The organism is Nocardioides panacis, from assembly GCF_019039255.1.
GTDB classification, from domain to species: domain Bacteria; phylum Actinomycetota; class Actinomycetes; order Propionibacteriales; family Nocardioidaceae; genus Nocardioides_B; species Nocardioides_B panacis.
In genome coordinates, this window is record NZ_CP077062.1 from 1699647 (window position 1) to 1756038 (window position 56392).

The 56392-nt window shown below is 70.5% G+C and carries 54 protein-coding genes, 1 tRNA gene and 3 pseudogenes (2 of these 58 only partly in view); 37 read left to right on the forward strand and 21 right to left on the reverse strand.

Features of this window, described 5'->3' with window-relative positions; translation table 11 throughout:
• A protein-coding gene (locus tag KRR39_RS08210) for a MarR family winged helix-turn-helix transcriptional regulator (protein ID WP_216941557.1) crosses the window boundary here: on the reverse strand, positions 1–115 show its 5' portion. The gene continues 335 nt to the left of window position 1, outside the view; the window shows 115 of its 450 coding nt (coding positions 1–115); it begins with the start codon at positions 113–115; its stop codon lies off the left edge, out of view.
• Positions 116–627: 512 nt separating this feature from the next.
• Here KRR39_RS08210 and KRR39_RS24560 point away from each other — a divergent pair.
• From KRR39_RS24560 to KRR39_RS08230, 5 genes and pseudogenes are all read left to right on the forward strand, one after another.
• Positions 628–1752 (forward strand): annotated as a pseudogene (locus KRR39_RS24560) (FAD-binding oxidoreductase); the annotation flags it as partial.
• Positions 1753–1837: 85 nt separating this feature from the next.
• Positions 1838–3550, forward strand: a complete 1713-nt coding sequence (locus tag KRR39_RS24565) for a (Fe-S)-binding protein (protein ID WP_254185602.1) — start codon at positions 1838–1840, stop codon at positions 3548–3550.
• 92 nt (positions 3551–3642) lie between these two features.
• The gene (locus KRR39_RS08220; RefSeq protein WP_254185603.1) at positions 3643–5367 is read left to right on the forward strand and encodes a thiamine pyrophosphate-requiring protein; all 1725 of its coding nucleotides are present in this window, start codon (positions 3643–3645) and stop codon (positions 5365–5367) included.
• 213 nt (positions 5368–5580) lie between these two features.
• On the forward strand, positions 5581–5970 hold the full coding sequence (locus KRR39_RS08225) for an enolase-like domain-containing protein (protein ID WP_216941558.1): 390 nt from the start codon (positions 5581–5583) through the stop codon (positions 5968–5970).
• Between the two features lie 31 nt (positions 5971–6001).
• The gene (locus KRR39_RS08230; RefSeq protein WP_216941559.1) at positions 6002–6670 is read left to right on the forward strand and encodes an enolase C-terminal domain-like protein; all 669 of its coding nucleotides are present in this window, start codon (positions 6002–6004) and stop codon (positions 6668–6670) included.
• A 132-nt stretch (positions 6671–6802) separates the two neighbouring features.
• Here the strand turns inward: KRR39_RS08230 and KRR39_RS08235 are convergent, their stop codons facing one another.
• On the reverse strand, positions 6803–7567 hold the full coding sequence (locus KRR39_RS08235; RefSeq protein ID WP_216941560.1) for a hypothetical protein: 765 nt from the start codon (positions 7565–7567) through the stop codon (positions 6803–6805).
• 273 nt (positions 7568–7840) lie between these two features.
• Between KRR39_RS08235 and KRR39_RS25575 the strand changes: the two genes are divergently transcribed.
• Entirely contained in the window at positions 7841–7963 is a 123-nt protein-coding gene (locus tag KRR39_RS25575; protein ID WP_302053563.1) for a hypothetical protein, read from the forward strand.
• Positions 7964–7969: 6 nt separating this feature from the next.
• Here the strand turns inward: KRR39_RS25575 and KRR39_RS08240 are convergent, their stop codons facing one another.
• Positions 7970–8410, reverse strand: coding sequence for a MarR family winged helix-turn-helix transcriptional regulator (locus tag KRR39_RS08240; protein ID WP_216941561.1), 441 nt, complete (start codon positions 8408–8410; stop codon positions 7970–7972).
• A gap of 97 nt (positions 8411–8507) precedes the next feature.
• Here KRR39_RS08240 and KRR39_RS08245 point away from each other — a divergent pair, with 97 nt between their 5' ends.
• The 8 genes from KRR39_RS08245 (at position 8508) to KRR39_RS08280 (ending at position 14902) form a co-directional block, all read left to right on the forward strand.
• Positions 8508–8948 (forward strand): OsmC family peroxiredoxin, encoded by a 441-nt coding sequence (locus KRR39_RS08245; protein WP_216941562.1) that lies wholly within the window; start codon positions 8508–8510, stop codon positions 8946–8948.
• 32 nt (positions 8949–8980) lie between these two features.
• Positions 8981–9514 carry a sigma-70 family RNA polymerase sigma factor gene (locus KRR39_RS08250; protein ID WP_254185604.1) on the forward strand — a complete coding sequence of 178 codons (534 nt, stop codon included), beginning with the start codon at positions 8981–8983 and terminating at the stop codon, positions 9512–9514.
• Positions 9515–9641: 127 nt separating this feature from the next.
• Positions 9642–9806, forward strand: a complete 165-nt coding sequence (locus KRR39_RS08255) for a hypothetical protein (protein ID WP_216941563.1) — start codon at positions 9642–9644, stop codon at positions 9804–9806.
• Positions 9807–10081: 275 nt separating this feature from the next.
• Complete coding sequence (locus KRR39_RS08260; RefSeq protein ID WP_216941564.1) at positions 10082–11572, forward strand: ATP-binding protein; 1491 nt, start codon at positions 10082–10084, stop codon at positions 11570–11572.
• 283 nt (positions 11573–11855) lie between these two features.
• Complete coding sequence (locus KRR39_RS08265; RefSeq protein ID WP_216941565.1) at positions 11856–12533, forward strand: sulfotransferase family protein; 678 nt, start codon at positions 11856–11858, stop codon at positions 12531–12533.
• 314 nt (positions 12534–12847) lie between these two features.
• Positions 12848–13210, forward strand: a complete 363-nt coding sequence (locus KRR39_RS08270) for a hypothetical protein (RefSeq protein ID WP_254185605.1) — start codon at positions 12848–12850, stop codon at positions 13208–13210.
• A 97-nt stretch (positions 13211–13307) separates the two neighbouring features.
• Positions 13308–13979 (forward strand): DUF6766 family protein, encoded by a 672-nt coding sequence (locus KRR39_RS08275; protein ID WP_216941566.1) that lies wholly within the window; start codon positions 13308–13310, stop codon positions 13977–13979.
• 314 nt (positions 13980–14293) lie between these two features.
• The gene (locus tag KRR39_RS08280; protein ID WP_216941567.1) at positions 14294–14902 is read left to right on the forward strand and encodes a flavodoxin family protein; all 609 of its coding nucleotides are present in this window, start codon (positions 14294–14296) and stop codon (positions 14900–14902) included.
• Positions 14903–15031: 129 nt separating this feature from the next.
• Here KRR39_RS08280 and KRR39_RS25580 read toward each other — a convergent pair whose 3' ends face one another.
• On the reverse strand, positions 15032–15163 hold the full coding sequence (locus KRR39_RS25580; RefSeq protein ID WP_302053564.1) for a hypothetical protein: 132 nt from the start codon (positions 15161–15163) through the stop codon (positions 15032–15034).
• A 992-nt stretch (positions 15164–16155) separates the two neighbouring features.
• Between KRR39_RS25580 and KRR39_RS08285 the strand changes: the two genes are divergently transcribed.
• Complete coding sequence (locus tag KRR39_RS08285; protein ID WP_216941568.1) at positions 16156–16995, forward strand: matrixin family metalloprotease; 840 nt, start codon at positions 16156–16158, stop codon at positions 16993–16995.
• Positions 16996–17095: 100 nt separating this feature from the next.
• On the opposite strand, the gene KRR39_RS08290 is transcribed toward KRR39_RS08285, so the two are convergent.
• From KRR39_RS08290 to KRR39_RS08305, 4 genes are all read right to left on the reverse strand, one after another.
• Positions 17096–17809: a DUF6281 family protein gene (locus KRR39_RS08290; protein ID WP_216941569.1), complete on the reverse strand. Its 714-nt coding sequence runs from the start codon at positions 17807–17809 to the stop codon at positions 17096–17098.
• 185 nt (positions 17810–17994) lie between these two features.
• The gene (locus tag KRR39_RS08295; protein ID WP_216941570.1) at positions 17995–18507 is read right to left on the reverse strand and encodes a sigma-70 family RNA polymerase sigma factor; all 513 of its coding nucleotides are present in this window, start codon (positions 18505–18507) and stop codon (positions 17995–17997) included.
• Between the two features lie 975 nt (positions 18508–19482).
• On the reverse strand, positions 19483–21951 hold the full coding sequence (locus KRR39_RS08300; RefSeq protein WP_216941571.1) for a helicase C-terminal domain-containing protein: 2469 nt from the start codon (positions 21949–21951) through the stop codon (positions 19483–19485).
• A gap of 307 nt (positions 21952–22258) precedes the next feature.
• Complete coding sequence (locus KRR39_RS08305; RefSeq protein WP_216941572.1) at positions 22259–25393, reverse strand: hypothetical protein; 3135 nt, start codon at positions 25391–25393, stop codon at positions 22259–22261.
• 470 nt (positions 25394–25863) lie between these two features.
• Here KRR39_RS08305 and KRR39_RS08310 point away from each other — a divergent pair, with 470 nt between their 5' ends.
• The 6 genes and pseudogenes from KRR39_RS08310 (at position 25864) to KRR39_RS08335 (ending at position 29224) form a co-directional block, all read left to right on the forward strand.
• A complete protein-coding gene (locus KRR39_RS08310) occupies positions 25864–26547 on the forward strand; it encodes an SDR family oxidoreductase (protein ID WP_254185606.1) in 684 nt (227 codons plus the stop codon).
• Positions 26548–26711: 164 nt separating this feature from the next.
• Positions 26712–27539, forward strand: coding sequence for a hypothetical protein (locus tag KRR39_RS08315; RefSeq protein WP_216941573.1), 828 nt, complete (start codon positions 26712–26714; stop codon positions 27537–27539).
• 104 nt (positions 27540–27643) lie between these two features.
• Positions 27644–27847, forward strand: coding sequence for a sulfotransferase (locus tag KRR39_RS26000; RefSeq protein WP_216941574.1), 204 nt, complete (start codon positions 27644–27646; stop codon positions 27845–27847).
• Positions 27780–28304: a sulfotransferase family protein gene (locus tag KRR39_RS08325; RefSeq protein ID WP_302053565.1), complete on the forward strand. Its 525-nt coding sequence runs from the start codon at positions 27780–27782 to the stop codon at positions 28302–28304. Before KRR39_RS26000 ends, KRR39_RS08325 begins: the two co-directional genes overlap by 68 nt.
• Before the next feature lie 27 nt (positions 28305–28331).
• Positions 28332–28577: pseudogene (locus KRR39_RS08330) on the forward strand (YunG family protein); the annotation flags it as partial.
• Between the two features lie 119 nt (positions 28578–28696).
• Positions 28697–29224, forward strand: coding sequence for a GNAT family N-acetyltransferase (locus KRR39_RS08335; protein WP_216941577.1), 528 nt, complete (start codon positions 28697–28699; stop codon positions 29222–29224).
• A gap of 910 nt (positions 29225–30134) precedes the next feature.
• Here KRR39_RS08335 and KRR39_RS25585 read toward each other — a convergent pair.
• Together KRR39_RS25585 and KRR39_RS24575 are read right to left on the reverse strand one after the other, a co-directional pair.
• Entirely contained in the window at positions 30135–30965 is an 831-nt protein-coding gene (locus KRR39_RS25585; protein ID WP_302053566.1) for a Fic family protein, read from the reverse strand.
• Positions 30916–31476 (reverse strand): Fic/DOC family N-terminal domain-containing protein, encoded by a 561-nt coding sequence (locus KRR39_RS24575; protein WP_254185607.1) that lies wholly within the window; start codon positions 31474–31476, stop codon positions 30916–30918. Before KRR39_RS24575 ends, KRR39_RS25585 begins: the two co-directional genes overlap by 50 nt.
• A gap of 53 nt (positions 31477–31529) precedes the next feature.
• Here KRR39_RS24575 and KRR39_RS08345 point away from each other — a divergent pair, with 53 nt between their 5' ends.
• The 9 genes and pseudogenes from KRR39_RS08345 (at position 31530) to KRR39_RS08385 (ending at position 39089) form a co-directional block, all read left to right on the forward strand.
• On the forward strand, positions 31530–32090 hold the full coding sequence (locus KRR39_RS08345; protein ID WP_216941579.1) for a CHAD domain-containing protein: 561 nt from the start codon (positions 31530–31532) through the stop codon (positions 32088–32090).
• Between the two features lie 193 nt (positions 32091–32283).
• A complete protein-coding gene (locus tag KRR39_RS08350) occupies positions 32284–33267 on the forward strand; it encodes an endonuclease/exonuclease/phosphatase family protein (RefSeq protein WP_216941580.1) in 984 nt (327 codons plus the stop codon).
• A 119-nt stretch (positions 33268–33386) separates the two neighbouring features.
• Entirely contained in the window at positions 33387–33830 is a 444-nt protein-coding gene (locus tag KRR39_RS08355; RefSeq protein WP_216941581.1) for a helix-turn-helix domain-containing protein, read from the forward strand.
• A 715-nt stretch (positions 33831–34545) separates the two neighbouring features.
• Positions 34546–35013: pseudogene (locus tag KRR39_RS26005) on the forward strand (SMODS domain-containing nucleotidyltransferase); the annotation flags it as partial.
• A gap of 73 nt (positions 35014–35086) precedes the next feature.
• Positions 35087–35545 (forward strand): hypothetical protein, encoded by a 459-nt coding sequence (locus tag KRR39_RS24580; protein ID WP_254185608.1) that lies wholly within the window; start codon positions 35087–35089, stop codon positions 35543–35545.
• A 2-nt stretch (positions 35546–35547) separates the two neighbouring features.
• Entirely contained in the window at positions 35548–36141 is a 594-nt protein-coding gene (locus tag KRR39_RS08370; protein WP_216941584.1) for a ubiquitin-conjugating enzyme family protein, read from the forward strand.
• Entirely contained in the window at positions 36134–37126 is a 993-nt protein-coding gene (locus tag KRR39_RS08375; protein WP_216941585.1) for a ThiF family adenylyltransferase, read from the forward strand. Before KRR39_RS08370 ends, KRR39_RS08375 begins: the two co-directional genes overlap by 8 nt.
• A gap of 9 nt (positions 37127–37135) precedes the next feature.
• The gene (locus KRR39_RS08380) at positions 37136–37618 is read left to right on the forward strand and encodes a Mov34/MPN/PAD-1 family protein (protein WP_216941586.1); all 483 of its coding nucleotides are present in this window, start codon (positions 37136–37138) and stop codon (positions 37616–37618) included.
• Positions 37584–39089, forward strand: a complete 1506-nt coding sequence (locus KRR39_RS08385) for an SAVED domain-containing protein (RefSeq protein WP_216941587.1) — start codon at positions 37584–37586, stop codon at positions 39087–39089. Before KRR39_RS08380 ends, KRR39_RS08385 begins: the two co-directional genes overlap by 35 nt.
• Before the next feature lie 47 nt (positions 39090–39136).
• On the opposite strand, the gene KRR39_RS08390 is transcribed toward KRR39_RS08385, so the two are convergent.
• From KRR39_RS08390 to KRR39_RS08415, 6 genes are all read right to left on the reverse strand, one after another.
• On the reverse strand, positions 39137–40975 hold the full coding sequence (locus KRR39_RS08390; protein WP_216941588.1) for an SIR2 family protein: 1839 nt from the start codon (positions 40973–40975) through the stop codon (positions 39137–39139).
• 128 nt (positions 40976–41103) lie between these two features.
• Complete coding sequence (locus KRR39_RS08395) at positions 41104–41946, reverse strand: hypothetical protein (RefSeq protein ID WP_216941589.1); 843 nt, start codon at positions 41944–41946, stop codon at positions 41104–41106.
• Positions 41888–42961, reverse strand: coding sequence for a hypothetical protein (locus tag KRR39_RS08400; protein ID WP_216941590.1), 1074 nt, complete (start codon positions 42959–42961; stop codon positions 41888–41890). The genes KRR39_RS08395 and KRR39_RS08400 overlap by 59 nt, the downstream gene beginning before the upstream one ends.
• Positions 42895–44022 (reverse strand): hypothetical protein, encoded by a 1128-nt coding sequence (locus tag KRR39_RS08405; RefSeq protein ID WP_216941591.1) that lies wholly within the window; start codon positions 44020–44022, stop codon positions 42895–42897. The genes KRR39_RS08400 and KRR39_RS08405 overlap by 67 nt, the downstream gene beginning before the upstream one ends.
• 322 nt (positions 44023–44344) lie before the next feature.
• Entirely contained in the window at positions 44345–44521 is a 177-nt protein-coding gene (locus tag KRR39_RS08410; protein ID WP_216941592.1) for a hypothetical protein, read from the reverse strand.
• 772 nt (positions 44522–45293) lie between these two features.
• Positions 45294–45380, reverse strand: a tRNA-Leu gene (locus tag KRR39_RS08415).
• A gap of 102 nt (positions 45381–45482) precedes the next feature.
• On the opposite strand from KRR39_RS08415, the gene KRR39_RS08420 reads away from it, so the two are divergent.
• A complete protein-coding gene (locus KRR39_RS08420; protein WP_216941593.1) occupies positions 45483–46808 on the forward strand; it encodes a M20/M25/M40 family metallo-hydrolase in 1326 nt (441 codons plus the stop codon).
• A 16-nt stretch (positions 46809–46824) separates the two neighbouring features.
• On the opposite strand, the gene KRR39_RS08425 is transcribed toward KRR39_RS08420, so the two are convergent.
• Genes KRR39_RS08425 through KRR39_RS08435 form a run of 3 tightly spaced genes read right to left on the reverse strand, consistent with a single transcriptional unit; the run spans position 46825 to position 48606 of the window.
• Positions 46825–47334: a universal stress protein gene (locus KRR39_RS08425; protein ID WP_216941594.1), complete on the reverse strand. Its 510-nt coding sequence runs from the start codon at positions 47332–47334 to the stop codon at positions 46825–46827.
• 23 nt (positions 47335–47357) lie between these two features.
• The gene (locus KRR39_RS08430; RefSeq protein WP_216941595.1) at positions 47358–47600 is read right to left on the reverse strand and encodes a DUF5703 family protein; all 243 of its coding nucleotides are present in this window, start codon (positions 47598–47600) and stop codon (positions 47358–47360) included.
• A gap of 49 nt (positions 47601–47649) precedes the next feature.
• Entirely contained in the window at positions 47650–48606 is a 957-nt protein-coding gene (locus KRR39_RS08435) for an aldo/keto reductase (RefSeq protein WP_216941596.1), read from the reverse strand.
• 136 nt (positions 48607–48742) lie between these two features.
• Here KRR39_RS08435 and KRR39_RS08440 point away from each other — a divergent pair, with 136 nt between their 5' ends.
• Positions 48743–49573, forward strand: a complete 831-nt coding sequence (locus KRR39_RS08440) for an undecaprenyl-diphosphate phosphatase (RefSeq protein WP_216941597.1) — start codon at positions 48743–48745, stop codon at positions 49571–49573.
• Between the two features lie 13 nt (positions 49574–49586).
• On the opposite strand, the gene corA is transcribed toward KRR39_RS08440, so the two are convergent.
• Entirely contained in the window at positions 49587–50567 is a 981-nt protein-coding gene (corA, locus tag KRR39_RS08445; RefSeq protein ID WP_216941598.1) for a magnesium/cobalt transporter CorA, read from the reverse strand.
• 33 nt (positions 50568–50600) lie between these two features.
• Between corA and KRR39_RS08450 the strand changes: the two genes are divergently transcribed.
• The 4 genes from KRR39_RS08450 to mshC are packed head-to-tail and all read left to right on the forward strand — an operon-like array spanning position 50601 to position 53964.
• Entirely contained in the window at positions 50601–51314 is a 714-nt protein-coding gene (locus tag KRR39_RS08450) for a histidine phosphatase family protein (RefSeq protein WP_216941599.1), read from the forward strand.
• A 9-nt stretch (positions 51315–51323) separates the two neighbouring features.
• Positions 51324–51914: a DUF3090 domain-containing protein gene (locus KRR39_RS08455; protein WP_216941600.1), complete on the forward strand. Its 591-nt coding sequence runs from the start codon at positions 51324–51326 to the stop codon at positions 51912–51914.
• On the forward strand, positions 51911–52723 hold the full coding sequence (locus tag KRR39_RS08460; protein WP_216941601.1) for an SCO1664 family protein: 813 nt from the start codon (positions 51911–51913) through the stop codon (positions 52721–52723). Before KRR39_RS08455 ends, KRR39_RS08460 begins: the two co-directional genes overlap by 4 nt.
• A gap of 23 nt (positions 52724–52746) precedes the next feature.
• Positions 52747–53964 carry a cysteine--1-D-myo-inosityl 2-amino-2-deoxy-alpha-D-glucopyranoside ligase gene (gene mshC, locus KRR39_RS08465; protein WP_216941602.1) on the forward strand — a complete coding sequence of 406 codons (1218 nt, stop codon included), beginning with the start codon at positions 52747–52749 and terminating at the stop codon, positions 53962–53964.
• Positions 53965–54024: 60 nt separating this feature from the next.
• Here the strand turns inward: mshC and KRR39_RS08470 are convergent, their stop codons facing one another.
• A complete protein-coding gene (locus KRR39_RS08470; protein ID WP_216941603.1) occupies positions 54025–54876 on the reverse strand; it encodes a PAC2 family protein in 852 nt (283 codons plus the stop codon).
• A 206-nt stretch (positions 54877–55082) separates the two neighbouring features.
• Between KRR39_RS08470 and metH the strand changes: the two genes are divergently transcribed.
• Positions 55083–56392 carry the 5' end (the start) of a methionine synthase gene (gene metH, locus KRR39_RS08475; RefSeq protein WP_302053583.1) on the forward strand. 2428 nt of this gene lie beyond the right edge of the window, so only the first 1310 of its 3738 coding nucleotides appear in the window; it begins with the start codon at positions 55083–55085; its stop codon lies off the right edge, out of view.

A 56392-nucleotide genomic window follows, 5' to 3' on the forward strand; every position in this document is an offset into this window, starting at 1 on the left:
TCAGCCCCGCCACCGAGAGCATCACCAGGACGCGCAACTGCGGCACGGTCACGGTGGAGTCGACGGTGGCCAGCGATCGCACCACGGCCGCGGTGATGGTGCGGCTGGCCGCCATCAACGGATCCAGCGCAGCCTCGCTCGCCCGTGAGCGTCGAGGTTCATCCGTGGAACTGGTGTGCTGCAGGTCTTCGGAGTCTGACGGCATGGCCGAATGATACGACGCCGGAACGGTTGCGTAAACGCAATCAAAGCGGGTAAGAACGAAGTCCGACCGTCTGTCCGGAGGTTCGCCCAGTGTCACGCATCAGTCACCTGCCCCTTCCCTGCGGCACGGCCCCGACGAAGTCATCCGACCATCACCGCACACGCGCGGCCGGGGCCGCGGGCGCCGACCGCGCTCGCGGCACGAGTGGCTCCGACGGCGCGGGTGGGTCCCTCGGCGGCGATGACACCGGCGGGTCCGGCGTGGACGTCGCCGACCTGCAAGCGGCACTCGAACGGGTCGTGGACGGCGAGGTCCGGTTCGATGCCGGAAGCCGCGCCGCGTACTCCACGGACGCGTCCAACTTCCGGCAGGTGCCCATCGGTGTGGTCGTCCCGCGCACCGTGGAGACCGTTGTCGACGTGATGCGCGTCTGCCGCGACCACGCGGTGCCGGTGGTGTCCCGCGGCGGCGGCACGTCGCTCGCCGGGCAGTGCACGAACGTCGCCGTCGTCATCGATTTCTCCAAGTACTGCAACCACCTCCTCTCGGTCGACCCCGAGGCCCGCACCTGCCTGGTCGAACCCGGCATCGTCCTGGACGACCTGAACCGTCAGCTCGCGCCGCTCGGACTCCGGTACGGGCCAGAGCCGGCCACCCACATGAACTGCACGCTCGGCGGGATGATCGGGAACAACTCGTGCGGGGCGACCGCGCAACGCACCGGCAAGGTCGTCGACAACCTCGCCGGGCTCGAGGTGCTGCTCTACGACGGCACCAGGTTCACGTGCGGGCCGACCAGCGACTTGGAGTACCGGGTCATCGAGCGGCGCGGGGACCGGCGCGCGCACGTCTACCGGACGCTGCGACGGCTCCGCAAGGAGCATGGCGACCTGATCCGCGAGACCTACCCGGACATCCCGCGCCGGGTGTCCGGCTACAACCTCGACTCGCTGCTGCCCGAGCACGACTTCGACGTCGCCGGCTTCCTGGTCGGCAGCGAGGCCACCCTGGTCACCGTCCTGCGCGCCGAGCTCAAGCTCGTCCCGGTCGTCAAGGAGCGAACGCTGGTGGTCCTCGGGTTCCCCGACATCGCCGCCGCCGCGGACGCGGTCCCCGCCATCGTCGAGCACGACCCCATCGCCTTGGAGGGGGTCGACCACTACCTGATCCGGGACCAGCATCTGAAGGGCATGAACGCGTCGGCCCTCGAGGAGATGCCGCAGGGGACCGGGTTCCTGATGGTGCAGTTCGGCGGGGACACCACCGAGGAAGCCGACGCCGCCGCCCGCAAGATGCTGGCCGCGCTCGAGGACGGCCCACACGACCCGAGCGTGAAGGTGATGGACGACCCGACCCAGGAGGACGAGCTCTGGCTGGTCCGCGAGTCCGGGCTCGGCGCGACCGCGCACGTCCCGCACCGGCGCGACACGTTCGAGGGGTGGGAGGACTCCGCCGTGCCACCCGCACGACTGGGGGACTACCTGCGCGACCTGCGCGGCTTGTACGAGGAGTTCGGGTTCGCCAGCGACACCGGCCCCAGCCTGTACGGGCACTTCGGACAGGGCTGCGTGCACACCCGCATCCCGTTCGACCTGTACTCCGCCGAGGGGGGTCGCCACCTACCGACGGTTCATGGAACGCGCCGCGGACCTGGTGGTCGGCTACGGAGGGTCCCTGTCCGGGGAGCACGGCGACGGCCAGTCCCGTGGCGAGCTGCTGACCCGGATGTTCGGCGAGCGGGTCGTCGAGCTGTTCGGACAGGTCAAGGACCTGTTCGACCCAACCGACCGGATGAACCCCGGAAAAGTCGTCTACCCGGCCGCCCTCGACGAGCATCTCCGGCTCGGGAACACCTGGGCCCCGAGCAACCCCCAAGACCTGTTCTTCGGCTTCCCGAACGACGGCGGGTCGTTCGCTGAGGCCGCCAACCGGTGCGTGGGAGTGGGGAAGTGCCGACAAGACAGCCACACCGCCGGGGCGGTGATGTGCCCGTCGTACCAGGTCACCCGCGACGAGGAGCATTCCACCCGCGGCCGGGCCCGGCTGCTGTTCGAGATGCTGAACGGGCACGGGGACAGCCCGGTCACCGATGGCTGGCGTTCCACCGAAGTCAGGGACGCCCTCGACCTGTGTCTGGCGTGCAAAGGCTGCAAGCACGACTGTCCCGCCTCGGTGGACATGGCCACCTACAAGGCCGAGTTCCTCGCCCACCACTACAAGGGGCGGCTCCGGCCGCGCGCGGACTACGCCACCGGTTGGGCGCCGGTGCTCGCTCAGGTCGTCGCTCGGACCCACTCCGCGGCCGTCGTGAACGCGGTCGGCCACGCCCCCGGGCTGCACTGGCTCGCGACTCGATTGGCCGGGCTGGAGAACCGCGAGGTGCCCCTGTTCGCGTCCCAGACCCTGCAGCAGTGGTGGCAGGCACGAAACCACGACCCGGCCCGGCCGGCCGGACACCGGGGCACCGTTCTGCTGTGGCCCGACACGTTCACCAACGCGTTCGCGCCACACATCGGCCGGGCCGCCGTCGCGCTCCTCGAGGACGCCGGCTGGCAGGTGGAGATGCCCACCGAGCCGCTGTGCTGCGGCCTGACCTGGATCTCCACCGGACAGCTGTCCGTGGCGAAGAAGGTGCTCCAACGCACCATCGCCGCGCTGGCACCGCACGTGCGCGACGGCGGCTACGTCGTCGGTCTCGAACCGTCCTGCACGGCGGTGTTCCGCAGCGACGCCCCGGAGATGTTCCCCACCGACCAGGACGTGCACCGGCTGCGTGACCACACCGTCACCCTCGCCGAACTGCTTACCGAGCACACCCCCGGGTGGACCCCGCCGCCGGTAGCAGGCCAGGCACCTGGTCCGGTCCAGGCTCTGGCACAGGTGCACTGCCATCAGCATGCGGTCCTGGGCTGGGACGCCGACGAGCAACTGTTGAAGTCAGCCGGGGTCGACGTGGAGCACCTGGAGTCCGGCTGTTGCGGACTGGCCGGGAACTTCGGGTTCACCGCCGGGCACGGCGAGGTCAGCGAGGCGTTGGCCGAGCAGGTGTTGTTGCCTCGGCTGCGCGATGCGGATCCGGCGACCGTCGTCCTGGCCGACGGGTTCTCCTGCCGCACCCAGATTCATGATCTGGACTCCGGAGGCCGCCAGGCGGTGCACCTGGCAGAGCTCCTCGCGACCGGTCTGCCCACGTCGCACGAGTCCAGCGCTGGTGCGCCGCTGAGGACGACCGGTGGCCCACCGGTCGCACCGTCCCGCCTGGCCCGGGGGGTGCGCTGGGGGCTGCCGGCCTCACCGCGACCGGCACAGCAGTGCTCGCCGCGTGGACCGTGCGGGCCGCGGTGACACGCCTGGCCCGGCCCCGAGGACTCCCCCCTCACGTGACCAGCGCCCCATCTTCGAGAAGCGCCCAATGGAGAGAAGAGGAAGTGGAACCCATGGCATCACCCACGGTGGCTGACTATCTGCTGTCGCGGCTGCGCGACTGGAACGTCGAGCACGTCTTCGCCTACCCGGGCGACGGCATCAATGGGCTGCTCGGTGCGTTCGGACGTGCCGACAACCAGCCCCAGTTCGTCCAGTCCCGGCACGAGGAGATGAGCGCGTTCGAGGCGGTCGGGTACGCCAAGTTCAGCGGCAACGTCGGGGTGTGCGCCGCGACCTCGGGTCCCGGCGCCATCCATCTGCTGAACGGTCTCTACGACGCCAAGCTCGACCACGTCCCGGTCGTCGCGATCGTCGGACAGACGAACCGGTCCGCGATGGGCGGCAGCTACCAGCAAGAAGTGGACCTGCTCAGCCTGTTCAAGGACGTGGCCAGCGACTACGTGCAGATGGTGACCGTCCCCGAGCAGCTTCCCAACGTGCTGGACCGGGCGATCCGGACCGCGCTGACCCGGCGTGCCCCGACGGCGCTGATCATCCCCAACGACGTCCAGGAGCTCGAGTACACCCCGCCGGGGCACGCGTTCAAGATGGTGCCGTCCAGCCTCGGCATCGACTGGCCAAGCACCGTCCCCGACGACGCCGCCGTCCGCCGCGCCGCGGACCTGCTCAACACCGGCACCAAGGTCGCCGTACTCGTCGGGCAGGGCGCCCGCGGCGCCCGCGACGAGGTCGAGCAGGTCGCCGACCTGCTCGGCGCCGGTGTCGCAAAGGCCCTGCTCGGCAAGGACGCCCTGTCCGACGAGCTGCCCTACGTGACCGGCTCCATCGGGCTGCTCGGCACCCGACCGAGCTACGAGATGATGAACGACTGCGACACCCTGCTCACCATCGGGTCGAGCTTCCCCTACACCCAGTTCATGCCGCCGCTGGACCAGGCCCGCGCCGTCCAGATCGACATCGACGGAACCATGATCGGGATGCGGTACCCCTACGAGGTGAACCTCGTCGGTGACGCCACCACCACCCTGCAGGCCCTTATCCCGCTCCTGAACCGCAAGGACGACCGGACCTGGCAGGAGACCATCACCAAGAACGTGCACCGGTGGTGGCAGACCATGCACGCCGAAGCGCACGTGGAGGTCCCCGAAGGTCAGGTCAACCCGATGCGCCTGTTCTCCGAAGTCTCCCCGCTCCTCCCAGACGACGCGATCGTGGTCGCGGACAGCGGCTCGGCCGCGAACTGGTACGCGCGCCAGCTGAAGTTCCGCGGCGACATCCGCGGCAGCCTGTCCGGCACCCTGGCTACCATGGGCCCCGGAGTCCCCTACGGCATCGGCGCGAAGTTCGCCCACCCGAACCGGCCCGTCATCGTGTTCGAGGGCGACGGAGCCATGCAGATGAACGGTCTCGCCGAGCTCCTCACCATCAACCGGTACTGGCCCGAGTGGTCCGACCCACGGCTGGTCATCGCCGTGCTGCACAACAACGACCTGAACCAGGTCACCTGGGAGCTGCGAGCGATGGGCGGCTCACCGAAGTTCGTGGAGTCCCAGGCACTCCCGGAGGTCTCCTACGCCGGGTTCGCCGAGTCCATCGGACTGAACGCGGTCACGGTCACCGACCCCGACCAGCTCGAGACCGCGTGGCGCGACGCACTGCGTGCGGACCGACCCACGGTGCTGGACGTGCACACCGACCCGAACATCCCACCCATCCCCCCCGCACGCCACGTTCGAGCAGATGAAGGACGCCGCCGAAGCCCTCCTGAAGGGTGACCAGAACCGCTGGGCCATCCTCAAGGAGGGACTCAAGACCAAGGCGCAGGAGTTCCTGCCGCACACCGACCAGTGACCCCCTCTGCAGGCCTGCCCACACCCGCGCGTACCCCGGTTCATCGACCCGTTGCGACGGCCCCCGAACCCACCCTGGGCAGGTCACTGCGGCGCGTACCGGCCCGAGCCGCACGACTTCACGACACGGACGTACCCGTGCGCTCGCTGACCGTCAGCGTCTACACCATCCCGACCGACGCCCCCGAGGCCGACGGGACACTTGCCTGGGACTCGACCACCATGGTGCTGGTCGAAGCTGCGGCCGGGAACACCGTCGGCGTCGGGTGGACGTACGGGCCACCGGCCCTGGCCGACCTGGTCCGCGGCCGCCTGGCCGGGGTGGTGACCGGACGGAGCGCGCTCGACGTGACCGGCAGCAACCACGCAATGGCCGACAGCCTCCGCAACGACGGCCGACCCGGCGCCGGCGCGATGGCCCTGTCGGCCGTCGACCTGGCCCTGTGGGACCTGAAGTCACGGCTTCTCGAGCTCCCCCCTGCACCGACTCCTCGGACAGGTCCGCGCCACCGTCCCGCTCTACGGTAGTGGTGGGTTCACCACCTACACCGACCACCAGATGCGCGACCAGCTGGACGGCTGGGCAACGGCCGGCTTCACCGCGGTCAAGATCAAGGTCGGTGAGGACCACGGCGCCCGGCTGGCACGCGACACCTCACGCGTCCGCCAGGCCCGGGCCGCGCTCGGTCCGCACATCGACCTGTTCGTCGACGCCAACGGCGCCTACGGGGCCCAACAAGCCATCAACTGGTGGCGCAACCTACACGACTCGGGTGCTCAGGTGACCTGGTTCGAGGAACCGGTCTCCTCCGACGACCTCGCCGGCCTGGCCCGGGTCCGGGACGCAGTCGGTGCCGACGTCACGGCCGGAGAGTACGGCTACGACCTCACCTACTTCGGACGGATGCTCGCCGCCGAAGCAGTCGACTGCCTCCAGGTCGACGTCACCCGTTGTGGCGGCATCACCGAATGGCTCCGGATCGCGGCGGTCGCCGCAAGCCGGCACCTGGACGTGTCCGGTCACTGCGCACCGCACGCGCACGCCGCCGTCGCCGCCGCCACCCCCAACCTGCGCCACCTCGAGTGGTTCCACGACCACACCCGCATCGAGTCCCTGCTGTTCGACGGTGCCACCGAGGCCGTCAACGGGACGCTCACGCTCACCGACGCCCCGGGAAACGGCCTGACCCTGCGAAGACACCGCGCAGAACAGTTCCGAGTGTCCTGACCCGGCCGGGCCCCCTCCGAAAGCAGGGAGGGCGAAACACCAGCCAAAGCTTTGACGTGCCGATGACGGGGCGTACCGGGCGCCCCCCGGGGGGCGTAGTTCGACAGTTGGCGCAGTTGGGGGCCTGAACCGCTACGTGGGCGTGCCGTGGGCGGCGCCGGGACAGATTCGCCCGTGCAGGTCACCGGGGGGTTTGTCGGCGGCCATGTCGTCGGCGACACACCAGAATTCTTCCGACCAGTCGCCAGCGTGCTGGATCCCGCGCAGCACCGGCCAGCGTCGGCTGCCACTCATGGCGGCGACAGCCTGCCGTTGTGCGGCGTGGTCACCAGAGGCCCGTGCGGCGCCGTACTGGTCGATCCAGGCACACCCAACGCTCCCGGTGACGTGCGCGGCGAAGTGGTAGGGCTGCTGGTACGGCGGGACTGCGATCGTGGTGGCGTCGAACCCGTCTGGGGTCTCGACGCCGGACAGCAACAGAGTCACGGTCGCCGCAGCCTGATGGGGACGCACGACGTCGGCTGGCAGCCTCGCGTCGAACGCGCCGGTGTGGACCCGGCGCAGTTGGTCGAGCAGTTCGACAAACGCTGCGCGCTCCATGCCCTCGCCCCGAACCTCGAGGAAGGTCTCCCCGTGGACGGGCCCTATCACCGTGTGATCGCGGCGATGGTAGGCCCACATCTCAGTGGGCTCGCCGACCAGGGTGACCGCGGTCGCCGGGCTGATGTGTCGGCGGCTGGCGAGGTACCCGTCGAACCAGCGGTCCGGCCGCCAGTTGACGCGCAGCTCCCAGTCGTCCTTGCCGTAGCGGATCTTGCCGTTCGTGGGATCGCCGTCGACGTTGGTGACGCGCCATCCGGCAGCATCGAGGATGATGTACGGGCTCGGGTCGCTCATCGGTCCTCCGTCGCCTCACCGTGGGCTTCCGACACTACGGAACGCCGATCGCGACGCCAACCACGCGGCGGGCTGACAAGCCACGTCGAGCTGCAGTAGCCGGCCGCGTTCGCGGGCTAACCGAGCGGTGCTCACTCGGGTTCTTCGCGTCAGCCGGTACCCGGGACCACCGCGGCCGGCGAAAGCTTCGGTGACGTCAGCGGACCGTAACGACTCCTTCAGCTGCTCGAGCCCGGTCGTCGGTAGCGTCTGAGGTCGGGCAAGGAGGTCCGCATGATGCACATGCCGGTGGTCCTGGTGTTGATGATGGCGTTTCTGGTGGTCCTGGTCTTCGGCGGCCTGGTCGCCGTCCGGGTCCTCGGCGGGCGGACCGTCAACCGCGACCACCCGCACTAGCCACTTTCAGCGCGGGGGCGTCGCGTTGTCGGTCAGCATGCGCAGGGTCTGTTGCAGTGCGGTGAACTGGTCCTCGTCGAGGCCGAGGACCTCCTTGATGGCGCAGTGGATCCGCACCGAGTGACTGCGCAGGGCGTCGCCTTGCCGGGTCAGGCTGATCTCGACGAACCGCTCGTCCGCGCTCGATCGGTTCCGGGCGATCAGACCGTTGCCCTGCATGCGTCGCAGCAGTGGGGTCAGCGTTCCGTGGTCCAGACGCAGGGCATCCGCGAGCTCCCGGACGGTGCAGGTGCCTTCGTCCCAGAGCACGACCAGGACCAGGAACTGCGGGTAGGTCAGGCCCAGCTCTCCGAGGATCGGCCGGTACAGGTTCGTGACCGCCCGCGACGCGGCGTACAGGTCGAAGCACAGCTGGTCGGAGAGCGGTCTGATCTCGGGGGCTGCCATCGCTCCAGTCTGGCACGCCTTGGAATGGTTTGTGCCCTCGTTACTTGGGCACAAGGTACCTGCTTCGCCACTGTCCCGGCTCGAAAGAAGGATCCTCATGCCCACTCGCACCGCTCGCACGGCCTGGAACGGAACTCTGGAGGAGGGCAGCGGCGAGGTCGAGCTCAGCAGCTCTCGCGTCGGCACCTACGACGTGTCGTTCCCGAAGCGGGCGGCCGAGGAGGCCGACGGCACCACCAGCCCGGAAGAGCTGATCGCGGCGGCGCACTCGTCCTGCTACGCGATGCAGCTCTCGGCGGTCATCGCCGAGGCCGGTGGCACCCCGACTGCGCTGGACGTCAAGGCCGAGGTGTCGCTCGGCGCGGACCCGGACGGCGGCTTCCGGCTCACCGGGATCAAGTTGACCGTCCGTGGCGAGGTCGAGGGCGTCGACGCGGCGGGCTTCGAGACCGCGGCCCAGGCGGCCAAGGCGACCTGTCCGGTCAGCAAGGGCCTGACGGGCGTGGACATCACCCTCGACGCCGCACTCGAAGGCTGACTCCGCTGAACGATTCGCTCGAGACGCAGCTGTTGGCAGTTGGTGCCGGGGACGCGGCCGCGTTCGCCGCGATGTACGAGGCGACGGGCTCACGGGTCCACGCCCGGGTGCTGGGCGTGCTCGGGGACAGCCACCAGGCCCAGGAGGTGACCCAAGAGGTCTTCCTGGTGGTGTGGCAGACCGCGGGTCGTTTCGACCCCCTCCGGGGCTCGGGTCTCTCCTGGCTGTTGACGATCGCCCACCGCAAGGCCGTGGACCGGGTCCGGCACTCGGAGTCCTGGCGTCGACGGGACACTACTGCGGCCCAGCTGGGCCGTCGGGCGCCGTACGACCAGACCATCGAGTCAGCCATCGCGTCCCTCGACGCCCAGACCGTCCGCACCGCCCTGGGCACCCTGACCCCGCGGCAGCGGCAGGCGATCGAGCTCGCTTACTTCGGCGGCTACACGCACACCGAGGTCTCCAGCCTGCTCCAGGTCCCGCTCGGCACCGCCAAGGGCCGGATCCGTGACGGGTTGCTGAGGCTGCGCGACCTGATGTCGCCCGTCGTCACCGAGCCGGCGTAGGGATGCGACTCGCCCACCTCTGCGGCCAAAGACGTGGACTCGCGGGTCCATCCGTCACATCGGCGGTAGTCGGCCCCCGGGCCGGAGCGCTTGCATGCCCGAGACCCTTCTGCGCCCAGGACAGCTCGTGGATCCGGTCACCGCCATGGACATCGTGTTCCGTGACGACAGCGGCTCGGTCGTCAACGACGACAGCACCGGCACCCGCCTCGCCGTGCACCAGCGGCTCGAGAAACTGGGCCGAACACGTCGCAGGGCCCGTCCACCGGTGCGGCGCGTGTGGTCACGCTAAGCACGTGGCACGACCTCGTTGCTGTGCGCGCACCAGACCTGGTCGAACGGATGGTGATGCGGCCCGGAACGCCGGACGCCTAGCGGGTGCGGGCGTGGGCGAAGTTGTGGTGGACGGGAACGGACCCGCGCCCGGCTCCCGGCGTCATCACGCTCTGGGCCCGGTTAGGTAGACGGTGCGCCTCGACGCGGCCAAGGCGTATCTTCTGCCTGGGACGGCACCTGGTCACGGTCGTCTGCGGCAGTTCGTCGGACCTGGGGAGGGAGAACGCGCCGATGGGGCAGCACACGGGCCGGCACCCGAAGGACCGGTGGGCGGTGTGGCGCACCCTGGAAGGCCTAGCGCCGGTGCCGCAGACGGTACGGATGGTGCGCTCGTTCACCCGGGAGACGTTGCATCTGGCGGGCCGCGACGATGTCATCGACGACGTCACCTCAGTGGTCAGCGAGCTGGTCACGAACGCGGTGGTGCACGCCGGCACACCGGTCGACGTGGGTGTCGCGGCTGCCGCGGGAGTGGTCCGCGGCGAGATCGTGGACGGGAGCCCGCGGGCGCCACGGACGCGCGGCTACGACGACACGGCCGGCACCGGACGGGGGCTGCGTCTGGTGGCCGCGTTGACGAGCGACTGGGGGGTGGAGCTGCGCCCGGAAGGCAAGACCGTCTGGTTCGAGCTGCACGACGCGAGTTCACGAGCCGACCCACTGGTGCCAGTAGCCCCGGGAGGGCAAGTGGACGGCCACGGGCTTACGGTCCAGGACGTCTCAAGGGACGTGGACGCGTGGCTGGCCGACTTTGACGCCACCCACGCGTACCTGGTGGCCGGGGAGCGTGACGAGCCGGCGACCGAGCCAGCCAACTCGGCGCGTCCACCGGCCGAACCTCTAGCCGAACCATCGGCCGAACCATCGGCTGGACCGTCCGCTGGTACGGCTTTGGTGACACTGGTAAACGTGCCGGTGCTGCTGTTTTGGGCGTGGCGGCAGCACGCGGACGCGTTGCTGCGCGAGCACCTCCTGGTGACCGTCGAGGCCGGTTCGGAAGGGGACGCGGTCGCGGTGCACGCCGCCGCCAGTGATGCCCTCGCCCTGCTGGACGCCGCCGTTCCGCCCGCACCTTCCATGACCACACCGGGGGAGGCGCTCGCCGCGGCGACCGGCCCCAACGCGACCGCTGCCTTGGTGGAGCTCCGCGTCACGGCCGCTGAGCGCGCCCACTTCGTCGCGCTCGACGACGCCCTCGAGGACGCTCTCGCGATGGCCGACGAACAGGTGCTGTTGACCCCTCCGATCACCCCCGAACTGCGGTCTCTGCGCCGCTGGCTGTGCAGCCAGGTCCGCACCCAGCTCGAAGGTGCCACCGTCCGCGGATGGGACCCGGGTCGCCAGGTGTCCCCGACTGGCCGTCCTGTGGCCTGGGACGACACCCGCGTGACCGGTTCGACAGCGGCGGTGGTGGCCGCCGACGACCACGGGCGCCTTGTCGCCGCCAGCGCCTCCGCAGTCACCCTGCTCGGCTACCCCGACCGTGACGACCTCGTCGGACGACGCCTCGTCGACCTCATCCCGACCCGGTTCCACCAAGCGCACCTCGCCGGTCTGACCAGACACCTGCTCACCGGGAACGGTGCGCTGCTCGACACGACCGTGACCGTCCCGGTCACATGCGCCGACGGGCACGAGACGACCGTCGACCTGACCTTGCACGAGCAGCACACCACCGACGGCCATAGCGTCTTCCTCGCGCAGCTCGCGCCGACAAGCTGACCGGCCCAACACCTACACGTCCCACCCGTAGGACACCGGCACGGCGAGCTACACCTGCGATACCCACTGCACGGCGGTCACCGGCCTCAAGCAGACGGGCCAACGGTTCAACTTCCCCTGGTGATGCTCCGCACGGAGGAAGAGACCCGGAGCCGACCATGAACGACCGGCTGGACGCGAGCGTCGAACCGGGTGCCGCAGGCCAACCTCCGCCCGTCGGCCGCTACCGCTACGACGGACACACGTGGGCATGGTCCGAGGCCCGGGTTCATAGACTGCGGACATGGCCATGCAGCTGATCGGTGCCGGTCTACCCCGCACCGGCACTTCCTCGCTTCGCGAGGCTCTGCGGTACCTCTTGGACGCGCCCGTTTACCACATGAGCGAGGCCTTCGCGCACCCCGACCACGCGCGGACGTGGGTAGCCGCAATCGACGGAGCGCCGCCCATTTGGGGAGAGTTCCTGTCCGGGTACGCCGCCGGGGTAGACGCACCGTTCTCCAACTGCTGGCGCGACCTGGCCGCGGCATATCCGGACGCCCCGGTGCTGCTGTCGCACCGCGGCGATCCCGAGGTGTGGTACCGCAGCATGGAGGCGACCGTTCTTCCCCGCACGCGCGAGATGCTGGCGAAGGCCGACGACGATCCGATGGTGCCACTGTTCAGAGTCATCTTCCGTGGCCTCTTTACCGACATCGACGACCGGGACCAGGCTATCGCCGGCTACCAGCGGTGGCTGTGCGAGGTCCGCGCGGAGATCGCCCCGGAGCGGCTCGTGGAATGGCAGCCGCACGACGGCTGGGAGCCGATCTGTCGCGCCCTCGGAATTCCCATCCCGGACGGGCCCTTCCCTCACGAGAACAGCAAGGCCGCCTACGCCGCGCGCAAGGAGACCCGTTCCCGTCAGGATGAGGAACGGGTCGCGTCGGTGCGGTCATCGAGTCAGGACACGCCTGAGTAGGACGCGCGCGGCCTCCGCTGGTGCCGGCTCAAGCGCACATTCGTCGTTGCAGGCGAGGCGAGGAGTCGCGCCTGCACGGTTGACGGCAACGTCCGTCACCGCACGCGTTGTGGGGCAAGGTCAGAACACGCGTAGAGCTCTGAACGCGCCCCAGGACTGGCCGCGTCTGGGGGAGGGGATGCGCGCGCCGCCGCGCCGGGGGCGTGGTCAAGCGTCATGATGACGACGTGTCAGTCCCCTCCGCGACCCCTCACCCGCGTACCCGTGGCCGGTCGAGACCCGGAAGGCGTTTCGCGACCGCTTGGCTGGTCGCCGTGGTGGCAACTGTGCTGTCGGGATGTGCCGCATCGCCGGCACCCGCCGCCGCGATCGGGGACCAGTTCTACCGCGCCGTCGTGGGAGCCGACTGGCCGACCGCGTGTGCCCTGCTGGCGCCGGAGACGAAAGCATCACTGGAACAGACCGCCGGGAAGGCGTGCCCGGCGGCGCTCCAGGACGAGGAACTATCCGACCCGGGACCGGTCGGCCGGGCGGTCGAGTACGGGACGATGACCCAGGTCCGGTACGAGCAGGACACGGTCTTCCTGGCCCGGTTCCAGTCCGGGTGGAAGGTGATGGCGGCCGGCTGCTCACCCGTGCCGGGTCACCCGTACGACTGTCGAGTGCAGGGCGGCTGAGGTGCGCGCTGTGTTCGTGATCTACCTGGCGGTCATCTGGGTCGGTCTCGCGTACTTCCTGGCCCTCGCCCTGCGGCACGGATGAAAGGGGTATCGGATGCGGCGGTTGCGTGACCACACCCTGAGCCTCACCTTCGGAGGCCTGTTCCTAGCTGCGCTCGTCGGGCAGGCGTTCGCCGGCTGGGCTGCGTTCAACAGCGACCAGGTCGCCGCAGGACTAGGGCAGCTCCGGCTGGTCGAGTACCTGACGTCAGCGAACTTTGCGGTCGACGTGGCCGAGAACTGGCAGAGCGAGTACCTGCAGTTCCTGCTCTACATCCTGGGAACGGTCTGGTTGGTGCAACGCGGGTCACCGGAGTCCAAAGAGCTCGACAAGGCCGGCGTCGAAAGCGAGCGGGACCAGAAGGTCGGCCGCTACGCCGTAGGGGACTCACCGAGGTGGGCGAGGTCCGGGGGAGCCCGGACCGCGGTGTTCTCCTGGTCGCTGTCGCTGATGATGGGCAGCATCTTCTTGGCGTCGTGGGCCGTGCAGTCGGTCGCCGGCTGGGCGAGCTACAACGAGGAGCAGCTGGAACGGTTGCAGGACCCGTTGACGTGGGTCCAGTACGCGTTCGGGTCGGACTTCTGGTCCCGCACACTGCAGAACTGGCAGTCAGAGTTCCTGGCCGTCGGTTCGATGGCGGTGTTGAGCATCTACCTGCGCCAGCGCGGGTCACCGGAGTCCAAGCCGGTCGGGCAACCGCACACCAGCACCGGCGTCGAGGGCTGACACTTTCCGGCACCCGGAAGGACGGCCTCCGGTGGCCGCCCCAGGGCGCGTGGCCGTCGGGTACCCGCCGTCGGCGGCGGGCGGCGACCCGGAGAGCGACGGCTGCGTAAGCGCCGCCCATGGTGACGCTGCCCGATCAGACGTACCACCTGCCCACTCGGGCAGTGACATTTTGGAACCATCCATCGCCGAGGTCAAGGGCCCGATCGTCACGAACCCAGGGCGGGGCCGCCGGACGGGGCTGCCCTTGGAGGCGGTCACGAAGTAGAACGGTTTCGCGCATCGAATTCGTCACAGATGGGCACCGCCGCGGCATGACTGACCTCACCGCCCTCGTCCTCGTCTGCACCCTGAGCAAGTCACCGGCCGAGTCCAGCTCGGACCTCATCGGACGCCAAGTCCTCGCCGAGCTCGAGAAGCACGACGTGGCCGGAGAGCTGGTCCGGGTCGTCGACCATGACGTCCGGTTCGGGGTCAGCACCGACGAAGGTGACGGGGACGAGTGGCCGACCATCCGTGCCAAGCTTCTCGCCGCCGACATCCTCGTTATCGCCACCCCGATCTGGCTCGGGCAGCCGTCCTCGGTGACGAAGATGGTTCTCGAGCGGCTCGACGCCGAGCTCTCCGAGACCGACGACGAGGGGCGGTTGCTCACCTACGGGAAGGTCGCCGCGGTCGCGGTCGTCGGGAACGAGGACGGCGCCCACCACACGGTCGCCGAGTGCCTCCAGGCCTTGAACGACACCGGCTTCACGGTCGCCGCGAACGCTGGCACGTACTGGGTCGGGGAAGCGATGCAGTCGGTCGACTACAAGGACCACGACGTCAGCCCCGAGGCGACCACGGCGGCGAACAAGTCGGTCGCCGCGAACACCGCACACCTGGCCCGGTTGCTGAAGGCGAACCCGTACCCGCCCAGCTGACCAATCGAGCAGAGAGCTGGTCTGGTCGGGGGTAAGGACCAACGACGAGAGGAGCAGGCGCATGTGGACTCGAGTGCTGCGCGGGGCGGTGGCCGGTGCCGCCGGGACGACCGCGCTGAACGCTGCCACCTACCTGGACATGACACTGCGGGGGCGGCCGACGAGCAGCACCCCCGAGCTGACCGTGGAGAAGCTGTCGGACGCAACCGGCGTCGCCGTGCCCGGTGCGGACGACATCAGGTCGAATCGGGTCAACGGCATCAGTGCCCTCCTGGGCATCGCTACCGGCGTGGCCGTAGGGGCCGTCTTCGGACTGGTCGACGACACCTCGAACGGTGCCCTGGGGCGGCTCCCGACGATGACCGGTGGCCTGCTCATCGGCACGGTCGCGCTGGTGGGGGCGAACGGGCCGATGGTGGCGCTCGGTGTCAGTGACCCGCGCGACTGGGGTTTCGCCGACTGGGTCAGCGATGTCCTCCCACACCTCGCCTACGGTCTCGTCGCTGGGTTCACCTACCACGCACTCGGGTATCGAGAGGACGGCTGCCTGACCCGCCGGACGTCGCACACTGGGCTAGGCGGTTACCGCGCGACCGAGCTCACGGCTCCTCGGTGGTGGTCTGGGCGGTGGTGGTCGGGCCAGCCGGGGTTCCCTGCAGTGGGCGGGCGGCGCGGTGGCTTCTTACGAGGGCGACCTTTGTCCGAGTGTGGTGGGGGGCGGGGGACACGGCCGGTGTCCGCGGACGTTGCCTCGCAGCGTGCCCCGGAATGCCCGGCTCGCTGCGGTGGGGTCGAGGTTCAGCAGTGCGGCCCAGCGGGGTGACGCCTGTTCCAGCACGGCCGTCCCAACACGGGCAGGCTCTCTTCGACTACGACAGCGAGGACGACGCGGCCGAGGACGACGCGGCTGAATCGATGCACTGGGTCGCGGACCACCTCCGCCACCTCAGGGATTGACCCGCCGCGGTCCGCCCGGTGCAGACCACCAAAGTAGGCAACGGAAAGCAAAGGTTCCGTAAAGGATGCGGGGCGCCGCTAGGTCTGTCCCGCCGCACGGAGGAATGTGTCCCCACCACAACTGAACGGGGGGAAACATGAACAAGCTCATCTCCGCACTAGCCGGCGGGGCACTCCTTTGCTCCGCGCTGGTGACCTCATCCAGCGGGGCCGTGTCCGCCTCACCGACCTGCGCCCTCCCAGACGGGGCCGCGGAAGACGGCGGGGCAGTCCAGGTCCACACCCTTCCCGCACACGTGAACGTCAAGGCGTGCAACGCCGTCGACCGTGTCGTCTCGTTCGGCGGGAAACGGCTGCACATCCCGGCGCCCGGGTACGTCGTCGGCACCGAAGCGGTCACCGCCGGCGGCGGCGTCTCCGGGTTCACCGTCGGCACAGCGCCCGACGGCACCCTTGAGGTGTCCACCGACGAGATCCTCCCCTCCGCCGGCTCGAGCTCCGGCGGGCCGGCGGCCTGCGACGACTCCGCCTACACCACCAACGACGTCAAGCGCGACGCGCAGCTCGGCTGGTACCTCGGGGACGGCGCCCTCCCCTCGGGCATCTCCAGGGCGACCGCCTGGTCGACCATGAAGACCGCGGCCAACAAGATCGCGAACGCCAACGACTGCAACATGGCCGACGAGGTCAGCGCCGCGAACACTCCGATCGGCGACACGACCCTCGAGTCCGAGTTCGACGTGGCCGACGGCGGCTACACGTGCGAGTCGTACCTGTCCGCCGACGCGTACAACGTCGTCGACTTCGGCAACCTTGACGACCACGGCAACCCGCCGCTTGCGGCGACGTGCTGGTGGAGCATCTGGAGTACCGGACCGAACACTCTCAGGAACGCTGACATCCGGTTCAACGTCTCCGACTTCTACTTCACCACTACGCCCGACTCGTCCACCTGCTACAACCGCTACGACCTGCTCGGGGTCGGTGTACACGAGTTCGGACACGCGTTTGGAATGGGGCACGTGTCCGAGTCCACGCACGGCTACCTGACCATGAGCACGAACATGGACCCGTGCGCGTCCGGCGCCCGAACTCTCGGCCGCGGTGACATCCTCGGCCTTCGCAACCTGTACTAGCGACAAGCTGAACCTCCGACCCCGGCCAGTTGGTCCCATCGACGAACTGCGCTGGGGTCGGAGACGCATCGTGCCGCCCTGTCACGCGGTCGCCGGCGGGTCAGGGTCCGGCGACCTTGACGCTGTCCGCTACGTACTTTGCGCCGGCGCAGCGAAGTCGAACTTCCGCGGTCTTGCCCTTGTAGAGCAGGTCACGCATCCCGGCCAGGCCGGTTACGTCACCCTCAGCAGGGACTCGGAACCCAACCAGCACGGTCTGCCACCGTCCACCGGTCAACGCTCGATCCGAGCTGTACAGCGACGCGGTGAACGGCGCGGTCACGTCACCGTCAACCTTCGGGGCGCGCTTCGGGTGCACGTTGACGAGCTTCCCGGTCACCACCGACACCGAAGCTAGAGCACACGGCTGCTCACGACGTGAGTCGACGACGGCCGGTGGTAGCGACGTCCGCTCCTCGTTCACCCAGATCTTCCCGTTCGCGAGCACAGCGTCGTCCACGGACACACCGGGGACCTTGAAGGCGTCGACCGTGTAGTCCGGTTCCGGGGCGTTCGTCACCGTCGTCCCGTCCCGGCTGCTTCCGCCACCGTCAACGCAGCCGCCGGGCAACAGGGCCTTCCCGACCCGAGCGCCCGGCACCGGCTCCCGTAGCAGGTCCCCGGCCGACCGGTACTCGTGGCCGGCCACCCGCAACGAGCTCGGACACGACGCACCGCCACCCCCGCCGGTCCCACGGTCCGAACCGCCGACCGAGGTGAGTGCGTTGACGGCGACGACCGCGACTGCGGCTGCCGCAGCGGCACCCAGAAACACCGCCCCTGTGGTCGGGCGTCGAGTCCGACCGGTTGTCCCACTCGCGCCACCTGGGACGGTCCGGGCCAGCTGGCGAGCGGAGACCTCTACGTGCGTGGGCGCGTCCTGAGCCAGGTCGTTCAGGCCGCGGGTCAGAAGCGCGTCGAGCGCAGCGTCAGCGTCCTGCTGGGCTCGTCCGTTACTGGTCACCGGTCTCCTCCGTCCTCGGGCTCCAACAGCCCAGCGAGCTCCGAACGCAACGCCGCACGACCCCGGGCCAACAAGCTCCGGACGGTCGCCGGCCGGCAACCGAGAAGGTCCGCGATCTGCCGGTCGTCGCGGTCCTCGTAGTACCTCAAGACGATCGCGGCCCGCTGCCGCGCCGGCAGCACCCCTAGCGCCTGCCCGACCGCGTCGCGGACGTACGTGGCGTCGACCGGGTCCCGATCGTGCGGGTGGGTGTCGGCCAGCCCCGCGAGCCGAACCAGCGAGCGTCGACGTACAGCCGTGCGGCGCCACTCAGTCCGATGCAGGTTCACCAAAGCGCGGCGCGCATACACAGGCAGGTCCTCGATGTCCGCACTGCCGCGGCGACCCAGCTTCTCGAAGACCGCCTGGGTCAGGTCTTGGGCTGCGTCCCTGTCCCCGGTAAGCAGGTACGCGAACCTCAACAGGGCAGGGCCGTGCTCGTACGCCAGCCCTTCGAGATCAACGCCCATCACGCCCCCCGCCTCATCATCAGCACGACCATGCGTCCTCGACCGGCCAGACCGACGGTCCGGCTGGCCGCTCTGTGCCGAGTCATAACTCATGGTGACGCTCACACATGGAACACCATTGAGCACCGGCGCGTGTTGCAGTCGAACAGTAAAACGTTGAGCCGAAGCGGTGGTGGCGGTAGTCAACAGTGCGCTGGCTGAGCGAACTGGTGCGCTCCCGATAACGGCTGCCCTTCACCGCGGCGCCCATTCGGCGGGCCCGTTCATTGCTGGCGCAGGCGTAGCAGGGACGGACGGTTCGACGAACCGGTTCGATCAACCAGTTCGTCAGCGACGGGGTCGCACAGGGACCTAGGATTCGGCCGGGAGGCTGGTCACGACGGCGGTCCTCGAACCGTCTCGGCCCGTTGGACAACAAGGGGGACCCGTCACCGTGCGGAATGTTGCGTCACGCCTGCTCACCGCCGTACTGGTCACCGGCCTCGTCGCCACGGTGACGACCGCACCCGGCGTGGCCGCCCCCCGGCTCGTCTCGGCCGCTGTCGCGGAGCGCGCACCGGCAGGACTGGCCAGCCTACCCGACCGCGAACGTGATGTACGGCCCCACCATCTGTCCAGGTCTCTCTCAAAGCTCTGACTCGCTTCCAAGATCTAGCCCTCGGGGTGTAATGACTGTTTGTCGAGTCGTGCTGCTTGCGGACAAGGGCAACCACTAGCCGACGTGCCCTGACATCCGGGTGTTGTCTGCGGAGCCGATTGCCGTACGTCGCGTGGCTGGGGCTTCTCGATCGAAGTGGTCACCACGGTGTCGACCGTCCCTACCGCGGTCATGCGGGGTATATCGCGGGTTCGATGCGGCCTCGCCGATCCGCAAGAGCCGGCAGGGTACTGACCCACGACCGGCGGCAGCGCCCGGGCGTCCGGCACGCACCATGGTCTCCCGACGTCCTGGGCGGCAACGGTGAGATGGGGTCGTCAGCGGCCGGGACGGATTACCTTCAGGTACTGCGCAAGGTCAACAGCGCGGAGCCGGTGGCCGACGAGCAACTGGTTGACCGCCTGCTTGTCGTCCCAGCGAGCGCCGGCCAGCCCTGCGCCCAGGGCGATGAACGCGTCGCGCAGGTCCTTGAGGCCGTTCTCCGTCAGCGCCCGGGCGTCGGGTGCCGCGGTTGCGTCGTCGGCGAGGCTACGAGCCGGGTGCACCATGACCGGGGTGCCGACGGCGTCCGCACCGTACTTGTCGGTGAGCCACAGGACGGATCCGCTGAGCTGGTTCGCATCCCGCTTGTGGATCAGGTCCGTCGTGGCGCCGGTCTTGGCCTCGATCACCCAGAACCTCAGTCCGCCGAGGGCCCAGAGGACGTCGGGGCCAGCGCCCCACTCGTCCTCGGGACGCTGGGCGTTGAAACCGATGTGCAGCGCCAACTGTCGCAGGGCCTCCTCGGCCTCGTCCGTGCAGTCGGGGTCGAACGCCAGGTCGTCGGCGATGGCCTGGAACCCGAGTCGAAGCTCGCCTCCGGTGCGGTACCGGCCATCCAGGAAGTCCGCTGCCTGCTGGGCCTGGTCCTCAGAGCCGGACAGGCGTCGGTAGTCGAAGCCGGACAGTGGTCGCAACACCATGGTGTTCTTCCTGCGCGCCGCGCTGAGCACCTGCTGGGACTCCACCGGGTCGACCAGGTCCAGGTAGGCGGCCTTCTGCTCCAGGAGCCAGCCTTGCTCCCGGTCGGTGGGCAGGGTGGACACGGCCGCACTGATCAGCTCCGCCGCGGCGCGCGTGTCACCATCGGTGGCCGCCTCGAAGGCGCGCCTGCGGGCGACGGCGGTGTCGGACACGTGACCGGTGGGGGCGGGCACCGAGCGGAGCTTCGTCTTCGCCAGCTGCACCCAACCCGGGTCGCGGGTGAGTGCCTGCCTGGCCACCGCGATGATCGCGGACAGCTCGGAGCCGCCCATCCGACCGGCGACATCACGACTCAGCTCGAGCTGCGCCTGTGTGGCGGCGCTGAACCGTGCCCGGGTGCGGGGGTCGGCGACCAGCTGACTGAGCCGCGACCCGAGCAAGAAGACCACGCAGTGATCCTCGTTGGAACGCACCCCCCGGCCCATGCCCTGCTCGATGCGCTGCACTTGGCGGTCATCGGCGCCGGCCCGTCGCGCGATCTGCGCTTCGAGTCGCTCATCGCCGGTCTGGACCTCGGGAAGCCCGTCCACGACGAGGATGCGGCAGGCGTTCTCGGGTAGGTCGACGCCGTCGTACTTGTTGACCAGCACGACCAGACCAACGTGTCTCGCGCGGAGCTCCTCCACCGTCGCGGCCAGGTTGTCCGCGTTGATGACCCGAGGAGTCCACTCGTCCCACTCGGCGGCCGCCCGGTAGGACGGAACGAGGACGACCGTGTTGTAGGTCCTCGAGAGCTCGGCGATCTCGGCCCGGGTGTGGTCGACGATGATGCTGGGGTTGATCTCCTGGGGCGCCAGGATCATCCGCTCCCCGATGTCGCCCGCGGTCAACGGCGTGATGGGCCGGCGAACGCTGTCGGGGTCGGCGCCGAAATCGGTGACCAGCACGCTGTCGTCGGCCAGGGTGGCGGTGAGGTAGACGCGGTGGGCCGCCTCCACGAAACCGGTGATGTTGCGGACTGGCGGGACGGGCGGGGTGATCGTGAGTTCCCGCCCGGTGAAGACCGCGCGGCACAGCGGCAGCACGTCCTGGACCGCGGGAAGCGCGTAGCGGAGAGGCCCGCTGGACTCGTGCTGGTGCAGGATCGCGCGCGCTCGTTCGCACTTTTCACGCCATGCCCAGAACGGAACCCGGGCCAGAGCCGAGTGGGTGTGGGCCCGGATCTGGAGCAGGGAACTGGGGGAGTGCTCCTCGAGCTCGTCCTGGAAGAGCCTCAGCAGCGGGTCGAAGGCGGGATGAGCGGACGGCAGGGTGATGGAGAGCTGGGAGCGGCTGGTGGCGATGGCCGCATGTGCGTCGTCGATCACCACGGCCCCGATCGGTGCGGGGGCGCGGGTCGGACGGGTGGCGGCAAAGACGGAGCGGCCGTTGAACAGCTTGTCCGCGGTCACCACCGCGATCGCATCGCCGGAGAGGTAGCGGTGGTGGTCCGGGTCGTCGATCGTCTCGATGCCCAGGTGGGTCGCCTCCTCGCGCACCTGCTCGACCAGGTACCGGCTCGGGCACACGTAGAGGGCCGGGCGCACACCGGCGTTCAGATAGCTCTGCAGGATCACCAGACCGTCGATGGTCTTGCCACCGCCGGTGTTCACCTTGACCACGAGGTCGCGTTCGCCGCGCCGGGCGTCCCAGGCCGTGAGAACTTGGGCCTGGACGTCACGCAGATAGCCGTACCCCTGCGTCTTGCTGAGCGAAGCCCAGAGCTCTCGTGGTTCCGTGGGCGCGGCCTGGGCTTGTTGGGAGAGGAGTTGGTCGAAGTCCATGGGGCGGTCACGGCTCCAGTCACGGGATGGTCAGGTTGCCCGGAGTGGGCCGAAGGGCGTCAACGCTAGTCGGCGGACAGCCCGTTACCAAGACCATTTGCCCCGTTCCGTCGCGGCCCTGCGGGCCGGAAACGTTCCGGCGGCGGTCCGCTGTGGACGAGGAGCACCGGTGGGAGGCCGGTGGGGCGCCGGTCCGGACATTTCAGGGGTCAACGCAGACCGGGTACCGCGACCGGCGGGAGTGTCGGGGTCTTCTGAGATGCCGCACCCCAAGAGCCCGGCTCTTGGGGTGCGGCCACACCGGAGTTCAGGTTCGACGGAGGAGCAGGCCGTCGACGCGGACCGGGGCGGCGCTGGTGGTCCGGAGCGTCACCCTTCCGGTCCACACGGCCGTCTGCAGGGGGAGGTATCTCAGCTGCTTGGTCTGGGTGCGTGTGGAGGTCAGGCGGACGGTGCCGAGGTACCGGGTGCCGATGTAGACCTTGACCGATCCGCAGTTCCGGCAGGTCGTGGCCAGCACGCCGATCCGGCGGGCCTGCACCGAGGTCTTCGTGGCCAGGCTCACTCCCTTGCGAGCGGCGACTGTTTCGGTGCCCGCGAGCTGGGTGGAGCCGCGGGAGCGTCGCCACCCGGCTGAGGCGGTCAGCGACCGGTCGTCGAGCGGACGGCCGACGCACTGTTCGAGGTAGGACGAGTAGAGACCGGACTGGTCGCGGGCTCGCACCCGGACGCACGTCTCGGCGCCGAGGGCGAGCGGTGAGGACAGGTTCGACCGGATGTCGCTCGGCGCCCATCCGGCCGGGAGCCGGTAGCCGGTGAAGGTGGTCGTCGGTGTCGCGGTGCGCACGGAGACGTCGAAGAAGTCGGTGCCACTGCCGGCGTCGGTCGCGTTCCAGCTGAACGGGGCCCGCCCGGCGAGCGCGTCGGTGGCGGTCGGCGGGCGCAGCTGCAGAGCGGGGGCGACGGTGTCGGAGGAGACCACGAACGAGTTCGTCGTGGTCCGACCTGTCTCGTCGGTAACTCGGACGTACAGCGTGTGCCGGCCCTCGGGCAGCGCGGGCAGGCTGGCGGCGCCCAGGCAGCCGAACCACGCGCCGTCGTCGAGGCGGCACTCGGGGCGCAGGACGAAGTCCGGGGTCGCGCCGTAGTCACCGGCGACCACCGTGAACGACACCGGCCCGCGCAGGAACTGCGGCAGGCCACGCGCGTCTACCCACGGCGGGGTCTGGTCGCCGAGCAGTCCGGTGGGGTCGCCGGCGACGGCGAGGCGGCTGGTCAGGGTGGGGTCGTTCTCGCCGGTGCTGGTCCGGGTGACGGTCGTGAACAGGGTTCCGTACCGGCTGTAGGACGGCGCGGACAGGGCCCGGTCACGGTCCGGTGTGCTCAGCACCGTCGGGTTGGTCTGCCCGGCGGCGATCTGCATGACCTGCCCGGTGGAGGCGACGTAGGCGAGGTTGCCGTCCCGGGAGATCTCCGGGTCCGTCCCGCCGGCCGTCCCGGCGACCGCGGAAACTGTTCCGGTGTCCGGGTTGATCCGCAGCAGGGGCGCGCCGGTGGTCGAGGCGTCCTGGACGACGACGGCGGTTCCGTCCGCGGTCCAGGTGGGCGACGCTGCGTTGTCACGCAGCAGGGTGGGTGTGCCTCCGCCGGCTGGGATGGTCCATACGGACCGGTGTCCGGCGACGGTTTGGGTGAACGCGATCCGGTCGGCGCCGGGTGAGTAGTCCGCGTCGGTCTCCGCCCCGGTCATCGAGGTGAGCTGGCGGGTCGCGGGCTGGGACGGTGTGCCGCCCCACAGGTCGTACTCGCCGTCCGAGCCGTCCGGTCCGGTGCTCCGGGAAGCGACGAGGTGGCCTCCGCCCGGTGAGGTGGCCGGGTACCGGTAGTCGTGGTCGGGGTCTTGGGTCAGCGGCACCACGGGTGCGTACCAGGCCCAGAACGAGTCCGCGACCTGGAAGAGTCCGCGCGGGCTGCCCTTGGTCCGGCTGCCAGACACGATGACGGCCCGGTCGGAGGTGGCGAGGTCGGCGCTGTCGAGCACGGTCCACGGGCCGGTCCCGGCGGCGTTGGTCGCCCGGACCCGGTAGGTGTAGTAGGTGCCGGCGACGGTCGTCCGGTCGACGTACGACGGCCGCCAGTAGTCCTCGTCGGCCGGGACGGAGCCGACCGGCGCCCACGCGCCGCCGCGCGGCATCCGTTCGATGTCGTAGGAGGTGATGGTCTCGCCTCCGTCGTCGGCGGGCCGGTTCCAGTACGGCAGCATCGCCTCCACGCCGGGGACCGTCGTGCCGGACAACGGGCCGGGCGCGACGGTGCCGAACCCGTCCAGGAGGACGGTGACCGGCGCGAGGCTGCCGCCGTCGTCGCGGGCGACCACCTCGAGGGCGGCGGTACGGGTGCCGGCGGTGGTCGGGGTGAACCGGGTGGTGACCGGGCAGGTGGCACCCGGGGCCAGGGTGGTGTTGGCGCAGCCGTTCGTGACGACCGTCCAGTCCGTCGCGGCCGGACCTTGGGTGCTCGCCGCCGCCAGGGTCAGGGTCTCCGGGCCGGGGTTGTTGATGGTGACGGTGCGGGTCAACGGGGCCGCCGCGTACGTGCGCAGCGGCCCGACTGAGGCGGGGGTGGTCGTCGGGAGCGTCACCGCGGTGTCCGCGCCGAGCCGGACCTCCATGCGGACGACCTGCCCGTACTTGCAGCGACCCGTCCAGCTGGCGTCCAGCACGACGGGGTGAGCGGTGTCGTCGTAGAGCACGGACCGCACAGCGAGGACGCGGTCGACGAACCCGCCGCACGGTCCGCCGAAGTCGCTGAAGTACGCGTCGCCGCCCGCGTCCTTGCCGGAGAACCGGTAGGTGCCGGGGCCCGGGAGCGGGGACAGGTACAGCTGTGCCATGGTGCCGTCCGCGGTGGTCGCGGTCACGGCGGGGTAACCGCTCGCGGCGCTGGTGACGGTCGCGCCGTCGACCCCGTCGCGGACGGTCGCGGCCGACGGCGCGGTGGTGCTCGACCGGTATGCCATCAGCCGTTGAGCGCCCTGGACCGGCACGGAGGTCGGTCGGGTCGCTTCGGTCTGCGCTGCGGGGCCGTCCACGCCGTCACGGATGGGGGTGACCCGGTAGGTCACGTGCTCGCCGGGAGCGACGTCGTGGTCGCCGTAGGCGTAGTGCCAGGTGGAGAAGTTGCGCGGCAGCGTGACGAGCTCGGTCCACCCGCCGGCGTCGCGGTGCCGCTCCAGGCGGTAGCGGTCCGCTTCAGGCCGGGAGTCGTCCCACGAGACGCCGAGGCCGTTCGCGGTCGGGTAGGTGGCCAGCCCTGCCGGGGCGCCCTCCGCGAGAGCGGCCGAGACGAGCCGGGGGGCGGCCACACCTGGTGCGCTGGTCACCGTGGCGACGATGCCGGCGACCAGCACGGCGGTGAGCAGGCGTGACGCAACATTCCGCACGGTGACGGGTCCCCCTTGTTGTCCGACGGGCCGAGACGGTTCGAGGACCGCCGTCGTGACCAGCCTCCCGCCGAATCCTAGGTCCGGTGCCGACTCGTCGTTGAAGAACTGGTGGGCGAGTCGGTTCGTTGAGACTGTCCGTCCCTATTACGGCTGCGCCAGCAATGAGCGCGCCCGTCGACTGGGCCCCGCGAGGGAGGGCTGCCGTCGTCGGGACACGCCAGTCCGTATACCCGTCGCACCGGCCGACGTGGCGGCTATCCCTCGCGTTGACGCAGCGCACGCAGACTGCGGTCGCCTATGCTCGCTGGCGCGGACCTGGCGACTCGACGACACCGGCGAGGGTCTGGCCGCCAAGGGGGAGGTTCCGTGGAGCTCGAGCTGTCCGGCCAGGTCGCCGTCGTCACGGGTGCCAGCAAGGGGATTGGCCTTGCGGTGGTCACGGCGTTGGTCAACGAGGGGTTCACGTCGTGGCCGGGGCCCGGAGCGCGTCCGCCGAGATCGTCGCGCTCGTGGACGCGGGTTCGGTCACCTTCGTGGCAACGGATCTCGCTGCACCGGATGGCCCGGACCAGTTGGTGGCCGAGGCTCTGGAGCGGGGACGGCTGGACATCCTTGTGAACAACGTCGGAGCGGTCACGCCGCGGATGAACGGCTTCCTCGACGTCACCGACGAGGAGTGGTTCCGTTCGCTCACGCTCAACCTGATGGCGGCCGTGCGGACCACCCGCGCCGCACTCCCGATGATGCTCGAGGCCGGTCGCGGAAGCATCGTGATGACCAGCTCGGTCAACGCCTACCTTCCCAGCCCCGGCGTCATGGACTACAGCGCCGCGAAGGCCGCCCTCAGCAGCTTCAGCAAGGCACTGTCCATGGAGGTCGGGCCGCGCGGTGTGCGCGTGAACACGGTCAGTCCCGGCCCGGTCCACACCGACATGTGGCTCGGTACAGACGGCATTGCGCAGCGTGTCGCCCAGGTGACCGGGTCGACTCCGGAGGACGTGGCAGCGGGAACGGCGTCCGGGAGCGTGACCGGCCGGTTCTCCGATCCGGCCGAGGTCGCTGATGCGGTGCTGTTTCTCGCCAGCCGACGCTCGGGCAACACGACAGGGGCCAACCTCGTCATCGACGGAGGCATCATCCCCACTTTGTAACCTGCAGATCCGGTACCCGCCGGCACTGGAAATGCTGGACGTCGTGCGGTCCGTTACGTACGGTTCATGACGAACAGAACGGGGGACCCACCGTGATTCGCACGACTCGGCGTGCAGTAGCAGCGGCCACGGCGCTCATCGCCACCGCCACCACCTTGTCCGCGATGACGCGACCGGCCGAAGGAGCCACCGCCGACTGCACCCCGGCGGACCCGCCGCCCCGGGTGCTGTCGGTCCAATCCGACGACGTGACGCTCCTGCCGTCCTCGCGTGGCTTCACCGACCAGCCGGTGCACGTGACCGTGCAGAGCGCCTGCGGTGGCTCGTCGAGCTACCTGCAGCTCCGGTTCCGCCGCAGCGGTCAGGTCGGCGAGAAGGGGCGGGCCTGCGCGGTCAGCACGTCGTCTGACTACATCGACTCCGGTGCCGGGCCGGTCGCGACCAGCCAGCCGGACGTCTACGACCACCCGCTGAGCAAGCCGTGGTCGTTCGACGCGAACGACGACTACGGCACCCCGGCGACGACGAGTGCGTGTGCCGGGCCGTGGGACATCGTTGCGACCCCGTACAACACCTTCAAGATGGGCGACACCTCCACCACCACCAAGGGTGCACCGTTCACCGCGAAGGCCGTCTTCTCGTTCTTCCGCGGCTCCCGACTCACGACGAACGTTTCCCCCGAGCCGGTGCGCCGCGGCGCGACCGTGACCGTCAAGGGCCGCCTGACACGACAGGCGATGGCGCCGGACCGGCTCTCGACCGGCGCCCGGGACAAGTACATCGCCTTCGCTGGCGAGCCGGTCGGCCTGCAGCGACGGACCCTGTCCGGGACGTACAACAACATCCGGACGGTCCGCAGCAACCGGGACGGCTACCTCACCACCAAGCTGAAGGCGCTGCCCGAGGACCGCTGCTACCGCTGGGTCTACCGGGGCTCCGACACCACCCTGCGCGTCACAGCCGGCGGCGACTGCATCCACGTCCGCCGCTGACGGCACACCCATGTGCGAGAACATTGTCGCGTTGTCCGCTCATCGGCATGTCCGTACGCGTGGACAGCGATCAGGGATCCGGGACGGGTCTCTAGGCTGCAGTGATGGTCCTGCAACTCATCGGCAGTGGCTTGCCTCGCACTGGCACGTCCTCGCTCCGGGAGGCTCTGCGACACCTCCTGGGCGCGCCCGTCTACCACATGAGCGAGGCCTTCGCGCATCCCGATTGCCCATACCTGGGTGGCTGCCATGAAGGGGGACACACCCGACTGGGAGGACTTCCTGGCCGGGTACGCCGCCGGGGTTGACGCGCCGTTCTCGAACTGCTGGCGCGAGCTGTCCGCGGCATATCCGGATGCCCCGGTCTTGCTGTCGCGCCGTGCCGATCCCGAGGTGTGGCTCCGCAGCATGGAGGCGACGGTCCTGCCTCGCACTCGCGAGATTCTCGCGAAGGACGACCGCGATCCGATGGTTCCGTTGTTCCGGGTGATCTTCCGCGACCTGTTCACCGACATCGACGACGGGGATCAGGCCAAAGCCGGCTACCAGCGGCGGCTGGACGAGATCCGCGCCGAGATCGCCCCGGAGCGGCTCGTCGAGTGGCAGCCGGGAGACGGCTGGGAGCCCGTCTGTCACGCGCTCGGCGTGCCTGTCCCGGACCTGCCCTTTCCTCACGAGAGCAGCACCGCGGACTACCTGTCCCGCAAGGGAGCTCGTGCGCACAATGATGCGCAACGGGTAGCGTCCTTACGCTCATCGAACTAGCTCGCGCGCGAGCCGCTCGCAGGCGGCACCGTCTTCACCGCTCTCACCTCCGGCGGGACCAAGGTCGGCAACCACTACTGGAACCGCCTCCCCGACAACACCGAGGTCGACATGACCGCAGACCAGTTCCTGCCCGGCGAGGTCATCGCAAACGGCCGGGACGTCGCACGGCCACCTACGCACCACGCCGCCACCGCGAGCAGTACGAACTACTCCGCGACCGTGTGCTGCAAGGCACTCGCCGGCACGAGCGCCCAGACCGCCGCCAGGTAGCCGACGGTGTCGAACGCCGGCGGGACAACGTCCCGTCCGGCGTGCTCAACCGGACTAGCAGATGGTCGGGCCAAGGTCGCCGAAAAGCGGTCCGCCGACGCTCGTGCAAGGGTGTGGCCATGGCAGGTGAAGCGGCTCGGGGTCGTGAGGGCGTGCTTGAAACGGATCGTCTGCTGCTGCGGCCGTGGCGGGTAGACGAGGCCGGTATTCAGCGTGAGATGTGGGCTGAACGCGACCCGCGGGTGCCGCCGCACCGCCGCATCGACGCGGACGGACATCCCACGGTCGCAGATTTCGAGGAGGCGATCCGCGCCAACCAGCCGTCCTCGCTCGGGTTGCTGGCGGTCGAGCGGGAGGTCGAGGGCGACGCCATCGGGTACTGCGGCCTGGTCGACAGCGGACGAGGGACGCACGAGCCGGAACTGGCGTTCGAGTTCCTGCGTCGCTGCTGGGGGCAGGGATACGCAACCGAGGCGTCCTGGGCGGTGCTGGACTGGGCGAGAACGTCCGGGTACGAGCGACTGTGGGCATCCGTCTGGGACTGGAACACCGCCTCGCGCCGCGTGCTGGCGAAGATCGGGTTCACCGAGACCGACCGCGAGGAAGCGAACTACGGGACCAACCTGGTCACCACGAGACGGCTCTGACCCACGCCGTCTCATCGGGCGTGAGAACGGGTAGTCGGCCATCTGTACGCCGCCCTGCGCGCGGTCAGCATGTCGACCCGTTAGGCGCGTTCGCTCGTCAGTCGCTGGTGGGAGAGCTGGAACTCTTGCCCCACCCTCCCTGGCGAAGCTTGTCAACGAACAGCCGGCAGCCGTGCCCCTGCGCGCGCTCCGCGCGCAGCTCTGCACCGACGCACCTGGCACTCGATGTACCCGATGCTGCAAATCACGCGAGCGTGCAGACCTCTAGGGCAACTGGGACCGTTGGCTGCCCTGCGACGGCGCCCGGCTCCGGCGCACGAGATACGACTACCGCTCGACCCACACTTCCTGGACGTCGCCGAGTTCCATGCCCGTCGCACCGAAGGTCGTCGTGACGACCTTCCGTACGTGAGGCGTAGCGTTCGCGCTTCCAACGAAGCACATCGGAAACGAGGTCGCGCAGATTGGAACTTCGTCCTGAGCGAATTGGAAGCGCGGCCAAACGAAGTTCGTCTGACGCAGGGACGTAAGGGGTCGTGTAGACGACTCGGGATGCAGAAGCTTCAGGTCTGCTCATGGGATCGCGCACTGCGCGCTCAGCGGCTCAAGGCGTCTCAACGGCCCTGCAGGGTGCGAATGAGCTCGAGGAGGGCCTGGCCGGCCGGGAACATGACCTCGCTTCGCCGCGGGAGCGGCTGCGCGCGAAGGTCACCTCGAGCAGCTCGAGTGCGAGCAGCCGGTCGTCCTCAACGCGCTCGTCCCGAAGAGGGTCAGCCGTAGGGGCCAACGTGGTGGTCGTCCGGGTTGAGCTCGCCCGCCACACCGTTTGCCCAACGGGCCGGACGGCGCAAACAACACGTGGTCCGGTGGCCGTCGCGGGCCCCACCGTGCAGACGTGGCCCGTCGGCGGTCAGGCAGTCGATCGGACCGGGTGGCGCCAGCACGTCTGACCTGCCTCGGGGACCCGGTTCCGGCAGGGACCCTTGGGGGTGGGCTCCCCGCAGCGATGTACAAGCACCGGGGCCACGGTGCCGTTCGTGTCGCTGGAGTCCTCGGTAGTTGCCGGACCACGGGCGTCGGGCCGTTCCAGCAGCGGGGCCCGGGTACGTGGCCCTGCCTCCGCTCCGAACGACAGCAGCGTCAGCAGGTCGTCGGCCTGATACAACGGCGTCCTGCGGTATTTGCCCGTCGCGGGGGTGAGGACGTCGATGTTCTGCAGCTGATGGACGAGCTGCTGCGCGCGTCGCGGGGACACCTCGAGCTGTCCCGCCAGGAACGTCGTCGACACCACGGGGTTCTCGGCGACGACGTCGAGCGCACGGTGCAGCGACGCGTCGCCACGCACGCCGTCGAGCGCCCCTCGCCACCGATCGAGCAGGGCGATGGCGGCGTCAGCGAACGTCCCCGCGGCCACGGTGGCCGACTCGACGTAGGCCAGGAACCGGCTGACGTAGTCGTTCAGCGCCGCTAGGCGGTCGTCTCCGGTGTACCGGTACTGGGTCAGTGCCTCGACGTATCCGGGCACGTCGTTTCGCAAGGCCGTGGAGAGTGGGATGACGCCGTCGTCGATGAGGCCGGCGCGCCTGAGGACGCCGTGGACCAGCGCTCGTCCGACGCGACCGTTGCCGTCCTCGAATGGGTGGATCGTCTCGAACTGCGCGTGGACGACCGCGGCCAGAACCAGCGGTAGGTCACCTGAGGTGTTCGCGTAGGTGAGCAGATCCTCCACGTAGGCGTGCACGGCGGCCCCGGGGGGTGCCGCGTAGTCGGCGTTGAGCTTGTTGGTGCCCCCCGATCCAGACCTGCTCGCGGCGATAGCCCTCCTGGTGCCACGGGAGGAGCGTCTGGTGGATGGTCCACAAGTGCTCGTGCTTCCACTGGCCGGCGCCCAGTACGTCGATCGCATCTTTCATCGCGGCGACGTTCCGCACGATCTGGCTGGCGGCGTGCGGCGCTGCCTCCGCGTAGACCTGCGCCACCGCGACGTCTCGAGGAGTCGCACGGATGCCCTCGATCCACGACGACGAGATCGACTCGGAGCGCAGCGCGGTCGAGTACAGCGCCGGCAGCGGGTTCGCCCGCAGACGACCGCCGAGGCGAGCAACCGCCGTCGAGACCTCCGCTGCCTGCTCCAACGTGGCTCCCGACAGCGCGTTCGACACGTCCGCGAGCAGGTCCGGGTGGTACCGCAGGTAGCTGCCGCCCTGCCGCTCGGCACGGCTCAGGCCAGCGAAGTCGGCTGCGACTTGCACCCTCTCCCAGTGAGCCACGGTAACCACCATCCTTATCCGCGAACAATCATACTATGATTGTTCGCGAACGTGTAACGCTGGCAACCAGCCCCCGCGCCCTCAAGGTTCTGGACTCCGAGCGCTACCACCAGGTCCTCATCGACCTCGACCGGCTCGTGACCGCACCACCGTGGACACGCAAGGCGGCCCGACCAGCGGCCAAGGTTCTGCCCCAGCGGGCCGCGCGGGCATACGCCCGGCTGGAGCAGCTGGTGTCCGCTGTGCACGGTGCCCCCGACACCGCCGAGCGCGACGAACACCTGCACGAAGCCCGCAAGGCCGCCAAGAAGGCCCGCTACGCCGGCGAGACCATGGTCGAGTTCTTCGGCAAGCCCGCCGATCGGTTCGCCCAGGCGATGGAGAACGTGCAGGAAGAACTGGGCGAGCACCAAGACAGCGTCGTGATGCGCACCCGGCTCGAGCAGCTGGCGCGCGAAGAGCCCTCTCCCGCCGCGGCGTTCGCCTACGGCCGCCTGCACGCCCAGGAGGAGCAGCGCGGCCAGCTCGCCGTCGACCGTTTCGAGACCGTCTGGCGCAAGGCCTCCAAGAAGTCCCTGCGCTCCTGGATGAACTGACAAACCGAGCGGCGGGCGCCAGACAGGCGGCCGCGCACACTCCGTCCAGTCGCGCCCTCGAATGGGATCGACGAGACGGCTGACCTCTGGGCCGGCCATGTCGGTCGAGGGCCCGGGTGGTGGCGTCCCTCGGGATGAGGGCGGACGATGGAGGCAGACCACGGCTGCGGTCTCGAACGGGGGTGTGTGAGCGGTGGCACGAGTCGCGACATGGAACCTGGAGAACCTGTTCCGGCCCGGTGGCGGGTCCGGTGCCCCGACGACCACGGCCGCGTACGACGCGAAGCTGACCGCGTTGGCCGGCACCATCGGACGGCTCGACGCGGACGTGCTCGCGGTACAGGAGGTCGGTGACCCGGCCGCCCTCCAAGACCTGGTCGACCTGCTGCCCGGCAGCTGGCACGGCGGGGTCGCGGACCCCGACGGCCGCGGGATCCGGGTCGGGGTGATCTCCAAGCTGCCGCTGACATCGCTAGAGCAGGTTCGGACGTTCGCGGCCAAGCTCGCCCCGGTGCAGGTCGACGACACCGGGAAGACCATCACCCAGCTCGGCCGGCCGGCGCTGCGCGCCCGGGTCCAGGCCGGCGGGGTCGACATCGACGTGGTCTCGGTGCACCTGAAGTCGAAACTGCTCTCCTTCCCCGGTGACCGGTTCAGCCCGCACGACGAGGACGAACGCGCCCGGTACGCGGTCTACGCGCTACACCGACGGTCCGCCGAGGCCGCCGGGGTCCGCTCCTACGTGACCGGGCTCCTTGATGGCCAGGGCCTGGACCGGGCGGTCGTGGTGGCCGGCGACCTGAACGACGAGCCGGAAGCAGCGACCACCCAGGTTCTGCTCGGACCACCCGGCTCGGAGTGGGGCACACCGGGCTACGAACGACCGGACGCCGGGGACCGGGCCCGGCTGTGGAACCTGGCCATGCGGATCGACGCGACACAGCGATACTCGCGCAAGTACCGCGGCCGGTTGGAACTGATCGACCACCTGATGGTCAGCGACGCGCTCCGGGGCAAGGTCACCGCGGTGACGGCAGGCGACCCGGACCCGGCCGCGCCAGCGTCAGGGGCCCACCCGACCGGAGGGGATGTGCCGTCGGTGACGGACAACCCCCACGAACGCACGGATGCTCCCGGGTCCGACCACCGGCCGGTGATGCTCACCCTGGACTTGTGAGCCTCACGCCGCCCCTGAAAGATCCGGGACGCTGTCCGTAGCCCATCCGGCACCTGCCCCTGCCGATCTGCAGGATGCCGGAACCCGTCGAGGCCGATCGCAACACGAGCCCTCCACAAGTGGCGAAGAAGGCCACGACCCCGGTCGGCGCCGGCTCTACCTTCAACATCATGGACCAGACGCCACCGCCACCGGTCGACGGCATCAGCGGGGCAGAGGCCGCCGACATCCTCGGCATCGCCGAGCTCAGCGTCTCCCGCCTCGTCCACAGCGGCGTCCTCCGCAAGGCTGTTCGTGGCCAACGTCACGGTCTCGAGCGCGCCGAGGTTGAACGACTCGCCCTCGAACGGTGGAGGCCGGGCAGACCGTACTGGGTCACGGCCTTAGACGCCGCCGACATCCTCGGTGTGACCCGCCGACGGGTTACCCAGCTCGCCGAGCGCGGGTTCCTACCCGCCGTTCAACACGAGGGCCGCTGGCTCTTCCGCCGACACCAGGTCGAGGTCGTCGCGAACGCCCGCGAAGCCCGCAAGCTCCGCGGCACCCTTGGCACCGGCACATGACCCACCTCACCACCGCCCGCGGGGAACGGGACGTCCAGCGGCCGCTGGACCTGCCGGCGCCACGCCGCCGTCTTGTCGGACCGGGACGGCATGATGGCGCCATGACGTGGGTGCATCCGGCCGTCAGCGACGACGACCAGCGGGCGGCGTACACCGGCGCATACGACCTGGCGGACTGGTTTGACTGGGTCCCGTTCAAGCTCGCCCGCACCAGCGCGCCCCGGGAACCAGGCGCATACCTGTTCGGCGAACCAGCCAGCGGCGTCTTCTGGTACGCCGGGTGGGCGGCGAACGCGGCGGCGGTGCTCGCCCGCCGAGCTCGCACTAGCGTCCATCGGTCTACTGGACCGGCAGCGGCGCAGCCACGGGCTCGGCGAAGCAGCCCCGGACCGGGCCCTCGCGGACCCCTGATGTCGCCACGGGTCGGCAGGGATCGAGCCAGCGCTGCTGTGCTCCTCCAGCGGCCCGTGCGGGTCGCGGGTCCGGTTCGCCGGCTGGCGATTGACCTGCGCTGCCTCGTGACTGGGACGTGGGCCGTCCGCTCTCCTCGGCGCCGGCATTGCCCAGGTAGTCGAACTCGCGGGTGCGGAGACCGCTGGGACGGAACTCGCGAGTCGCCTTGAGCGCATGTTCTGTCGGCGCTCTCCGATACGCTTCGTACAGACGTTCGATCATGCGCACGCGAGCGCGCACACCTGACTGAGGGGGACCCGCGGTGACGCAGCTGGCCAGCTACTTCACGGAGGCGCTGAGCAACATCGAGCCGGGTGACGACGCCAGGAACGCGAAGTCCGCTCACGAGGAGGTGCGTGCGACCCTGCTGAAGTCCACGGACCTGACCGACTTGGGGATCGACCCTGTGCTGATTGGCTCCTACAAGCGGCACGTCTCGATCCGCCGGGTGAAGGACGTCGACGTCTTCGGCAGGTTGAAAGATGCCGACTCGGACCTGGCGCCCGGTGCGGCGCTCGACCTCTTCGAGAAGGCGCTCGAGGTGGATTTCGCCGGCCGCATCGAACCCCAGGCCCGATCGTTCAAGATCGACTTCCCCGACGAAGAGCTCACCGTCGACGTTGTCCCGGCCCGTCCGTCGGGCAACCACTGGGAGATTCCGAAGAAGGAAGCCCAGGACAAGAGGGCCGGCTGGCTGGCCACGAACCCGCTTCAGTTCAACGAGCTGACCACCGCGGCCAACGCCGAGTTCCTGCTGAACGACAAGGGAATTTACGTCCCGACCGTGGAAGCTCGTGCGTCAGGTGCGCCGCAACTACCTGCGCGACGCACATCCCGGCGGCTTCTTCTTCGAGGTGATGACCTATTGGGCGTTTGTCGACGGCGCCCCGAAGGAGACCAGCCAGGCCGCATACCTGGTGTTCGCTCTCGAGCAGATCGTCGAGACACTCGTCCAGGTGGCGGAGAACGGCCTGGCCGACCCCACCTTGCCGGACAAGATCATCAGCACGCGCGCCGACGCCGCCGATCTGGAGCACGCGACGGCCCGGCTCACGGAGGCCCGCGACCTGGCCGCCGAGGCGTTGCGCGATGAGGACGACTGCGCCTCTGCGCTCAAGTGGCAGGAGCTGCTCGGCCTGACGACCGAGGACGAGGAGGTCTTTCCCCTCCCGGAGTACTGCAACCCGGACGGGTCGACCAAGAAGTCGGATGCGCTGCCGGGGGCGTTGGTCTCGCCCGCGGGGACCGGCCGCTACGCCTGATCGTGACCTTTCAGTTGCCGGGAGACATCGCCCTGCTCCGCGCTGGCCTGCGGCAGGGTCTGGCTGGACTGGGTTTCGCCGATGACGGCGTGCTGCTGCGTGGCCCCGTGAACTGGAGCGTCCGGGACGGAGAGCCAGCGGTCGCCACCGTCGACATCGAGCTCGATGAACGTTTCCCGTTCGCTCCACCGGTCCTCCGCGTACACGACGTTGGGGCGGATGTCCCTCTCACCTGGCACATCGAGCCCGGCGGGGCGCTGTGCCTGTGGGACCGCGCCGACTCGACGCCCGCGGATTGGAGCACTGCCCGCGCGGTCGTGGCACGGGTTCAAGGCTGGCTGGAGAAGACGGCGGCCGGATGGCCAGACGACAACGACTGCGATCTGGAGCGTTACATCCCCGGCACCCAAGACCCGGTCCTGGTGCTCTGCGATCTCGTGGAGCTCGGCGACGTCACTGGCTGCGTACAGGTGCTGCCCACCGGCCGCGGAGTGGTGCGCGTCAGCCCGGAGCAGCGCCCGGTCCCCCCCGAAGACCCGCAAGGGGCGCCGGCGACCGAGGAGCGGGAGCCTGGGGTGGGTCGCGAATGTGGGTGAGCTCGCGCAGCCGATCGTCGGGTGGACCGACGTGGCCGCCCTTCTCGATCCAGTGGACACCATCGCGCTCCTCCGTCTGGTGCATGAACACGGTCTGCGGCACCTGCTGCTGCGCTACACGCGATCAGGTACCCCGGGAACTCTGGCCCTCGTGCTCGAGGCAGCGGGGAACGCCCCAGGAGCCCGGCAGGCAAGCCCACGGGTGCGAAGTTCGCCGACGGCCGACACCAGCGTGGCCGCGCGAAGACTTCGATCCGGCGTGGGCGCGCCTGAACTCGCGTCATTTCGAGTCGCCATCGTCGGATGCGGTGCGGTGGGGTCCGCCATGGTGGACCTGCTCTTCCGCAACGGCGTGACCCGGCAGATCCTTCTCGACCCCGACCGGCTGCGACCGGGCAACGTGATCCGGCACCTCGCGGACGACCGCCACGTGGGTCTGCACAAGGTCCACGCAACCCGCCAACGACTGGGGGAGGTCGGCCTGGTCGTCGATGACGTCGACGCCCGGGTGGACGCCATCGGCAGCCCCGGTTCCGCGCTCCTGCTGATGGACGAGGTCGACGCAGTGGTCGATGCGACCGGCGACGAATGGACCACCGCGCTGCTCCGCTGGGCGGCAGAGTCGACCCAGACCACCGTCGTGTCCGCCGCCGTACAAAGGGAAGGTGGGATCGCCCGCGCTGATCGTTTCCCCGCGCCCGTCGGCGACTACCTTCCCTCGGTACCTCTCCGCACCGATCTTCCGGCTCCCGGGCGTGAACATGGATGCGGCGACGCCGTGTCGAACACGCCACCCTCCGCGGTCGTCGCCGCCGCCACTCTGGGGGTGGAGCTCCTGCTGGCCGGGCTCTCCGGCGTTTCGGCGACGCCGGCCTCGCTTCTGCGGGTGCTGCAACCGCAACCCGATGCGCCCTACGACCGCCTGACGATGCTCACCTCGCCGCCAGCCGCACAGGACCCTCCGGTGACGGGTGCACCTCGGTGAGGACCAGTCATGGCTGACCGCGGAGCGGCCGGCGGCCCCTTGCGCGTCGCGATCACGGGTCCGGCCCTGAGCGAGATGCGCGACCAGGATCGGGCCGCGAATGACACCGAGATCGGTGGTCTGCTTCTCGGTTGGTGGGCCCCCGGCACGATCATCGTGCGGCACGCAATCGTGGTCCGCGACCCTCGCTCGACCGGCACGTCGTGGACGCGGCGGCCGCGGCAGTCCCGTCGTGCGTTGGCGGATGCTCTCGCGATATTCGAGCATCCATTGCTCGGCTACGTCGGGGACTGGCACTGCCACCCACAGGTCTGCGCTGCCAGCGACCGAGATCTCGCGTCGCTGCAGCGCACCTCACGGCAGTACCGCTCTCCACTCGCCTTGATCGTGTCCCTGCCCGACGGCACCTGCGACACCAGGGCCGCCCAAGACGGCATGCTGGTCCCCGTGACCACGGATGATCGACCTGTCCTCGCAGCCGGGGACGCGTGACATGGCACTTCCGGCACGGGCGGCCGCGTTGCGCGGCGACGACCTCCAGCATGCTGTGGGCTGGTACTGGGCGGTCTGCGCCTACCAGGACCCGGAGATCACCTCCGTCAGCATCGAAGACCGCGACGGGGGGTCCTTTGACGACGTGGTGGTGAGGAGGGTCAGCACGGCGCATCGGCTGTTGCAGGTCAAGAACTCGAACTTCGGCGGCACGTTGATCGACGACAAGTGGCTGCTCGCCACTTCGTCGTCGTCCGAGAGGGCGCGCAGCCCGCTGCAGCACTTCTTTGACACCTGGAAGGCGTGGCGCGACTCGGGGGAGCCCTTCGACCTCGAACTGCTGAGCACCCGCGGGTTCGACCCAGCGCACCAGATCCTCGGCGAGCACAGGGATCTCCTGACTCACCAGGTCGATGTGCAGAGAATCCTCGATGCCAGCGGCGCCAGTCGGCTGGGAAAGGCGCGGCTGCTGTGGCAGGAGCACCTCAACATCAGCGCGTTCGAGCTGGTCGCGTTCTTGTCCGCCGTTCGCTTCCGGTACGCCGGCAACGAGAACGACTGGGACGAGAAGAGCGCCCTGCGGATGCAGCTCAACGGGCTTAGACACGACCGCGAGGCGCTCACGATGGGCCGCGCCCTGGTCAGGAACTGGGTGAAGCTCGGGTCGGGCGAGCAGTCCCGCGACGAGATTAGAGCCCAGATTCACGAGAGCCGCCTTCAGGCGACCGACGCCGTCCTGCACCTGGTCGTGCACGGAATCGACCGGGAACGGGGGCCGGCGCCGGCGACCGTCGAGATCGACCTGTTGGACCTCTACGTCGGTGACGATCCGCAACGACGGCATCGCCTGGTGGACGATGCCGCCTGGGAAGAGGTACGCGTCCGCGTTCGTGCGGCGGTCGAGATGCTCGAGTCGCTCGGTCCCCGCACGGTGCGCGTGGTCGGGAAGATGCGCTTACCTGTCTGGTTCCTGTTGGGGGCCGAGCTGGCGGCGACCCGGGGTTGGGTCCTCGAGACTGAGCGCTCCGGGGTGGCGTGGAGCACGATCTCCCCGCCGGCTTCTGACCGCGAGCACGTCGTCCCGCAATCGAACGCCGGTTCGCTGTCGTCGGGCTCGCGGCTCGCAGTTGCTGTCTCGCTGACCCACCCCGTCGGTGACGATGCGCGGTACTTCCTGCGGGCCGCAGGCTGGCAGGACATCCCGATCCTCGAGCTGGACCCGCCCGCGGGAACGGAGGTTGGGCACTACTCCGTCGGCACCGCGAACTGGCTCGTGGACTGGGCTCGTGCCGCCCGAGCCGCGATACGGCAGGCAGTGACGGCGTCCGGCGCCATCGAGGTGCACCTGTTCATAGCGGCCCCCGCCCAGGCCGCGCTCTTCCTGGGGCACTTCTGGAACATGTTGCCGGCGACGGTGGTGTACGAGTTCGACCCCGCGACTTCCTCATACTTCTCCACCGTGCGGGTCTAGCACCGAACGCACCGGCAGTGTCCGTCTGTTCTGAGCCGCCCGGACCTTCAGAAGTGGCGGCGGTATCCCGCGAGCTCCTCGCGGTAGCTGTCCAGGGTGGCGTCGAGGTCCGTGTCCACGGAGAGCAGGTCCAGCCAGGCGGCCGGGTCGTGCGCGCGCTGGAGCTCGCCGAGGAACCGGACCTCGGCGTCCGGCACGAGGTCGTTCTCGACCCGGCGCCAGGCGAGCTCGCCCGCGTAGGTGCCCGGGATCGGGTAGCCGGCCGCCGGGTGGTCGCGGAGCACGTGTTGCAGCAGGCCCCACCGGTACTCGAAACCGTGGAAGGCCGCCCGGAAGTCCACCGGGTCGGGCAGCCACGGGTCGAACAGGTCGCGCAGGTCGATCTCCAGCAGCCGGCTGACCGGGAACCGGGACGGCTGCTTCGCCCAGCGGGGGAGCGCGTTGACGACCTCCTTGTCCCAGACGCGGTCGTAGTGCAGCCCGTGGGTCGCCGGGAGCGGGTCGCCTTGGTGGTGGGGGCGTCGGACCCGTGTCTCGGTGCTCAGCCGGATCAGCAGTCGGTCGCGTCCGGTCACCGTGGTCGCGATGCCGGCGGCGGCGAGGAAGAGCAGCGCCGGGGTGTGCTGGGCGGCGTCGATGGACTGGTTCCAGGTGCCGGGCGGGTCGGATCGCAGGTTGACCAAGGTCTGCAGGACCTCGACCCAGAGGTCGTCGTGAAAGCCCTCCCGGTCGTGCCGGATGCCGGTGAGGGCGAGCCGCAGCAGCGGGGTGGTGGCCGCCCGGTAGTCGTCGTAGAGGTGCTGCAGGTGGGCGGCGTCGGAGGCCGGGACGTAGACGCTGTTCCGGGCGACCGCCCGCCGGACCGGGGTCAGCGCGTCGAAGACGAGGTCGTGCACGTCGATGCGCCGGGACGGGTCCAGCAGGTGCCGCTTCAACCGGGTCACCGCCATGTCCGTGGACAGCGGTGGCTCGGCCAGGGTGTCGAGATCCTCCACGTGGTCGGCCAGCCGGGTGAACAGGGTGTCGGCCGAGTCTGCCGGCACGAGCACGCCCCGCAGGCCGGCCAGGAGTCGCCGGGCGCCCTCGACCCGGCAGCTGCGGCTGTCCCAGTACAGCGGGTACCGGCGGGAGGTGCCGCGCTCGATGGCCCGGACCAGGGCCGTGTCCGTGGCCGCGGACCAGCCGGAGACGAGCAGGCCGTACTCGCTGAACACCTGGTCGAGCAGGCGGTTCCACGGCTCCGGGTAGACGTCGAGCTCCGTCGGTGTGTTCCGGCTGCCGAGATCCAGATAGTCGCCGTGCAGCTTGACCACCGTCACCGTCGCGTGCGCGAAGGGGGCGGCTCCCGCCACGGCATCCGGGTGGGCGATGACCTGCGGCGCGATCCCGGCCTCTTCGAGTGCTCGTTCGGTGAGCCGGTCGAAGTTGGTGGTGATGATCACCCGGACCGTGCCGCGGGCAACCAGCCGGGCCAACGCCCGGTGCGCGGCGCTGGGTGTCTTCCTGCCCTCCTGCACATCCTCGGCGGTCGGCTCGAAGTAGGCCTTGAGCAGCCCCTGTCGGGCCGCCTGGGTGGGCGCGACCCGTTCAAGCAAGGTGGCGTAGGTCAGCTCGCCCTCACCGTGCCGGGACCACCATGCCTCCGGGTCGGCGACCGCGGCCGTGACCGCATCCGCGTCGTCCGGGTCCTCCAGCGTGGCAAGCCTCCCCACCAGATCCTCCACGATCTGCCGGGCAGTAGGCAGGTGCGCCCCGGTCGACACCCCGGACCCGAGCAGGACCGCGTAGACACCGGGCTGGGCGTGCATGCCCAGGGCCAGCAGGAGCGAGGCGTCCAGTCCCGCACCCACGGCGGTGGAGGCAGGGTCGGGTGCCGGTGTCGTCATGGGCACCGACCGTAGCGACCCCCGCCGACAGGCGCTGCCCCGACCCGCGTCCATGACCGTGCCGTCACCCGGACCGTCGAGGTCTCGCCCAGGGTCCGGGGTCCAGGTCGGAAGCAAGGGAGTCGGGATCAGGGCCGGTCTCGGTACGCGTCGTAGGGCACTGCGGGCCAGGGGACCCCGGCCCGGTCGCGGCGGCAGCGGCTGCAGATCGCCCCGGAGACCTCTCGCAGCCGGGAGGGCGAGAGCCGGTGGTGACCGCAGAACTCGCAGGTCCGCAGCCGCAGGCCGTCCGGGGTGAGCTGCCAGTCCTGCGCAAACCGGGACCGTTTCAGCCATCGGCGGAAGTCGTCGCGGTGTTCCTCCGGCACCGGGAGCCGGTCAAACCCGAGAAACCCGGTGCGTCCGGCGGCCGGGTAGCATCCGGCGGCTCGAGGGGACGCGGGATGCAGCCAGGCCGGGCGGGTGGAGACCGGTCCCACGACGTAGAGGGCATGCAGCCGGCGGAGCAGCTGGATAGGCTCGCCGGTGCGCCGGGACAGGGCGGGAAGCTGACCCAGGGTGAGGGGTGGGCCGGCTAGGAGCGGCAGCATCGGGTAGGCCGGTGACCTGGTGACCCCGGCGCCGCGGCGGCGGGCCAGTTGCGGGGCGACGATCTGGAGCTCGAGCCTCAGCAGCCGGGGGTCCCGGACGTTGACGAGCGGGACGGGAGCGTCCGGCTCGAGGCCGAGGGCGACCCGCAGCGCAGGCAGCCAGGTCCGGAACCCGGATCCCGCCAGCGTCCGGAAGGAAGCACCGTGGGTCCGCATCCGGCTGACCCAGTCCGTCAGCTTCTCGGCGGTCCGGTCCACCTTGGTGTGCCGGGGCGCGAGCGTCTTGGTGCCCGAGAAGGGCACGATCCAGGTCCGGGCCTCCTCATGGAACGACAGCGTGCCGGACCACCGCAGGGTGCCGCTGCGGGGGAGGTGGTCCATGGCGGACCGATCCCAGGCGACCTCGATGGTGAGCGGGCCCGCGCCGGAGAGCAGCAGCTCGCGGAACGTCACGTTGGTCGGGTCGCGGAGCGCCGCCAGGAACTCCAGGAGCCGTCCGAGCGGGATGCCGCGCAGGATCGGCCCCCGCGCCGCCCGCAGCGAGGCCTCCCGCACCTCCAACTCGCTGACCAGATGCTTGCGCTGGGCGACGATCTGCTTGTAGTCGGCGTTGACGGCACGGAGCCCCTCCCCGTCGAGGTACCGGAGCTTCGCCTTGTAGCGGGCCTCTTCCCCCCTCGGTCTGCCGGATCCGGCGTCCCAGGGCCGCGATCTCGGCCTGGTCGGCTTGCACCGTGGACTCGTGCGCGGCGAGCAGGGGCCGCAACGTGTCGCGGTGGGCGATGAAGCCCTCCACGATGGACAGGGCCAGGTCGTAGTGGTCCAGGGGCGGGATCGGGTCCCCGTAGATGCCCAGCCGCTCCCAGCCGTGCGGCTGGAAGACGTAGTAGCGCACCTGGCCCTGCACCCCCGGCACCCCGTGCGCCGCGAGCCGGCCCGGTCCGCGGTGCGTGCTGACGGGCCAGGACGAGAATCCGCAGCCCGCGGTGTTCCGGGGCCTGGTGCGTCCGCGTTCCCGTCGTCGGGTGATCCGCTCGTAGTCCTCGCGGGTCAGCCAGGTGCCGCTGCGGGGGTAGAACCCCTCGATGACATGGTCGGTGCCGTCGATCGCGAGACCGGCGAGCACGATCTTGCCGGTGTAGTAGGCGTCGAGATGGTCCAGGATCGACGCGCAGATGCCCCGGGCGTTGCTGCGGCCGGACTCGGCGTAGCGCTGGTACCCCTGGGCGGGTTCCCGGCCCAGACGGTGGAGGCCCGGGGAGCGGTACCCGCGGGCGATCAGCTCGTCGGCGCAGTGCTCGTAGTCCCAGCCGGGTCGGCCGTACATGCTCAGGAACCACTGGACGTTCGCCACCTGGTTGACCAGCGTCTCGCCGCGCAGGACGGCGTCCACCACGCGCCCGGCGGTGACCTCGTGCGGATACGGCCGGTAGCCCACCAGCTGGGCTGCGCTCCCGGGGGCGCTCCCGGGGGCGGTCTCGTCGGGGGGCTCGTCGGGGGGGCTCGTCGGGGGGTTCGTCGGGGGGGTTCGTCGAGGTACAGGAACTGTTCGGGCCGCGCGCGGGCCCATCGGGGCGCCGTGGTGTCGGGGTCTGCTGGAAAGGGTGCCTGGCCGGGGGCGGGTCGTCCGCGGTCCGAGAGTGACCGCAGGTAGGCGGTCTCGGTGCCCGGCGGGGGAGTGCGGTTACCGCCGAACCGGACCCGGCCGTCCACGAATCGATTGCCGACCTGGGAGATCCGCGGCGTGTCGATGCGGTGGGAGAAGAACTTGGCCTCCTTCATGCCGGCCTTGCCGGTCTGCCAGAGCTTCTCCTCCAGCTCATCCCCGAACGGGATCGGCGGGTCGTTGTCGCCGAAGTACATCCAGGACAAGATGCCTTTGCGTTCGCGCAGTGCCTCCAGGTTGTTGATGAACACGCCGGCCGCGGCCGCTCTGCGGAGGCCGCGGGTTCCTTCGTGCAACGCGGTCAACGTCACGTCCTGGCTGTAGATGGTCTCGGCGAGGTCGTCGGAGACCGGATTGGACTTGCGGAGGTCGCCGAGCTTGACCCGGCTGCCGGTGGACAGGTGGATCAGCAGGTTCGGGGCCAACCGGAGGAGCAGCACGCGGGCTTTGAGTGGTTTGTCGGTGGCGACGTCGAGCCCGCCGTCGATCTCGACGCCGCGGAGCCGCAGGTCCTCGGCGAGTGCCTCCTCGGAGGGCAGCAGGTGGCGGACGTCCACCACCCGCTGGGCGAGCCAAAGCGCCGTGTTGTGGCAGTTCTCCGCGGCCGCCTTCGCCCCAGCGGGGCCGGACAGCACGCTGTTCGCGCCTTCCAGCAGGATCACTCCGCCGTGCTCGAGCGGTCGGCGCAGGTCGCTGGGGCACGGGTCTAGGAGGATCGCCCCGTACAGAGGTGGTCCGGTGCCGGGGGCGACCGCGCTCGAAGGCAGCGGGCGGTGCGGATCGGTGCTCATCAGGAAGGTCCTTTACTACGCGGTGAGCGTAGTACAGGATGCCGAGCATGACGGTTTGGTTGGTCGTCGCGGGCCGGCGCTCGGATCTGCCGCCGCGCTGCTGGTGTGTTCCGGGAGCGCGGGGGCAGTACTACGGGGGGCCACCGGGCGCGGCCCGCCCCGCGCCCGGTGGCAGCCTGGTGCGAGCCGTGCGCGAGAGCCGGGCGGTCGAGCTGCGGCTGGTGGCCGGGGCCGGCTTGGGTCGTGTGCTCGGGCGGGCCCAGGTGCGGGCGCTGTTGCTCGCCCCGCCACCGGTCTTGGTCCGGATCACCGTGGGTCCCGATCATTTCGACCCGGGGGACCGCTTGGACCGGGCTCTGCTCCGGGTGTTGGCGCTCGCCGCGGCACCGGACCGGTCCGGGCCGCGCTCGGGGCCGTCCCCGTTGTCGGCGTCGGTCTGCACGGACAGCGACCCGACGACGCGGCCGTCCTCGAACGCCATCTTGATCAGGTCGGGCACGCTGAGCCCGGGCGCACCGGTGGCGACCAGCCGTCCCCGTGCCTGACGGCTGGCCGGCGATGGTCGGGGAGGGGTGGCCCTGGTGTCGGCCGACTCGGGCCCCCTCGCTTCGTTCGCTGCTCGGGCCATCAGGAGTCCGCCTGGTCCGCCGGGGTGGCCGACCCGCCACCGGTGTAGCCCGGGAGTCCGGAAAGTCCCGGGAGCCGTGACAGCCGTGGCAGCCCGGGAAGGGGTGGGAGCCGCCGGAGCCCCGGGAGCCCTGGGAGCGCTGGGTGTCCCTGGTGACGGCCTGGCCCGGCGGCACGGACCCCCACGCTCAGGCGACGAGGCGGGTGCCACCCGACGGCGACGTGCACGATGACGCAGATGCGGTCGGCCAGCGCCAGCTGCCCGGCGACGGCCCCCCGGGTGGCGACCAGGCCGACCGACACCGCCCCCGGGGCTCCGGGTTCGCCCGTTCGGCCCGCTCGGCCAACCCGGTCGGCGGGCTCGGCGTGCTCGGCCTGCTCGGGACGGCTCGGAAGGTGAGCGCGGGCGGGGGCTGGGGTGCCCGGGTGCGCACGCAGGGTTGCGGGGCCGGGTGCGGGCACCTCGCCGGCCGGTGGCGTCGCCGCCGGTTGCCGCGGCGGCGGTGGGTCCGGGGCCGTCTGCAGGTGCGGCGGGAACGACGACGCCCCGGTCGCGGCAGACGCTAGTTCCGCCGTCTGACCGCTACCGGGGCGTACTCTGCGAACGAAGCCCGCAGGGGCCTGGGCAATCGCCCAATCCATCGTGTCCGAGGGGGGGACTTGAACCCCCACGCCCGATAAAGGGCACTAGCACCTCAAGCTAGCGCGTCTACCTATTCCGCCACCCGGACAGGGTGCGCATGCAGGACCCAGAACCGGCCCTGATTGCGGCCGTAACTGTAGCAAAAGCGGGGCCGGATCCTCGCATCGGGGAGGGGTGTCAGGATGGGCGCATGACGACGCGAACCGAGGACCGAGAGCACGAGTCGTACGACCCGGCGGCCGAGGTGGTCGAGATCTGCCGGGACCTGATCCGGATGGACACCACGAACTACGGTGACGGGTCCGGCCCGGGGGAGCGCAAGGCCGCCGAGCACGTGGCCGCGCTGCTCGACGAGGTCGGGATCGACTCCGAGCTCTACGAGGGCGTCGCCGGGCGCACGAACGTGGTCGCCCGCTGGGGGTCGGGGGACGGTGCGCCGCTGCTGCTGCACGGCCACCTGGACGTCGTACCCGCCGAGGCGGACGACTGGACGGTCCACCCGTTCTCCGGCGAGGTGCAGGACGGCTACCTGTGGGGACGCGGCGCCGTGGACATGAAGGACTTCGACGCGATGCTGCTGTCGGTCGTCCGGGCCCGGGCCCGCGCGGGCGTCGAGCCGCAGCGGCCGGTGGTGCTCTGCTTCACCGCCGACGAGGAGGCCGGCGGCCACCAGGGCGCCGAGCAGATCGTGCTGAACCGCCCGGACCTGCTGGAGGGCTGCACCGAGGGCATCGGCGAGGTCGGCGGGTTCAGCGCCACCGTGCGCGGCCGCCGGGTCTACCTGATCGAGGCCGCCGAGAAGGGCATGGCCTGGATGCGGCTGACCGCCAAGGGGCACGCCGGGCACGGCTCGATGCGGCACCCGGACAACGCGGTGACCGCCCTGAGCGCGGCGGTCGCCCGGATCGGGGCGCACCAGTGGCCGGTCCGGCTCACGCCGTCCATGCAGGTGCTGCTGTCGTCGATCGGCGAGCTGGCCGGGGTCGAGGCCACCCCGGAGAACGCCGAGCAGCTCGTCGACGAGTTCGGTCCGGCCGCCCGGATGCTCGGCGCGGTCATCAAGCACACCACGAACCCGACGATGCTGAACGCCGGCTACAAGGTGAACGTGGTGCCCGGCGAGGCGACCGCGCACGTGGACGGCCGGTTCCTCCCGGGCTACGAGGACGAGTTCTTCGACACGCTGGCGGAGCTGGTGGGGGACCGGATCACCATCGACTACGTGAGCAGGCAGTCGGGCCTGGAGACCACCTTCGACGGCCACCTGGTCGACGTGATGACCAGCTCGCTGCTGGCCGAGGACCCCGACGCGCTGGTGGCGCCGTACCTGATGTCCGGCGGCACCGACGCCAAGCACTGGGACAAGCTGGGCATCCGCTGCTTCGGCTTCGCGCCGCTGCGGCTGCCCGGCGACCTGGACTTCACCGCGCTGTTCCACGGCGTGGACGAGCGGGTGCCCACCGACGCGCTGGAGTTCGGCGCGCGGGTGTTCGACCGGTTCCTCGACCAGGCCTGACCGGCCGGGGCGCGGGTCAGCCCTTGGCCAGACCGGAGTCCGGCTCGGTCGGCTGCCCGTCGAGCTGTACGTCGACCGGCACCACGACCACGGGGCAGGCCGCGTGACCGACCACCTGGGCGGCGGTGGAGCCCATCACCAGGCCCAGGAACCCGCCCGTGCCGCGGGACCCGACGACCAGCATCTCGGCGCCCCGCGAGGACTCGACGAGGCGTCGGCCGGCGGCCCCGTGCAGCACCTGGCAGGTCACCCCCGCGCCCTCCGGGAGACCGAGCGCCGCCACGTCGGCGCGCAGCCGCTCGCGGACCGCCGCCTCGAAGTCGGTCAACGGCGGGACGTACCCCGCGGCCCACGTCGACGGGCGGGGCGCCGAGGACAGTGACCAGGTGCGCACCACCAGCAGCGGGCAGCCCAGCCGGGCCGCGATCCGGGCCGCCCAGCGGACGGCCTGCGACGACGCCGGGGAGCCGTCGTGCCCCACGAGCAGCCCGCCGGACGCGTCGGCGGTGGTGGCGACCCGGTCCATGGCGGACCCTCCTTCGGGGTGGCTCAGACGTAGTAGGTCGAGCGCTGCCGGATGATCTTGCGGCGCAGCACGACCCGGCGGGTGCCGTCGGGGGAGAGCCGGAGCCGGTCCAGCTCCCAGCCCCCGTGCTCGGCGCGGTCGACCAGCATCCGGGTCACCGAGCTGCGCGAGAGCTCGCGCGAGAGGGTCAGCCGCTCGAACTCGTACTCCACACCGGGGTTCAGCGCACGACGCTGCGCGGAGGTGTGGATCTTCGTGCCTGGCATGCAGTCAATCCTGACATGCACCGGCGACGGTGTCCCGTGAAGGCCCCCGTCAGCCCTCGCCCGGTCCGGACACGTCGTCGAGGGCGGCGACGATCTGGTCGGGCAGCTCGAGCTCCTCGACGGTCAGCGAGCCGCGCAGCTGGGCGGCCGTCCGGGCGCCGACGATCGGGGCCACCACGCCGGGCCGGTCGCGGACCCAGGTCAGCGCCACCTCGAGCGGCGACCAGTCCAGGCCTTCGGCTGCGCGCGCCACTGCCTCGACGATCCGGGAGTGCCGCTCGCCGAGGTAGCTGCCCACGAAGTTGGCGAAGTGCGGCGAGGCGGCGCGCGAGTCGGCCGGCGTGCCGTGGCGGTACTTCCCGGTGAGCACGCCGCGGCCCAGCGGGGACCACGGCAGCACGCCGAGGCCCATCGCCTCGGCCGCCGGCAGCACCTCGGTCTCCGCGCGGCGGTTCACCAGGGAGTACTCCACCTGGTTCGACGCCAGCGTGGCCCGGCCGGGGACCGCGCGCTGCCAGGTCGCGGCCTGGGCGGACTGCCAGCCGGCGTAGTTCGACACCCCGACGTACGCCGCGCGACCGGTCGCCACCGCGTAGTCGAGCGCCGTCAGCGTCTCCTCCAGCGGGGTGTCCTCCACCCAGGTGTGCACCTGCCAGAGATCGACGTGGTCGACCCCGAGACGGCGCAGCGACGCGTCCAGGGTGCTGATCAGGTAGCCGCGCGACGCGTTGGTCTCCCGGCTGCCCCGGCCCCGGCTGATCCCGGCCTTGGTGGCGAGCACCAGGTCGTCGCGCTGCACGACGTCGCCGATCAGCGAGCCGATCAGCTCCTCGGACGCGCCCTCGCCGTACCCGGCCGCGGTGTCCACGAGGGTGCCACCGGCCTCGGTGAAGGCGACCATCTGGTCGCGGGCCTCGTGCTCGTCGGTGTCGCGTCCCCAGGTGAGGGTGCCGAGTCCCAGGCGGGAGACCTTCAGCCCGGTGCGACCCAGGTAGCGCTGCTGCATGCCGCAACGCTATCGAGGCGGGGCCTGCCCAGCCCCTCCGGCTCGCCGTACGACGTCCGCCGAGCCTTCATGCTGCGGTCACGTTCAGCCCCGTAGGGTGTGCGGCAGCCCGGAACCGGACCACCAGGAAGAGCAGATGGACTACTGGCAAGCAATCATCCTCGGCATCGTCGAGGGGCTGACCGAGTTCCTCCCGGTGTCCAGCACCGGTCACCTCACGATCGCCGAGAAGCTCCTCGGCCTCTCCACGAGCGACCCGGGGGTGACGGGCTTCACCGCGGTGATCCAGATGGGCGCCATCGTCGCGGTCATCGTCTTCTTCGCCCGGGACATCTGGCGGATCATCGTCGGCTGGTTCCAGGGGCTGTACAAGCCCGAGCTCCGCGGGACGCTCGACCACCGGATGGGGTGGTACGTCATCCTCGGGTCGATCCCGATCGGCATCGTGGGCTTCGCGCTCAAGGACGTGATCAAGAACGACCTGCGGTCGCTGTGGGTCGTCGGCGTCGCCCTCATCCTGTGGAGCGCGGTGATGCTCTTCGCGGAGCACCGCGCGCGGCAGACCCGGGAGGAGCGGGACCTCACCCTCATCGACGCACTCGTCGTCGGCCTGGTGCAGTGCATCGCCCTGGTCCCGGGGGTCTCACGCTCCGGGGCGACCATCTCGGCCGGCCTGCTCCGGGGCCTGGACCGGGTCACCGCCACCCGGCTGTCGTTCTTCCTGTCGATCCCGGCCCTGCTGGCCGCCGGGCTGTTCGAGCTCAGGGACGCGCTCGGCAGCGACGGGGTGGGTCTCGGCCCGACCCTGGTGGGGACCGTCGTCAGCTTCGTGGTCGCCTACGCGAGCATCGCCTGGCTGCTGAAGTTCGTCGCCGGCAACTCGATCGGGAAGTTCGTGCCCTACCGCGTCGGGCTCGGCGTGCTGCTGCTCTTCGCGCTCAGCGCCGGCTGGATGACCGCGACCTGAGCCGGACCGGCTCCTAGAGCCAGCCGGACTTCTTGAAGAACCGGTAGAGCACCACGCTGGACACCAGCATCAGGCCGAGGGCGTAGAAGTACCCGTAGTGCCAGCGCAGCTCCGGCATGTTGGAGAAGTTCATGCCGTAGACACCGGCGACCAGGGTGCCCACCGCGGCGATCGCGACCCAGGCCGAGATCTTCCGCATGTCCTCGTTCTGCTGGACGCTGATCTGCGCCAGGTGCGCGTCGAACGCGGTCGACAGCAGGGTGTCCAGCGTCTCGATCGCCTCCGTCACCCGGATCACGTGGTCGGTCACGTCCCGGAAGAACGGCGCGGCCTCCTGGGTCACGAACGGCACCGAGCCGGTGGCGAAGCGCTTCATCGGCTCGCGGAGCGGGAGCACCGCCCGCCGCACCTCGGCGAGCTCGCGCTTGAGGATGTAGATGCGCTGCGAGTCCTGGGTGCGGATCGGGGAGAACACCGAGGCCTCGACCTCGTCGACGTCCTCCTCCAGCGCGGTCGCGACCGACTCGTACTCGTCGACGACCCGGTCGCAGATCGCGTAGACCACGGCGGAGGGGCCGTGCCCGAGCACCGCGGTCTGCTTCTCCAGGTCCAGCCGCGCGGAGTGCAGCTCGGTGCCCTTGCCGTGCCGGACGCTGACGACGTAGTTGCGGCCGACGAACAGGTTGATCTCCCCGGTCTCGACGGCGTCGTCCTCGTCGACGTACCAGAGGGTCTTGACGACCAGGAAGAGCCCTTCGGCGTACCGCTCGAGCTTGGGCCGCTGGTGCGCCTTGAGCGCGTCCTCCACGGCCAGCGGGTGCAGGGAGAAGATCTCCGCGACGTGGTTGAGCTCGTGCTCCGCCGGCTCGTGCATGCCGACCCACACGAAGTCGCCGGCACCGCCGGCACGGTCACGGAGCTCGGCGAGGTCCTCCTTGGTGCAGTCCACGGGGACTCTTACGCCGCCGCGGTAGAGGGCGCTGTCGACGATCATGGCGCTCAGGGTACGTGCCCTAGCCTCTGCTACATGCCAACCCTGATCCTCGCCCGACACGGCCGCACCACCGCCAACGCGACCGGCGTGCTCGCCGGGCGGAGCAAGGGCGTGCACCTCGACGAGCGCGGCACCGAGCAGGCCCGGGCCGCGGGGGAGCGGCTGGCCGGGCTGACCCTGTCCGCGGTGGTCACCAGCCCGCTGGAGCGCTGCCGGGAGACCGCCCGGGCGATCGTCCGGCAGCAGCCCACGCCGCCCGCGACCGCCACCGAGCGCGGCCTGGTCGAGTGCGACTACGGCTCCTGGACCGGCCGCGAGCTGAAGACCCTCGCCAAGGAGCCGATGTGGAAGACCGTGCAGGCGCACCCGTCGGCCGCCCAGTTCCCCGAGGGCGAGTCGATGGCCGAGATGTCGGCCCGCGCGGTCGCCGCGGTCCGGCGGTGGGACGCCAGGATCGAGGCGGAGCACGGTCCCGACGCGGTGTGGGTCGCGGTCAGCCACGGTGACGTGATCAAGGCGATCCTCGCCGACGCGCTCGGCAACCACCTCGACACCTTCCAGCGGATCATGGTCGACCCGGCGTCCCTGTCGGTGGTGCGCTACACCCCGCTGCGCCCCTTCGTGGTGAGCATGAACACCTCCGCCGGGGACCTCGCGCACCTCAGGCCGCCGGCCAAGAAGGGCCGCAGCAGCCGCAGGCGCAGCAGCGACGCGGCCGTCGGCGGTGGCGCTGGGACCACCCCCTAGGCTCGGACCATGGCATCGGTGATCCACAGCTTCGACCCGCCCGAGCGCTTCGTCGCCGGCACGGTCGGTCCTCCTGGCCAACGCACGTTCTTCCTGCAGGCGCGCACCGGTGCGCGAGTCACCAGCGTGGCCCTGGAGAAGCAGCAGGTCTCGGTGCTGGCCGAGCGCATCGACGAGCTGCTCGACGAGCTGATCTCCTCCACCGACGCGGAGGCCGCCATCCCCGCGATGCCGCCGGTCGCGCTGGAGGACAACGGTCCCCTCGAGCAGCCGATCGTCGAGGAGTTCCGGGCCGGCACGATGACGCTGTCGTGGGACTCCGCCGACGAGCGGATCGTCGTCGAGGTGTTCCCGTTCAACGACGCCACCGTGGTCGAGCCGGGCACCCCCGAGGAGGAGATCGAGGAGCCCGAGCCCGAGGAGGTGCTCGTCGTGCGGCTGCCCGCCGGGCTGGCGCGGGCGTTCAGCAAGCGCGCGCAGGCCGTCGTCGGCGCCGGGCGCGAGCCCTGCCCGTTCTGCGGTGGGCCGCTCGACCCGTCCGGCCACCTGTGCCCGCGGGCCAACGGCTTCCGCCGGACCACGGTCGAACCGGACGCATGAGCTCACCCGCCGGCGAGACGGACGAGCACGAGCTGCTGAACCGCGGCGAGATCGAGCTGCAGGGCCGGATCATGCCGGCCTCGAACGCCACCTTCTTCGGCACGGTGACCCTGGACGGGGTGAGCATCGACTGCGTCTACAAGCCGGTGGCCGGCGAGCGTCCGCTGTGGGACTTCCCCGACGGCACGCTCGCGCGGCGTGAGGTGGCGGCGTACGTCGTGTCCGAGGCGCTGGGCTGGGACGTCGTGCCCCCGACCGTGCTGCGCGGAGACGCCCCCGCCGGCCTCGGCATGGTGCAGGCCTGGCGGGAGCCGGACGCCGGCCAGGACCCGGTCGACCTGGTGCCCACCGGGTCGGCACCCGAGGGCTACCTGCACGTGCTCGACGCCTACGACGGCGACGACCGGCCGGTCTCGCTGGTCCACGAGGACTCCGTGGCGCTGCGCCGGATGGCGGTGTTCGACATCGTGGTGAACAACGCCGACCGCAAGGGCGGGCACGTCCTGGCGATGCCCGACGGGCACCGGTTCGGCGTCGACCACGGCGTCGCCTTCAACGTCGAGGACAAGCTCCGGACCGTGCTGTGGGGCTGGGCGCGCCAGCCCCTGGACCCCGAGGACGCGGCGGGCGTGCGGTCGCTCCTCGACCGGCTGGCCACCCCGACCAGCGAGCTGGCGGTGCTGCTCGGCGACCTCCTCGACGCGGACGAGGTGCTGACGACCCGGCTGCGCTGCGAGGCGCTGCTGCGCCGCAACGCCATGCCGATGCCGTCCGGGGGCGGGCCCTCCATCCCGTGGCCGGCCTTCTGAGGCCCGGCCGTTAGGCTTCCGGCATGCGAGCGTGGACGAGTCCTGACGTGCCCCGGATCGACCTCGGGACGGCGGATCCGGTGCGGGTCCACGACACCGCCTCCCGGACCGTGCAGGTCAGCGACCCCTCGGGCGCCGCGCGGATGTACGTCTGCGGGATCACGCCGTACGACGCGACGCACCTCGGGCACGCCGCGACGTACCTCGCCTTCGACCTGCTGAACCGCGCCTGGCGCGACGCGGGGCACGAGGTGGCCTACGTCCAGAACGTCACCGACGTCGACGACCCGCTGCTGGAGCGGGCGACCGCCACCGGCGTCGACTGGGTGGAGCTCGCCGAGCGCGAGACCCAGCTGTTCCGCGAGGACATGACGGCGCTGCGGGTGCTGGCGCCCGACCACTACGTCGGCGCGGTCGAGGCGATCCCGCTCGTCGTGGAGATGGTCCAGCAGCTCCAGCAGCGCGGCCACGTCTACGACGTCGACGGCGACCTGTACTTCTCGGTGCGCTCCGACCCGCGGTTCGGCTCGGTGTCGAACCTGTCCGAGGACGAGATGCGCGCCGTGTTCGGCCAGCGCGGGGGAGACCCCGACCGGCCCGGCAAGAAGGACCCGCTGGACTGCCTGCTGTGGCAGGCCGAGCGGCCCGGCGAGCCGGCCTGGGACACGGTGCTCGGGCGCGGCCGGCCCGGCTGGCACATCGAGTGCTCGGCGATCTCGCTGCACCACCTCGGCGCCGAGCTCGACGTCCAGGGCGGCGGCAGCGACCTGGTGTTCCCGCACCACGAGATGAGCGCGTCGGAGGCGCAGGCCGCCTTCGAGGGGCTGACCTTCGCCCGGGCCTACGTGCACGCCGGGATGGTCGGCTACCAGGGCGAGAAGATGTCGAAGTCCAAGGGCAACCTGGTGCTGGTCTCCCGGCTCCGCGAGGCCGGCGTCGACCCGATGGCGATCCGGCTGGCGCTGCTCGCGCACCACTACCGCTCCGACTGGGAGTGGACCGACGCCGACCTCTCCGCCGCGCAGGACCGGCTGGCGGCCTGGCGGGCGGCGGTCGACGGCGCGTCCCGTGCGCAGGCCGAGTCGCTGGTGCCCGTCGTACGGCAGGCGCTGGGCGACGACCTGGACGCGCCCGCGGCGCTGGCCGCCGTGGACGCCTGGGCCGCCGGTGAGCCCGGGGACGGGTCCGGGGCCGACCTGGTCCGCAGCCTCCTGGACGCCCGCCTCGGCGTCGTCCTCTAGCCGAGCCCGGACCGCCGCCTCCGCGCGCACCCCGACGCCGGAGCACCCGGGGTACGGCGGTCAGTCGTCGTCGGACTCGCGGCGCTTGAGGTACCGCTCGAACTCGCGGGCGATCGCCTCGCCGCTGGCCTCCGGCAGGTCGGCGGTGTCCCGGGTCTCCTCGAGGGCCCGGACGTATTCGCCGATCTCCTCGTCCTCCTCGGACAGCTCGTCGACGCCTCGCTCCCAGGCGCGGGCCTCCTCGGGGAGGTCGGCCAGCGGGATGCTGAGCTCCAGCAGGTCCTCGAGCTGGCCGAGCAGCGCCAGGGTCGCCTTGGGGCACGGCGGCTGGGCGACGTAGTGCGGGACGGCCGCCCAGAACGAGACCGCAGGGATGTCGGCCTGGGTCACCGCGTCCTGGAACACCCCGACGATGCCGGTGGGGCCCTCGTAGTTGGACTGCTCGAGCTTGAGCCGGTCGGCGATGTCGGGCTCGCTGGCGGTGCCGGACACGGGGATCGGACGGGTGTGCGGGGTGTCGGCCAGCAGCGCGCCGAGCGTCACCACCAGCTCGGCCCCGAGCTCCTCGGAGGCGGCCAGCAGCTCGGCGCAGAACTGCCGCCAGCGCATGTTCGGCTCGATGCCGCGCAGCAGGATCACGTCGCGCAGCGCACCGGGGGGCGAGCAGACCGACAGCTGGGTGGAGGGCCAGGTGATCCGGCGCATCCCGTCGTCCCCGGTGCCGACCAGCGGGCGGTTGACCTGGAAGTCGTAGAAGTCCTCCGGGTCGATCGCCGCGACGACCCGCGCGTCCCAGACCCGGGCCAGGTGGTCGACGACGGAGGAAGCCGCGTCCGCCGCGTCGTTCCAGCCCTCGAACGCCGCGATCAGGACCGGCGACCTCAGCTGCGGCACGTCCTCGATCTCGATCACCCGCCCAGCCTAGTCCGGCGGCACGGCGGCGGGACACAGGTCCACGCCGGACGCACCCGACCGGCGACCCGGGCGCACCTGACAGAATGTGGACACAGGAACCAGGATCCGGAATCGCCGGAGAGGGCCCCGCGTTGCCCACCTACCCTGAGCAGGGCTCCCGTCGCGGAGCCGCCGACGAGATCGTGAGGACGTTGACCCCCGCCGTGACCGAGCCGCAGATCCGACCGGACGCCACCGAGGAGCTCGCCGCTGCGCTGCGCGAGCGGATCCTCGTGATGGACGGCGCCATGGGCACGATGATCCAGCGGCACGGGCTGTCCGAGGAGGACTACCGCGGCGAGCGGTTCGCCGACTGGCCGCAGGACATCCGCGGCAACTCCGACCTGCTCAGCCTGAGCGCCCCCGACGTGATCCGCGGCATCCACCGCGAGTACCTCGAGGCCGGCGCCGACCTGGTCGAGACCAACACCTTCAGCGCGCAGCGGATCTCCCAGGCCGACTACGGCATGGAGGAGCTCGCCTACGAGATGAACTACGAGTCGGCGCGGCTGGCCCGGGAGGCCTGCGACGAGATGACCGCGCGCACCCCCGACCGGCCGCGCTGGGTGATCGGCGCGCTCGGCCCGACGAACACCACGGGCTCGATCTCCCCGGACGTCAACGACCCCGGCAAGCGGAACATCACCTACGACCGGCTGGTCGAGGCCTACACCGAGCAGGCCCGCGGCCTCGTCGACGGCGGCGCCGACGTGCTGCTGGTCGAGACGATCTTCGACACCCTGAACGCCAAGGCGGCGATCTTCGCGCTCGAGACGCTCTTCGAGGATCGCGGCCGCCGCTGGCCGGTGATCATCTCCGGGACCATCACCGACGCGTCGGGCCGCACCCTGTCCGGCCAGGTCACCGAGGCGTTCTGGAACTCCGTGCGGCACGCGCGCCCGCTCGCCGTCGGGCTCAACTGCGCGCTCGGCGCCGCCGACATGCGCCCGTACATCGCCGAGCTGTCCCGGGTCGCCGACACCTTCGTGAGCTGCTACCCCAACGCCGGGCTGCCCAACGAGTTCGGCGAGTACGACGAGGCACCCGACCAGACCGCCGCGGTGCTGGAGGAGTTCGCCGCCAGCGGGCTGGTCAACCTGCTCGGCGGCTGCTGCGGCACGACGCCCGAGCACGTCACCGCGATCGCGGGGGCCGCCGCGGGCAAGGCGCCGCGCGAGCGCCCCGAGGTGCCCCCGGCCCTGCGGCTGGCCGGGCTCGAGCCGGTGGCGATCACCGGGGACTCGCTGTTCGTCAACGTCGGCGAGCGCACGAACATCACCGGCTCGGCCCGCTTCCGGCGGCTGATCAAGGAGGGCGACTACGGCGCCGCCCTGGCCGTCGCGCGCCAGCAGGTCGAGGCCGGCGCCCAGGTCATCGACGTCAACATGGACGAGGGCATGATCGACGGCGTCGCGGCGATGGACCGCTTCGTGAAGCTGCTGGCCAGCGAGCCGGACATCTCCCGGGTGCCGCT

Bases quoted from the DNA above. Each gene is read 5' to 3' on its own strand.
- KRR39_RS25580 (WP_302053564.1), bottom strand. From the start codon at position 15,163: ATGCCGTTGACCCGATTCGACCTGATGTCGTCCGCACCGGGCACGGCG.
- KRR39_RS08295 (WP_216941570.1), bottom strand. From the start codon at position 18,507: ATGGGCGTTGATCTCGAAGGGCTGGCGTACGAGCACGGCCCTGCCCTG.
- KRR39_RS25575 (WP_302053563.1), top strand. From the start codon at position 7,841: ATGATGCACATGCCGGTGGTCCTGGTGTTGATGATGGCGTTTCTGGTG.
- KRR39_RS08460 (WP_216941601.1), top strand. From the start codon at position 51,911: ATGAGCTCACCCGCCGGCGAGACGGACGAGCACGAGCTGCTGAACCGC.
- KRR39_RS08300 (WP_216941571.1), bottom strand. From the start codon at position 21,951: ATGGACTTCGACCAACTCCTCTCCCAACAAGCCCAGGCCGCGCCCACG.
- KRR39_RS08440 (WP_216941597.1), top strand. From the start codon at position 48,743: ATGGACTACTGGCAAGCAATCATCCTCGGCATCGTCGAGGGGCTGACC.
- KRR39_RS08405 (WP_216941591.1), bottom strand. From the start codon at position 44,022: ATGAGCACCGATCCGCACCGCCCGCTGCCTTCGAGCGCGGTCGCCCCC.
- KRR39_RS24565 (WP_254185602.1), top strand. From the start codon at position 1,838: ATGGAACGCGCCGCGGACCTGGTGGTCGGCTACGGAGGGTCCCTGTCC.
- mshC (WP_216941602.1), top strand. From the start codon at position 52,747: ATGCGAGCGTGGACGAGTCCTGACGTGCCCCGGATCGACCTCGGGACG.
- KRR39_RS08245 (WP_216941562.1), top strand. From the start codon at position 8,508: ATGCCCACTCGCACCGCTCGCACGGCCTGGAACGGAACTCTGGAGGAG.
- KRR39_RS08275 (WP_216941566.1), top strand. From the start codon at position 13,308: ATGCGGCGGTTGCGTGACCACACCCTGAGCCTCACCTTCGGAGGCCTG.
- KRR39_RS08235 (WP_216941560.1), bottom strand. From the start codon at position 7,567: ATGAGCGACCCGAGCCCGTACATCATCCTCGATGCTGCCGGATGGCGC.
- KRR39_RS08450 (WP_216941599.1), top strand. From the start codon at position 50,601: ATGCCAACCCTGATCCTCGCCCGACACGGCCGCACCACCGCCAACGCG.
- KRR39_RS08435 (WP_216941596.1), bottom strand. From the start codon at position 48,606: ATGCAGCAGCGCTACCTGGGTCGCACCGGGCTGAAGGTCTCCCGCCTG.
- KRR39_RS08380 (WP_216941586.1), top strand. From the start codon at position 37,136: ATGGCTGACCGCGGAGCGGCCGGCGGCCCCTTGCGCGTCGCGATCACG.
- KRR39_RS08335 (WP_216941577.1), top strand. From the start codon at position 28,697: ATGGCAGGTGAAGCGGCTCGGGGTCGTGAGGGCGTGCTTGAAACGGAT.
- KRR39_RS08425 (WP_216941594.1), bottom strand. From the start codon at position 47,334: ATGGACCGGGTCGCCACCACCGCCGACGCGTCCGGCGGGCTGCTCGTG.
- KRR39_RS08385 (WP_216941587.1), top strand. From the start codon at position 37,584: ATGATCGACCTGTCCTCGCAGCCGGGGACGCGTGACATGGCACTTCCG.
- KRR39_RS08430 (WP_216941595.1), bottom strand. From the start codon at position 47,600: ATGCCAGGCACGAAGATCCACACCTCCGCGCAGCGTCGTGCGCTGAAC.
- KRR39_RS08390 (WP_216941588.1), bottom strand. From the start codon at position 40,975: ATGACGACACCGGCACCCGACCCTGCCTCCACCGCCGTGGGTGCGGGA.
- KRR39_RS08395 (WP_216941589.1), bottom strand. From the start codon at position 41,946: ATGGACCACCTCCCCCGCAGCGGCACCCTGCGGTGGTCCGGCACGCTG.
- KRR39_RS08315 (WP_216941573.1), top strand. From the start codon at position 26,712: ATGACGCGACCGGCCGAAGGAGCCACCGCCGACTGCACCCCGGCGGAC.
- KRR39_RS08260 (WP_216941564.1), top strand. From the start codon at position 10,082: ATGGGGCAGCACACGGGCCGGCACCCGAAGGACCGGTGGGCGGTGTGG.
- KRR39_RS08240 (WP_216941561.1), bottom strand. From the start codon at position 8,410: ATGGCAGCCCCCGAGATCAGACCGCTCTCCGACCAGCTGTGCTTCGAC.
- KRR39_RS08220 (WP_254185603.1), top strand. From the start codon at position 3,643: ATGGCATCACCCACGGTGGCTGACTATCTGCTGTCGCGGCTGCGCGAC.
- KRR39_RS26000 (WP_216941574.1), top strand. From the start codon at position 27,644: ATGGTCCTGCAACTCATCGGCAGTGGCTTGCCTCGCACTGGCACGTCC.
- KRR39_RS08280 (WP_216941567.1), top strand. From the start codon at position 14,294: ATGACTGACCTCACCGCCCTCGTCCTCGTCTGCACCCTGAGCAAGTCA.
- KRR39_RS08230 (WP_216941559.1), top strand. From the start codon at position 6,002: ATGCGCGACCAGCTGGACGGCTGGGCAACGGCCGGCTTCACCGCGGTC.
- KRR39_RS08345 (WP_216941579.1), top strand. From the start codon at position 31,530: ATGATTGTTCGCGAACGTGTAACGCTGGCAACCAGCCCCCGCGCCCTC.
- KRR39_RS08420 (WP_216941593.1), top strand. From the start codon at position 45,483: ATGACGACGCGAACCGAGGACCGAGAGCACGAGTCGTACGACCCGGCG.
- corA (WP_216941598.1), bottom strand. From the start codon at position 50,567: ATGATCGTCGACAGCGCCCTCTACCGCGGCGGCGTAAGAGTCCCCGTG.
- KRR39_RS08265 (WP_216941565.1), top strand. From the start codon at position 11,856: ATGGCCATGCAGCTGATCGGTGCCGGTCTACCCCGCACCGGCACTTCC.
- KRR39_RS08455 (WP_216941600.1), top strand. From the start codon at position 51,324: ATGGCATCGGTGATCCACAGCTTCGACCCGCCCGAGCGCTTCGTCGCC.